The sequence below is a fragment of the Ruegeria sp. BHSA162 genome (assembly GCF_059613385.1).
On the sequence record NZ_JBXWSK010000024.1, the window covers coordinates 1 to 45,119 of the forward strand.

Sequence of the window (45,119 nt, forward strand, 5' to 3'; positions counted from 1 at the left end):
ATCCACAAGCCGCAGGCAATAGCCTTCGAGTATTTCCGACTGTTCCGCCCCTTCCAGCCCTCGGTCCAGCAACCATCCAATCAGGTCATCGGCGCGGGATTTGGGGTCGGTGGATGGCATCTTGGGGCTCCGTCTGGTCTGCACCCCACTTGGGGGCTGCGGGGCCAGATTACCAGAGGTCAGTCCATCCCGGCCAGCCGCCGCAGCATCATCCTCAACAGCGCCGCCTCGCCCGTCGTGAACATGCCCGCCAGCCGGGCGTCATAGTCGCGGGCGATGTCGCGCAATTCGCGGTACACCGTCAGACCGGCGGGGGTCAGGGTCAGCCGCTCCATCCGGCGGTCGTTTTCATCGCGGGTGCGCCGCAGGTATCGGCGCTGTTCCAGCTTGTGCACCGCGCGGCTGATCTTGGTCTTGTGCATCTTGGCACGTTCCCCGATCTGCTTGGCGGTCATCTCTCCGTAATTGCCAAGGTGGAACAGAACGCGCCATTCGGTGCGCAGCATCCCATAGCGGTTCTTGTAGACCTTCTGGAAATCCAACGAGCTTTCCTCGGCCGCCTGGTTGAGCAGGAAGGGCAGGAAATTTCGCAGGTCGAAGTCATCTTTTTCGGCGGAATCTGGCTGTGTCATGGTTGTTAGTTACAAAATCAACTATTATCCGACAAGCAGCAAACGGAGGAACCCCGATGAATCGTCCGACTGACCCGCACGCTCTGACCCAGGCCAGCACGCCCGTTGGCACCCATGCAGGCTATATGCCCGGCTTTGGCAATGACTTTGAAACCGAGGCGCTGCCCGGCGCGCTGCCGCAGGGCATGAACAGCCCGCAGAAATGCAACTATGGCCTATATGGCGAACAGCTTAGCGGCACCGCCTTCACCGCCAACCCGCCCGAGCGCACCTGGTGCTATCGCATCCGGCCGTCGGTCAAGCATTCGCACCGCTATGAAAAGACCGACCTGCCCTATTGGAAAAGCGCCCCGAATGTCGATCCGGACGTGATCAGCCTGGGCCAGTACCGCTGGGACGCGGTGCCCCATTCCGACCAGCCGCTGACCTGGCTGACCGGCATGCGCACCATGACCACCGCCGGCGACGTGAACACCCAGGTCGGCATGGCCAGCCACATCTATCTGGTCACCGAATCGATGGTGGACGACTATTTCTTCTCGGCCGATTCCGAGCTTCTGGTGGTGCCGCAGGAAGGCCGGCTGCGTTTTGCGACCGAGCTGGGCATCATCGACCTGGAACCCAAGGAGATCGCCATCATCCCGCGCGGGCTGGTCTACCGCGTCGAGGTGCTGGAAGGCCCCTGCCGCGGTTTCGTCTGCGAGAACTACGGCCAGAAATTCGAGCTGCCGGGCCGCGGCCCGATCGGCGCCAACTGCATGGCCAACCCGCGCGACTTCAAGGCGCCGGTGGCCGCTTTCGAGGATCGCGAGGTGCCCTCGACCGTGACGATCAAGTGGTGCGGCCAGTTCCACACCACCAAGATCGGTCACAGCCCGCTGGACGTGGTGGCCTGGCACGGCAACTACGCGCCCTACAAATACGACCTGCGCACCTATTGCCCGGTCGGGGCCATTCTGTTCGACCACCCCGATCCGTCGATCTTTACCGTGCTGACCGCGCCTTCGGGCGTTCCGGGCACGGCCAATATCGACTTCGTCCTGTTCCGCGAACGCTGGATGGTGATGGAGGACACCTTCCGCCCGCCGTGGTACCACAAGAACATCATGTCCGAGCTGATGGGCAATATCTACGGCCAGTATGACGCCAAGCCGCAGGGCTTCGTACCGGGCGGCATGAGCCTGCACAACATGATGATCCCGCATGGCCCCGACAAGGAAGCCTTTGAAAAGGCGTCCAACGCCAATCTGGGGCCGGACAAGCTGGACAATACCATGTCCTTCATGTTCGAGACCCGCTTTCCGCAGCACCTGACCGCCTTTGCCGCGAACGAGGCGCCGCTGCAGGATGACTACATCGATTGCTGGACGGATCTAGAGAAGAAATTCGACGGCACGCCCGGCAAGAAATGACACCGGTGGCCCCACGGCCACCGCACCGCACAAGGAAACGCAATGCCTTTGATGAAATCCTGGGTGGCCTCGGCCAATGACGCGAACCACCCTTTTCCGCTGAACAACCTGCCTTATGGCGTCTTTTCGACCGAAGGCACCGAGCCACGCTGCGGCGTGGCCATCGGGGACATGATCCTTGACGTGTCCACCGCCGAGGCCGAAGGGCTGATCACGCTGGGCGACGAGCCGCTGTTCGACCTGCCCTTCTGGAACCCGCTGATGGAACAGGGACCGGCCGTCTGGGCCGCCCTGCGCGAGCGGCTGACCGCCCTGCTGGCGAAAGGGTCGAAAGAACAGGACAAGGTCGAACCGCTGCTGGTTCCGCAGGCCGAGGCCCAGCTGCACATGCCCTTCGCCGTCAGCGAATACACCGATTTCTACGCGGGCAAGCACCATGCCACCAATGTGGGCACCATGTTCCGCGGCCCGGAAAATGCGCTGCCGCCCAACTGGCTGCACATCCCCATCGGCTACAACGGACGGGCCTCGTCGGTGGTGGTTTCGGGCACCGATATCCGCCGCCCGTGGGGCCAGTTGAAATCGCCCGACCACGACCGCCCAGCCTTCCTGCCCAGCCGCCGTTTCGACATCGAGCTGGAGATGGGCGCCATCGTCGGCACCCCGTCCGACGGCCCGATCACCTTGCAGGAGGCCGACGACCACATCTTTGGCTATGTCCTGTTGAACGACTGGTCGGCGCGCGACATCCAAGCGTGGGAATACCAGCCGCTGGGCCCGTTCCAGGCCAAGGCCACCGCCACCTCGATTTCGCCCTGGATCGTGACCAAGGCCGCGCTGGACCCCTTACGCTGCGACACGCCCCCGCGTGAAGTCGAGTTGCTGGACCACCTCAAGGACTGCGGCCCGATGCTCTATGACATCGAGCTTGAGGTGACGATGGCGCCCGAGGGCAAACCGGCGTCCACCATCGCCCGTACCAATTACAAGGAAATGTATTACTCCTCGGCGCAGCAACTGGCGCATCACACCACCTCGGGTTGCCCGATGAACGTGGGCGATCTGCTGGGCTCGGGCACGATCTCGGGGCCGACGAAAGACAGCCGCGGCTCGCTGCTGGAACTCAGCTGGGGCGGCAAGGAGCCGATCACGCTGGACACCGGCGAAACCCGCAGCTTTATCGAGGACGGCGACACGCTGACCCTCAAAGGCGCGGCCCGGGGCGACGGCTACACGATCGGGTTCGGCGACTGCACCGGCACGGTGCTGCCTGCCCTTGAAGACCCATACGCACGATAAGGAGCGCCAAATGGCAAAGGCATTCGCGTCCCAGGGGGACATGACCGAAAAGAAGATCTCGTTCACCGAGGTGGGCGAAGGGCTATATGCCTTCACCGCCGAAGGTGACCCGAACTCGGGCGTGATCATCGGCGATGACAGCGTGATGGTGGTCGAAGCCCAGGCCACTCCGCGCCTGGCGCAGAAGGTGATCGACTGCATCCGGTCCGTGACCGACAAGCCGATCACCCATGTGGCGCTGACCCATTACCACGCGGTCCGCGTGCTGGGCACCAGCGCCTTCGGCGCGCAGCAGATCATCATGTCGGACAGGGCCCGCGCCATGGTCGTCGAACGCGGGAAAGAGGACTGGGACAGCGAGTTCCAGCGCTTTCCGCGCCTGTTTGAAGGGCATGAAAGCATCCCCGGCCTGACCTGGCCCACCACCACTTTCAACGACACGATGACGGTCTATCTGGGCAACCGCCGGGTCGACCTGATGCATCTGGGCCGGGCCCATACGGCCGGCGACGTCGTGATCCATGTGCCCGACCAGAACGTGATGTTCACCGGCGACATCGTCGAATATCACTCGGCCTGCTATTGCGGTGACGGGCATTTCAGCGACTGGGGCGACACGCTGGATCAGATCCAGTGGTTCGACGTGGACGCCATCGCCCCGGGGCGCGGCGATGCGCTTGTCGGCAAGGAAATGGTGAACGCCGCCATCGAGAACACCCGCGATTTCGTCGAAAGCACCTATCGCCCGGCGGCCAAGGTGGCGGCACGCGGCGGCAGCCTGAAAGAGGCCTGGGACGCGGTGCGTGCGGAGTGCGATCCGAAATTCTCGGACTACGCCATCTATGAACACTGCCTGCCCTTCAACGTGGCCCGCGCCTATGACGAGGCGCGCGGCATCGACACCCCGCGCATCTGGACCGCCCAGCGCGACCTGGAGATGTGGGAGGCCCTGCAGGGCTGAGAAATAGCCCGGCAACTTGATCCAGATCGTGTTGCCGGCCTGAAAACGATGCAACCATGGAGGAGAGCCATCGGCGCCCCGCGCCGGTGGGCAGGGAATGTGCGCCCGGCGCACAGAACTTGGGGAGAGAGCCCATGAACAAGATTTTTGAACAGCCGCTCTATGCCTATGCCCGCAGCCCCGATCAGGATGCCCCCGCCCCGGTGCGGCATCAGGTGATCGTGATCGGTGCGGGCCCGGTCGGGCTGGCCGCCGCCATCGACCTGGCCCAGCAAGGCGTCGAAGTGGTGGTGCTGGACGACAACGACAAGGTCAGTTTCGGCAGCCGCGCCATCTGTTTCGCCCAGCGCACGCTGGAAATCGCCGACCGGCTGGGATGTGCCCGGCCTATGGTGGACAAGGGCGTGCTGTGGAACACCGGCAAGGTGTTTTTCGACGACCGCAAGGTCTATGAATTTAACCTGCAACCCGATGAGGGCTATGCCCATCCGGCCTTCATCAACCTTCAGCAATACTACTTTGAGCAGTTCATGGTCGAACGGGTCCGCGCGTTGCAGGCCCAGGGCGCGCCGATCGAGATCCGTGGCCGCAACAAAGTCGAGGCGATCGGTACCCATGACGACCACGTCAAACTCGAGGTGGAAACGCCCGAGGGGTCGTACACCGTCGAGGCCGACTGGCTGATCGCCTGCGACGGGGCCAATTCGCCCACCCGCCGAATGCTGGGGCTGGATTTCGTGGGCCGCGTGTTCGAGGACAACTTCTTGATCGCCGACGTGATCATGGAGGCCGATTTCCCGTCCGAGCGCTGGTTCTGGTTCGACCCACCCTTCAACCGCGGCCAGTCGGCGCTGCTGCACAAACAGCCCGACAATGTCTGGCGCATCGACCTGCAACTGGGCTGGGACATCGACAAGGAACGGGAAAAGCGCCCCGAAAACGTGATCCCGCGCCTCAAGGCGATGCTGGGCGAGGATGTCCAGTTCGAGCTGGAATGGGTCAGCATCTATACCTTCCAGTGCCGCCGGATGGAGAAATTCCGCCACGGCCGCGTCCTGTTTGCCGGCGACAGCGCGCATCAGGTCAGCCCCTTCGGCGCGCGCGGGGCCAATTCGGGCCTGCAGGACACCGACAACCTGTGCTGGAAGCTGAAGATGGTCATCGACGGCACCGCGCCCGACAGCCTGCTGGGCAGCTATGACGTCGAGCGCATCCATGGTGCGGACGAGAACATCCTGAACTCGACCCGCTCGACCGATTTCATCACGCCGAAATCGGAAATGTCACGCATCCTGCGTGACGCAGTTCTGGACCTGAGTGAGCACTACGAGCTCGCCCGCCCGCTGGTGAACTCGGGTCGGCTGAGCGTGCCCTGCACCTATGGCGGATCGCCGCTGAATTCGGCGGATGCGCTGGGCGGCCCGGCCGAAACGCGCCCCGGTTCGCCCTGCCCCGATGCGCCGCTGGGGGATGAATTCCTGTTGCCCAAGCTGGCAGGCAAGTTCACCCTGCTGACCATCGACGCCGACGCCCCGGAAACGATCGAGGAAGAGGGCGTGACGGTCGAGCGACTGGCGCTGTCGGTCAAGGATGACCGCACGCTGGCGCTGAAGCGGCGGTATCTGGGCGACGCGGAAGGTGCGGTCTATCTGATCCGGCCCGACCAGCACGTGGCGGCGCGGCGCGACAGCTATGAAGATAACGCGTTCCGGCATGCGATCCGCCGGGCCATCGGCAAGGAGTAGGCACAATGGATGAACTGATCCTCACCCCGAATATCGACGGCGCGGATGATTTCTATGCCGATCTGCTGGCCGCGCACGACGGCTTGGACAAAGCCGAAAGCGATGCGCTGAATGCGCGGCTGGTGCTGGTACTGGCCAACCACATCGGCGACCGGACCATCCTGAAACAGGCGATCGACGCGGCCAAAGCCCGATGAGTGACGTCGTCCTGTATGACTATTGGCGATCCTCGGCCAGCTATCGGGTGCGCATCGCGCTGAACCTGGCCGGGATAGACTATCGGGCGCTGACCGTCGATCTGGTCAAGGGCGAGCAGACCGCGCCCGCGCATGTGGCCCGAAACCCGCAGGGCTTTGTGCCGGTGCTCGAAATCGACGGCGTGCAGCTGACCCAGTCGCTGGCCATTCTGGACTATCTCGACCGGACGCGGGCCTTGAACCTGCTGCCGGACAAACCGGTTGCGCGGGCCAAGGCGCAGGCGCTGGCCCATGCCATTGCGGTGGATCTGCACCCGGTCTGCAACCTGAAGGTCGCCCGCCACGCCACGCAGTTGAGCGGCGGACGGGGCGACATGCCCGGCGACTGGATGCGCCATTTCATCCGCCCCGGCCTGATGGCCTTTGAGGCGATGCTGGCCGAGTTCGAACAAGCCCCCTATTGCACGGGACCGGCGCCCGGGCTGGCCGATCTGTGCCTGATCCCGCAGATGTACAACGCCCGGCGCTGGCACGTCGATCTGTCGGACATGCCGCGCATTCTGGCGGTCGAGGCAGCCTGTACCGACCACCCCGCCTTTGCAGCGGCCCACCCGGACGCCCACGCGCCAGGCTGAGCCGCGCACAGGGTCTGTGTGCCGATGCGTCTGTGCACCGGCGCCGATCGGGCCTAGCCTTGTGCCGGAAATCACCGCACGAGGCCCCCGATGCCACAGATCACCGGCTATCACGCCCATGTCTATTTCGACGCCGAAACGCAGGAGACCGCCCGCCGTGTCTGCGAAGAGGCTGCCCGCCTGTTCCCCGTCCAGATGGGCCACATGCACAGCCGTAATGTCGGCCCCCACCCGCGCTGGAGCTGCCAGCTGAGCTTTGCCGCCGATGCCTTCGACAAGGTGATCCCATGGCTGATGCTCAACCGGCAGGGACTGACTGTGTTCACCCACCCCGAAACCGGCGAGCACCTGCCCGACCACCGCGACCGGGCGATCTGGATGGGCGAGATGCTGGAATTGGACCTGTCGATCTTTGACCGGCTGGGCGCCTAGCCCAGCGCCCGGGCCTGATCTCTGAGCTTGAATTTCTGGATTTTGCCCGTCGAAGTCTTGGGCAATGGCCCGAAAACGACCGTTCTTGGTGCCTTGAAATGGGCCATGTGATCGCGGCAGAACGCGATCAGATCGGCCTCGGTCGCCTCGGCGCCCGACTTCAGCTCGACAAAGGCGCAGGGCGTCTCGCCCCATTTCTCGTCCGGTTTGGCGACCACGGCGGCCTCCATCACCGCCGGGTGCTTGTAGAGGATATCCTCGACCTCGACCGACGAGATGTTCTCGCCCCCCGAAATGATGATGTCCTTTGACCGGTCCTTCAGCGCGATATAGCCGTCGGGATGCATCACCCCCAGATCGCCCGAGGCGAACCAGCCGCCGCGAAAGGCTTTCTGCGTGGCCTCGGGGTTCTTGAGATACCCTTTCATCACGATGTTGCCCTGCATAAAGATCTCGCCCATGGTCTCGCCATCGGCCGGAACCGGTTCGAGCGTTTCGGGATCAGCCACCATCAGCCCCGACAGGGCAACGTATTTCACCCCCTGCCGGACCTTGAGCGCGGCGCGTTCCTCGGCGGGCTTGTCGTTCCATTCGTCTTTCCACGCGCACACGACCGACGGACCGTAGGTTTCGGTCAGGCCATAGACATGAGTGACCTCGATCCCCATCCCCTCCATCGCAGCGATCACCGCGGCAGGCGGCGGGGCGCCTGCGGTCATCACCTTGATTTCATGGTCGAAATCCTTGAGATGATCGGGCGCGTTGGCCAGCATGTTCAGCACGATGGGCGCACCGCAGAAATGGGTGACCTTCTCATCCCGGAACGCCTTGTAGATCGGCTCGTCCCGCACCGCGCGCAGGCAGACCGACGTACCCGCGTTCGCGGCCATGGTCCAGGGGAAACACCAGCCGTTGCAGTGGAACATCGGCAGCGTCCACAGATAGACCGAATGCTGCGGCATGCCCCATGTCAGGATGTTCGACGTGGCGTTCAGCGCCGCGCCACGGTGGTGATAGACCACCCCCTTGGGATTGCCCGTGGTGCCCGAGGTATAGTTCAGCGTGATCGCGTCCCATTCATCGGCGGGCAGAGACCAGTCGAATTCCGGGTCGCCCTCGGCCAGCAGGTCGTCATAGGTCAGCGCGCCGAGCTTCTCGCCACCGTCGAAACTCGGGTCCTCGATGTCGATCACCAGAATGTCGTGATCCACCTGCTCCAGCGCCTGCTTCACCACGCCCGAGAATTCGGGATCGACCAGCAGCACCTTGGATTCGGCGTGGTTCAGGATGAAGGCGATGATTGGCGCGTCCAGCCTTGTGTTGATGGTGTTCAACACCGCGCCTGCCATGGGCACGCCGAAATGCGCCTCGTACATTTCGGGGATGTTGGCGGCGACGATCGACACCGTATCGCCCGTGCCCACTCCACACGCAGCCAAAGCGCTGGCCAACCGGCGGCAGCGCGCATAGGTCTGCGCCCAGCTATGGCGCCGGCCGCCATAGACCACGGCCGGATAGTCAGGGTAAACGGCCGCCGTCCGCTCGATATAACTAAGCGGGGACAGGGCCGTGAAATTGGCCAGGCCTTTGTCCAGATCGCGCTGATAAATGCTGTGGGTCGCCATCCGCCTCTCCTCCCCAATTCGTCGGATTTTTCGTATTGAGCACAAAGGTTGCCGCAAAACAAACCCGTAAAAATACGCGAGGCGAATATACTGGAGCTACGCGATCAGGTAATCTGGCCCTACTGCGTACCGGGCTTTCGGGCTGATCTGCGGTATCTGGTTCATCCGCGCCTGCCGGGCATCGTGATTCCCGCGCGTCGCGTCTTACTGAAAGGACATGTCATGGACGGCACGTTCAACGAAAACGATCTTTCCCGCGTGGTCGAGGCCGACCGCGCCCATATCTGGCACCATCTGATCCAGCACAAGCCGTTTGAGACGAACGATCCGCGCATCATCGTCGAAGGCAAGGGCATGCGCGTCTGGGATCAAAAGGGCAAGGAACACCTGGATGCCGTCTCGGGCGGCGTATGGACGGTGAACGTGGGCTATGGCCGCGAATCCATCTGCAAGGCCGTCTACGACCAGCTGATGAAGCTGTGCTATTTTGCGAACTCGGCGGGCTCGATCCCCGGGGCGCTGTTTGCCGAAAAGCTGATCGAGAAGATGCCGGGCATGAGCCGGGTCTACTACACCAACTCGGGGAGCGAGGCGAACGAGAAAGCTTTCAAGATGGTCCGCCAGATCGCCCACAAGAAATACGGCGGCAAGAAGACCAAGATCCTGTATCGCGACCGCGATTATCACGGCTCGACCCTGGCGGCGATGTCGGCGGGCGGTCAGGATGAGCGCAACGCGCAATACGGCCCCTTTGCGCCGGATTTCGTGCGCGTTCCGCACTGCATGGAATACCGCAAGCACGAACTGGACGGCGCGCCCGACGAGAACTTTGGCGAATGGGCCGCCGATCAGATCGAAGCCGTGATCCTGCGCGAAGGTCCCGACACCGTAGGCGCGTTGTGCCTTGAGCCGGTGACCGCCGGCGGCGGCGTGATCGAAGCGCCCGAGGGCTATTGGCAGCGCGTGCAGGAGATCTGCAAGAAGTACGACATCCTGCTGCACATCGACGAGGTCGTCTGCGGCGTGGGTCGCACCGGCACCTGGTTCGGGTACCAGCAATACGGCGTGAAACCCGATTTCGTGACCATGGCCAAAGGCGTGGCCTCGGGGTATGCCGCGATTGCCTGCATGGTGACCACCGAGGAAGTCTTTGACATGTTCAAAGATGATGCCGCGGACCCGATGAACTATTTCCGCGACATCTCGACCTTTGGCGGCTGCACCGCCGGGCCGGCGGCGGCGATCGAGAACATGCGCATCATCGAAGACGAGAACCTGCTGGGCAATTGCGCAGCGATGGGGGATCGCATGATGGGCAACCTGCAGGCACTGATGGACAAGCACAAGGTCATCGGCGACGTGCGCGGCAAGGGCCTGTTCCTGGGTGCCGAACTGGTCGCGGATCGGGCGTCCAAAGAACCGGTGGATGAAAAGCTGGCCCAAGCGGTCGTGGCCGATTGCATGGCGCAAGGGGTAATCATCGGTGTCACCAACCGCTCGGTCCCCGGCCGCAACAACACGCTATGCTTCTCTCCGGCTTTGATCGCCACGGCGGACGACATCGACCAAATCACCGATGCGGTTGATGGCGCACTGGGGCGTGTGTTCGGGTAAACCCAGCGCGGGATAAAAGACCAAGTGAAGCCGGCGTTCTTCGCGCCGGTTTCTTTTTTTAGCTCCATTTGCTCAGGCAATAGCCTTTGTTTGAGTCAATCAGCGCATCCAGACCAAAGTCTAGGATTTGCGCCCGCTGATGACAAAATGAGTTAGCGAAAAGAAAAACCGGCCCCTCGCGGCCAAGGATCTCTGCTCATCCGCCCATTCCTTGGCTTCCTGATCCGGAACGAGCTTGTTGGACTCGGCAAACCTTTTCATCAGGGTGATCATCATATTGGCCAGCCCATCTGGCCGGAGTTCGTTATCGCAAATCGTGATCGGCGTGATGCTTTCCACAGTGAAACCCGCGTCTCTCAATATCGGTGGCAGTCGTGCGGGCACGTCTCTCCCGACAAAGTGCTCGTCCCAGGCTTTTATCATCTGATCCATTCTTGCCGGATCATCACTGTACCAAACCAGACTGTCGAAATGGATGTCGCCCACGACAAGCAGACCAGCCGTCCTGAGACAGCGATGGGCCTCCGCCACCGCGGCGGCAATGTCGTCTAAATACTCGTAAACCTGAACCGATACCGCCTTGTCGAGTGACGCATCCTCGACCGGAAGTTGGCCTGCCTCACCCTCCATGATCTGGACCCAGTCATATTCATGGCAGCGGTTTTTGGCGGAACTCCGCATCGCCTCACTTGGATCGATCCCCAAAACACGCCCGGTCGGACCAACCGCCCGCGCGAGCTCTGCTGTCAAAAGACCGTTGCCGCATCCAACGTCCGCAATGGTATCACCCGGGGCTGGTCGCAACGCGTCAAAAGACCCTCGCCGCCGCCGGGTGACATCGGCACCTTGATACACGCTATCGAGTAGACGCGTTGTTGCTGCATCAAATTCAAGCATGGCACTCGCAAAACCAATGTTGGTCAATTCAGCACGTGCAAGCCTAGCGGTTTTTGGTCTAATTGTCTGCCTGCGCAAAAAAGCAGGCACTCAGGCATCAAAAAAAGCCGCCCCTTGTGGCGCGGCCTTTCTTTCACTGTTTACTGAATGAGGAGGCCAGAGGGGCAAGTACCCTAGAAACCACCCCACCAAGCAGCTCCAGTTCGTGCAACCTGCGTTTTTGTGCGTCAGTTCGCCCTTTTGATTTCGACTTCATCAAATTCGAAACGGCCAGTTCCAAAGGCTGCCAGGCCTATCCCCGCACGAGCGCTCTGGCTGGAGTTCGTGGACGTTCGCTTTGAGAACAGCGTTTGAACGACCTTGGTCCCGTTGGCAAAGAAAACCACATGCGCCCCACGGACCTGGAAGGTCAGCTTGTTCGGGGCGCCGACACGTATCGCGTCATGTCTGTCCGCGTGTACCAGCCGCAATTGGCGACCGTCCTTTTGCAGTACGTGATAGCGCCCTTTGTCGTCCACAGTGAACGCCACATACTTCCCGGACTTTCCGCTGCCAACCAGAATGCCCACACCGCTTTTGCCGCTGAACTTTCCGTCCACCACGGCAGAGATTACCATGTCCTGCGTGCTCTCCAACGAATCCGAGCCGGGAAACTTCACCCACGCCACATCGTTGAACTGAAGGCTACGCGCATCCTGTCTGTTCTCAATGACGAATTTTTCATCGGCCACATAAACAGCCCAGGGCGGCTCGACCGATTGAAAGTCGATCTGCCCACCCAGCATGAGCGTCGTGTCGTCGCCATCAAAGTTTTCAACCAAAACGTCAGGAAGGTCAGGTTCGGTGATCGTGTCCTGTGATCTTGCCACTGTCGGGTGGCAAATCGCCACTGCCGTCAAGACAAGAAGAGCTTGTGTAAGTCTTTGGCAAATAGGCATTTCAGTATTCCGCATTCAATTCATCAGTGAAACTCAGTAGATGATTACATCAAATGCGTGTAGTGACCATGACGGAATCCCATACTTGGTTTATGCGAAATCCAATCTGGTCGATCCAAAGAAAAAAGCCGCCCCGAACGGGACGGCCTTTCTTTCACTGTCTCTCGAAAGAGGATCAGGCGGTCAGAGCGGCCTGTGCCTTGGCGACGATCGCGCCGAACGCTTCCGGTTCGTGCACGGCCAGATCGGCCAGGACTTTGCGGTCCACTTCGATACCGGCCAGGTTCAGGCCGTTGATGAAGCGGGAATAGGTCAGAGCTTCGTCATGCGAACGAACAGCGGCGTTGATGCGCTGGATCCACAGGGCGCGGAAGTTGCGCTTGCGGTTCTTGCGGTCGCGGGTTGCGTACTGGTTGGCCTTGTCGACGGCCTGACGGGCAACCTTGAAGGTGTTCTTGCGGCGGCCATAGTAACCTTTGGCGGCCTTGATGACCTTCTTGTGACGGGCGTGAGTTACGGTTCCACCTTTAACGCGGGACATATCGGTATCTCCTCTTAGCGGTCGTAGGGCATGTAGCCCTTGACGATCTTGGCGTCGGGGGCGGACAGGGTGGTGGTGCCACGGGCGTCGCGGATGAACTTTTTGGTCCGCTTGATCATGCCGTGCCGCTTGCCGGCCTGAGCCGACATGACCTTACCGGTCGCGGTCACCTTGAAGCGCTTCTTGGCGCTCGATTTTGTCTTCATCTTGGGCATTTCCGTCTCCTTTCAGGGTTCGGTCCGAAACGCAACTCGGCATGCCACATCGGCCGGTCGCGCGATCAGATGCGCCGTTTACGCAAGTTCGGTCATGCTGGCAAGGGGTTTTTGACCTGTTCGGGTGCTTTTTGCACCGGGGTCGGGAACCGGGGCAGCAAGGCCGCCCCGGTTGGTGTCATCAGTCGGCAAACTTGCGGATTTCGCCGCTTTTCAGTCGCGCGCTGTACGAGGCCAGTTCCTGACGCACCACTTTCATCAGGAAGTAGAGCGCAAAGACGTTGACCACGGCCATGGCAAAGATCGCCGCGTCCGAGAAGTCGATGACCGGACCCAGGTTGGCCGCAGCCCCGATCACCACGAAGATGCAGAAGATCAGCTTGAACGCCAGCTCCTTGGTGTGGCCCTCGCCGAACAGGTAGGTCCAGGCCTTCAGGCCATAGTAGGACCAGCTGATCATGGTCGAGAAGGCGAACAGGATCACCGCGATGGCCAGGATGTAGGGGAACCAGCTGAAGGCGCTGCCGAAGGCGGCCGAAGTCAGGCTGACGCCCGAGTTGCCATCCACGGTTGCGATCGCCGTGCCCGCTTCGTTCAGCACGTACAGGCCGGTTGCCGGGTCGATCACCAGCTGCTGGGTGATGATGATCACCAGCGCGGTCATGGTGCAGATCACCACCGTGTCGATGAACGGCTCAAGCAGCGAAACAAAGCCCTCGGTGATCGGTTCCTTGGTGCGGACGGCCGAGTGCGCAATGGCAGCCGAGCCAACGCCCGCCTCGTTCGAGAATGCGGCGCGCTTGAAGCCCTGAATCAGAGCACCGACCATGCCGCCGGCGACACCCAGACCGGTGAAGGCACCAGCGAAGATCTGACCGAAGGCCCAGCCGATCATGTCGGCGTTCATGATGATGATGACCAGAGCAGTGGCGACATACAGGATGCCCATGAACGGCACGACCTTCTCGGTCACGCGGGCGATCGACTTCAGGCCGCCCACGATGACCATGAACACCACGGCCGCGAAGACCAGGCCGGTGATCCAACCGGGATAGTCACCGACGATACCCGCGATCTGCTGGTGCGCCTGGTTGGCCTGGAACATGTTGCCCCCGCCCAGCGCGCCAAGGATACAGAAGATCGAGAACAGGACCGCCAGGATCTTGCCGCCGGGCAGACCCAGCTCGGCAAAGCCCTTGGACATGTAGTACATCGGGCCGCCCGAAACGGTGCCGTCTTCATACTCGTTGCGGTACTTCACGCCCAGCGTACATTCGGTGAATTTCGATGCCATGCCCAGAAGGCCGGCAAGGATCATCCAGAAGGTCGCACCGGGTCCGCCGATGCCGACCGCCACCGCGACGCCCGCGATGTTGCCGAGGCCGACCGTACCGGACAGCGCCGTTGCCAGCGCCTGGAAGTGACTGACCTCGCCCGCATCGTTGGGGTCGGAATAGTCACCTTTGACCAGGCTAATCGCATGGCTGAAGAACCGCATCTGCACAAAGGCGAAATACAGCGTGAACACCGTCGCGGCCACGACCAGCCACATCACGATCCAGGGAAAGCTCGTCCCCGGAAACGGTGCGAAGATGAAGCTGACGAAGGGGCCCGTCAGATTCGCGAAGGTCTGGTTGATCTTTTCATCCAGACCGGGGGCCTCCTGCGCAAATGCGGGGTTGGCCAGCAGGGCCGCGGCCGCACCCGACAGGCCCAGGGTTTTGATCGATTTCATGTCTGCTCCTCCCGTCAGTTCACGACTGTGACCGGAACGTCGGCATGCATGACCAAATTCTGGGTCGAACTGCCGAAGATTCGCTTTTTGATGCCGTCAGCCGAGGATCGTCCCACGACGATCTGCGATCCGCCGTTTTCGACCGTGATCGCGTTCAGCGTTTCGGCCACATCGCCATGGCGGACAATACCGCGGGCGCTAAAGCCTGCGGCCTTCAGGGCCTCGACGGCGGGTTCCACCACGCGGCTGGTGGCAAGCGCGATCTCCTCCTCGCGCCGCTTGTGCCGCAGGGCGTTTTCCTCGGGAGTTTGGAAAGTATAGGGCGACCATTCGATGACATAGGCAACCAGCAGTTCACACGATCCAATCCGACTTGCCAGATCCTTGGCAAAGCCGACCGCGCGATCCCCGGTCTCTGTCCCGTCCAGTCCTATGACAATTTTCGTTGTCATCTCGTTCCTCCGTTTTTGTTGATTTGGCCGGGGCCCGTGCCCCCGGCAGGGCAGCCGGAACCTGGAACTCGTTTTACAAGACTGCCCTTCGGTCAAGTATCAGGAAAAATCACTAGGAAAAGGAGATTTTTTCGGACTATTTTCAGGAAAATATGCCGCCAGACCTCAAAAACGCAGGGAAATTGCCTGATGGACAGGGATTTGGATAAGATCGATCAACGGATATTGGCCGAGCTCGAGGCCAATGGACGCCTGCCAATAGTCGAACTGGCGGCCCGAGTAAACCTGACCAACACGCCGTGTTCCGAGCGGGTGAAACGGCTGGAAAAGAGCGGGTACATCACCGGCTACAGCGCGGTGATCGACAAGGAGAGGCTGGGACTGGGGCACTTGACGGTGGTGCAGGTTTCGCTGACGGCCACAGCCGAACACTCGCTGGATCGTTTCAACGAGGCCGTGCGACGGGTACCTGAAATCGAAACCTGCCTGATGGTCGCCGGATCATTCGACTACATGCTGACCGTGCGGACACGTGACATCGCGCATTTCCGAACGGTTTTGGGCGACAAGATCAACAAGCTTCCGGGGATACACCAGACAAGCTCTTTCACGGTGATGGAAACCGTAAAAGAACCTGTCGGCGCCAAAGCAAGACCCGGCGGACCGGGTGGCTGATCCTATTCGGGATCCGTCGAGTAGATCAGACGCTCGTCGCAGGGGGCGACGCGCAGGATGTTTGTCGAGCCTGGCACGTTGAACGGAACACCGGCGGTCACCACGATCTGATCCGAGGCGCCGGCAAATCCGCTGGCACGCGCGGCGCGCGCCGCATTGACCACGGCGCTTTTGAACCGCTCGAGCTCGGGCGTCATCACGCAGTGACAGCCCCAGCTGAGGCACAGACGCCGCGCGGTGCCTCGCAGCGACGTCATGGCGATGATCGGGACACCGGGACGCTCGCGGGCGGTGAGCAGCGCGGTGGTGCCGCTTTGGGTAAAGCAGCAGATCGCCTTGATGTCGGTCTTTTCGGCAATTTCACGGGCCGCGGCCACGATGCCGTCGGCAACGGTCGTTCCCTTGGTCTGGCGCGAGGCGTCGATGATCTGTTTGTATGTTGGGTCGGCTTCGACCTCGATCGCGACCTTGTTCATGGTCTGAACGGCCTCGATCGGATACGAGCCCGCGGCCGACTCGGCGCTCAGCATGATGGCGTCGGTTCCCTCATAGATCGCGGTGGCGACGTCCGACACCTCGGCGCGGGTGGGCATCGGGCTTTCGATCATGCTTTCCAGCATCTGGGTGGCAACGATCACCGGCTTGGCGGCGGCGCGGCACTTGCGGACCAGTCGCTTTTGAATCGGAGGCACGGCCGAGACCGGGAGTTCGACCCCCAGATCGCCACGGGCGACCATGATGCCGTCCGATGCGTCGAGAATTTCGTCGAACGCCTCGACCGCGGCGGGTTTTTCGATCTTGGACAGGATGGCGGCGCGGCCGTCGGCCAGGGCGCGCGCTTCGTACACGTCCTTGGCCCGCTGCACGAAGCTTAGCGCAAGCCAGTCGACACCCAGCTGGCAAACGAACTCCAGATCGTCCCGGTCCTTCTCCGACAGGGCCGCCAGCGGCAGTACTACGTCGGGCACGTTCACACCCTTGCGGTTCGAGATGGTCCCGCCGATTTCAACTTTGCAATCCGCGAAATCGGGGCCGCATTTCTCAACCACAAGCCGGATCTTGCCGTCGTTGACCAGCAGATGCGCCCCCGCTTCCAACGCCTGAAAAATCTCGGGATGCGGCAGGCAGACCCGGCTGACATCGCCCGGAGTTTCGTCCAGATCCAGACGGAACGCGGCACCTTCGACCAACTCTTCTGCATCATTCGCAAACACACCGACCCGCAGTTTCGGGCCCTGAAGGTCAGCCAGAATGGCGATCGGACTGTCGAGATCCTTTTCGATCTGACGAATGATCCGGTGGCGTTCACGGATTTCGTCGTGGCTGCCATGGCTCATGTTCAGGCGGAAAACATCGGCGCCGGCCTCGTGCAGAGCACGGATCATATCATAGTCGTTGGACGCCGGGCCCAGCGTCGCCACGATTTTCACATTTCTCAGGCGTCGCATCGATCTTGCTCTCCTTGATGGTCGAATGTTACCGCAAACAATGGTCGGTTTGCTTATTGCGCAATTCCCTTTCCGAGGCAACTGTCCTACACCTGCGGCAAACTAGATGACAGGTTCATGACATACACTCCGTTTTATGTGCACGGGGCGGATCGCCCGTCCCGCTGGCTGATCACGTGCGACCACGCCACCAACACCGTACCGCCGCAGATCAACGGCGGCGATCTGGGCCTCCCGCGTGAGGACATGGAGCGCCACATCGCCTATGACGTGGGCGCCTACGAGGTGTCGAAACATCTGGGCGAGATCCTGAACGCGCCGGTGATCGCGGCCAATTTCTCGCGGCTGGTGATCGACCCGAACCGAGGCGAGGACGACCCGACGCTGCTGATGAAACTGTATGACGGGTCGATCATCCCGGCCAACCGTCATGCCGACGCCGCCGAGCGCGAACGGCGCCTGAACCTGTGCTATCGCCCCTATCACGAGGCGCTGGCCAAGATGGCCGCCCTGCCCCACGCCGTTGTCGTGTCGATGCATTCCTTCACGCGCCAGTTGCGGGGCCGTCCGCCGCGCCCCTGGCATGTCGGCATCCTGCACACTGCGGACGAACGGTTCTCGGCCCCTCTGATCGACCGGCTTCGGGCCGAGGAGGATCTGTGCGTCGGCGTCAACGAACCCTACACCGGCGTGTTGCCGGGGGATGCGATCGACCGGCACGCCACCGCCTTTGGCCGCCCCAACGCCCTGATCGAGCTGCGCAACGACCTGATCGCCGATCATGCCGGGCAGCGTGCCTGGGCCGAGCGGCTGGCGCCGATCCTGCAGGACGCGCTGGCCGCAAGCGGGCTGTAACGCTGGAAAATCCGCGACCAAACGACGCCTGTCCTCTTGCGCGGCGCGCGGGCGGCCCCCATTTTTCGGGGTGAAAGGAGGCCGTCATGACACCTGAAACCCTGACAGCCTTTTTCGGCTGGATGACCGTTTTGAACTTTGCGGTCCTGCTGCTGTCGACCCTGATGGTGGTGGCCCTGCAGGACCGCATCGCTGCCATTCACGGCCGCATGTTCCAAATGGAAAAGGCCGAGGTCAGAAAGGCCTATTTCAAGTATCTGGCGAACTACAAGATACTGACCCTGATCTTCTGCCTGATGCCCTGGATTGCCCTCAAGCTGGTCTGAACCGGCGCGCGTTGTGCAATGGCCTCGCGCTTGCTAGGTCTGGACCAAATCCCTTCAAACCGGAGCCCGACCATGGACCCCCAGACCGAGATCGAACTTCAGGCCGCCGCTTTCCGCCGTCTGCAGAAACACCTGATGCAGGACCGCACCGACGTTCAGAACATCGACATGATGAACCTCGCCGGGTTCTGCCGAAACTGCCTGGCACGGTGGTATCAGGAGGCCGCCAATGAAAAAGGCATCGAAATGGGCAAGGACGAAGCCCGCGAGATTTTCTATGGCATGACCATGGATGAGTGGAAATCCAAGTACCAGACCGAGGCCAGCCCCGAAAAACAGGCCGCCTTCAAGGTCGCGTTCGAAGAGAACGTGGGCAAAAAAAACTGACGCCTAAACGAAAAGGCCCGCCAGATCGGCGGGCCTTTGCATTCAGATCGCCGCCTTGCGGCTTTCGTCCAGATAGATCTCGCGCAGGCGCGTGGCGATCGGGCCGGGTGTGCCGTCGCCCAGCGCCACGCCGTCGATCTCGACCACCGGCATTACGAAAGCACTGGCCGAGGTGGTAAAGGCCTCGTCGGCCTCTTTTGCTTCGTCAATGGTGAACAGGCGCTCCTCAACTTCCATCTGCGCCTCGGCCGCCATGCGCAGCACGGCCTTGCGGGTGATCCCGTGCAGGATGTCATTCGACAGCGGACGGGTGACGATCTTGCCGTTCTTGACGATATAGGCGTTGTTGCTGGTGCCTTCGGTGACATAGCCGTCTTCGATCATCCAGGCATCATCGCACCCTGCGGCCTTGGCCATCATCTTGCCCATGGACGGGTACAGCAGTTGCACCGTCTTGATGTCGCGGCGGCCCCAGCGGATATCCTCGATCGAGATGATCTTGGCCCCTTTCTTCGCCGCCGGGTTATCCGCCAGCCCGGGCTTGTTCTGGGTGAACAGAACCAGCGTCGGTTTGGTGTCAGCCGAGGGGAAGACGAAATCGCGGTCGCCGTCGCTGCCGCGGGTGACCTGCAGATAGACCAGCCCCTCAGTGATGCTGTTCAGCTCGACCAGCTTGCGGTGGATTTCGAGCAGCTCGTCCTTGCTGCAGGGCTCGGCCATCTGCAATTCGTCCAGCGACCGCTTCAGGCGCACCGCGTGCCCTTCGAAGTCGATCAGCTTGCCGTCCAGCACGCTGGTCACCTCATAGACGGCATCCGCCATCAGAAAGCCTCGGTCGAAGATCGAGACCTTGGCTTCGGTCTCGGGCAGGTATTCGCCGTTCACGTAAACGGTGCGGGTCATGTCATATCCTTCTCGTCCTTGGGCTGCGCCCATTCCTCGCCTCAGCGCGTCACCCCCAGAGCGCCGCCTGCGGCGGGTGTACTCCGGCCGCGTCGAAAACCAGCGGGGTGTCGCGGTCTTCGGCCAACAGAAGCGGGCCGTCAAGGTCCGTCACCAGCGCGCCCTGCGCCACCAGTGTCGCAGGCGCCATCGCCAAAGAGCTGCCAACCATGCAACCCACCATGATGCCATAGCCCTCGGCCTGCGCCCCGCGGCGCAGTTCCAGCGCCTCGGTCAGACCGCCGGTCTTGTCCAGCTTGATGTTGATCACGTCATATTTGCCCTTCAGACCGGGCAGGCTTGCGCGATCGTGGCAGCTCTCGTCGGCGCAGACCGGCACCGGGCGCTCCAGCCCGATCAGTGCCTCGTCATCTCCAGCTGGCAGTGGTTGTTCGACCAGCGCGACGCCCAGCCGCACCAGATGCGGCGCCAGATCGGCATAGACCTCGGCCGACCAGCCCTCGTTGGCATCCACGATGATCCGGGCATCGGGCGCCCCGGCCCGCACGGCCTCGAGCCGCAGCATGTCGTCGGGCGTGCCCAGCTTGATCTTCAACAGCGGACGATGCGCGTTCTTCGCCGCCTGCGCCCGCATGGCGTTGGGCGTGTCAAGCGACAGGGTATAGGCGGTGATCTCAGGCTTGGGCGCGGGCAGGCCGGCCAGTTCCCAAGCGCGCTTGCCCGCGCGCTTCGCCTCAAGGTCCCACAGGGCGCAATCCACCGCATTGCGCGCGGCACCGGCGGGCAGCAGGTCCATCAGCGACTGGCGCGAGAACGTGTCGGGCAGGCCTCGGATCTCGGCCTCGACCGACTCCAGCGTTTCGTCGTACCGGGCATAGGGCACACATTCACCCCAACCCTGATGCGCCCCATCCGTCAGGCGCACCGTCAATACCTTTGCCTCGGTCCGCGACCCGCGCGAGATGGTGAACACCTGCGCCAGTCGGAACACATCACGAGAGACGTCGATCTGCACGCGCCCACTCCTTGGTCTTTGCAGTTTCCAATGCCAGAGGCAGGTATCCCCGCCATCGGCGCCCCGGTTGGATCACATCGCGGCCAGCGCGTCCACCAGCTTGCCCGCGCCGAACCGGTACGGATCCGTGGTCGGCAGGCCCATCTCGGCCTCGACCTTGGCGATGTAGGCTTTCGCGTCCTCCTCGCTCAGGTGCTGGGTGTTGATCGAAACACCCGCAACCTGGCAGGCGGGGTTGGCGACGCGCGCCAAAGGCAGGGCCGTGTCGCGCAGCTGCTCCAGCGTCGGCAGGGAATATTCCGGCAGACCGCGCATATGGGTGCGGGTCGGCTCGTGGCACAGAACCAGAGCATCCGGCTGACCGCCATGGATCAAAGCCATGGTCACGCCGGAATACGAGACATGGAACAGCGATCCCTGCCCCTCGATGTGATCCCAGTGATCGGGATCGTTCTCGGGCGTCAGGTATTCAACGGAACCGGCCATGAAATCGGCCACCACGGCGTCCAGCGGAACGCCCTGCCCGGTGATCAGAATGCCGGTCTGGCCGGTGGCGCGGAAGGTCGATTTCATGCCGCGCTTGCGCATCTCGGCATCCATCGACATGGCCGTGTACATCTTGCCTACCGAACAATCGGTGCCCACCGCCAGACAGCGCTTGCCGCTGCGCTTGCGCCCGTTGGCGATCGGATAACCCACCGTGGGCACGCGAACGTCGTGCAGGGTGCATCCATGGGTCTGGGCCGCGGCCACCAGATCGCCTTCGTCGCGCAGAAGGTTGTGCAGGCCCGAGGCCAGGTCATAGCCCATTTCCAGCGCGGCGATCAGGACCTCTTTCCAGGCCTGGCTGATGACGCCACCGCGGTTCGCGACACCGATCACCAGCGTCTTGGCGCCGGCGGCCTTGCCTTCGGCCAGGGTCATGTCGGTCAGGCCCAGATCGGCCTTGCAGCCTTCCATCCGTAGCTGACCCACGGCGTTTTCCGGGCGCCAATCCCGAATGCCGATCGCGACCTTGGCGGCCAGTTGGTCGGGGGCATCGCCCAAAAACAGCAGATACGGTGTCTCGATCATCGCGCGCTCTCCTTTTCTTCCGCCCCAACCTATTGAAGGCCGTCAACGAGCGTTTCTCGTTTTCCTTCAACCCGCCGCACCTCGACCGGAGAATTTTGCAAGATTCCCCCGAACGACGCAAAAAGCTTCGAAATTTTGAAAACGATGAAACTTTGACTGCCGCGTTCCGGGGGCTGCGCACAGCTTTCTGCAACAGCATTGCCGCAACTGCACAATCAGGCTTGCGCAGGGTCGCGCAATTTAATACCCAATTACCAACCGAAATCGCAATTTCATTACCCAGCGAGGTGCCGATGAGCTTTCGTATCCAACCCGCCGCCCCGGCGCGACCAAACCGCTGTCAGCTGTTCGGCCCCGGTTCCAACACCAAGCTGTTCCCCAAGATGGCCGCCTCGGCCGCGGACGTGATCAACCTCGACCTCGAAGATTCGGTGGCCCCGTCCGACAAGGACACCGCCCGCGCCAATGTGATCGAGGCGCTGAACACCGTGGACTGGGGAAACAAGTACATGTCGGTGCGCATCAACGGGCTGGATACGCCCTATTGGTACCGCGATGTCGTTGACCTGCTGGAACAGGCCGGCGACCGGCTGGATCAGATCATGATCCCCAAGGTGGGCTGCGCCGAGGATGTCTATGCGGTTGACGCTCTGGTCACTGCGATCGAACGCGCGAAGGGCCGCACCAAGCCCATCAGCTTTGAAGTCATCATCGAATCCGCCGCCGGCATCGCCCATGTCGAGGACATCGCGGCCTCCTCTCCACGCCTGCAGGCCATGAGCCTGGGCGCGGCCGATTTCGCCGCCTCGATGGGGATGCAGACCACGGGGATCGGCGGCACGCAGGAAAACTATTACATGCTGCGCGAGGGTCAGAAATACTGGTCGGACCCGTGGCACTGGGCCCAGGCTGCCATCGTGGCCGCCTGCCGCACCCATGGGGTGCTGCCGGTCGACGGGCCGTTCGGCGACTTCTCGGACGACGAAGGCTATATCGCCCAGGCGCGCCGTTCGGCGACGCTGGGCATGGTCGGTAAATGGGCGATCCACCCTAAGCAGATCGCGCTGGCCAATCAGGTCTTCACCCCGTCGGACGAGGCGGTGGCCGAAGCGCGCGAGATCCTGGCCGCGATGGAGCAAGCCAAGGCCAATGGCGAAGGCGCCACCGTCTACAAGGGGCGGTTGGTCGACATCGCCTCGATCAAACAGGCCGAGGTGATCGTGGCGCAGGCCGAACTGATCGCCGCAAACGGCTGATGGGGAATTATGAGAAAAGGCGCTCGTTTTGTGCGCCTTTTCCTGACTTCGGTTGGCCTCAGCGGCCGAACACGTTGTTTGGTGTCCAAGTAAACTTTTCACCCTGCTTGCCGGATTTCATCATCAGGCAGGACGTTCCCAGCTTTTGGAAATAGATGATTTTCAGAGGGTACCAGCCCGCCTTTGGAACTTCGACCTCGGTGCGCTGGTTGGCTTCACACCCCTGGATCCCAGTGACCCGGCCGATCTGCTGGCCACCGACATAGGCCTCGATCCCGTCATTGGACCAGGTTTCAAGCTCGTAAATGCCCGGAGAATCAAAGCGCATGTACCCGGTGATTTCAGCGGCAACATTGTAGGGGTCCGTGAATGTCAAAACCGGCTCGCCCTTGTTGGTGTCGGCATAGTCCAACCCGCGCAGTGGCTTGCCCGGCTTGGCCTTGGACAACACGCTTTTGGCCTGGCTCAGATCGCGGATCTTTCTCTGAGTACCCTGCCCCACATATTTCACGTTCAACCCCGCCTTGGGATTGGGCTGCGGGTTGGCGGGCTGCAATTTCAAAGGCGCGGCAAATGCGGCACCGGCGACAATCGCCATCACGGTCGCCAATGCGCCTGTCCGAACAAAACTCATGATCGTGTCTCCCTGACATCGCGCCCTGTTCGATCTGGTGCCGAATTTCTGGCGCTTTCAGGCTGACGATATTCCGGGATACATATGCCTGCAAGGTCCTTGCGGCAGTGGGCTCAAGCTCAGGCCCGCAGGTCTTTCGGGGATCCCATGACCACGTAAGACGTGATCGAAGTGACATGGGGCAAGGTGCCCAATACGTCGGTATGGAAGGTCTTGTAGGCCGACAGGTCGGCGCATTCCACCCGCAACAAGTATTCGATCGTACCGGTGATGTTGTGGCATTCGACCACTTCGGGCGCCAATTGCACCGCTTTTTCAAAACCTTCCTGGGCGGTCTTTGTATGCTCACCCAGTCCGACGCCGATATAGGCGACAAAACCGACACCCATCGCCGCAGGGTTCAAAACGGCGCGATACCCGCTGATGACGCCCGACCGCTCAAGCTCTTGAACCCGGCGCAGACAGGCTGACGGCGAAAGCCCTACGCGGTCCGCCAGTTCAAGGTTGCTGATCCGGCCATTCCGGGCCAGCTCTTGCAATATTTGCTGATTCTTGAGGTCAATATTCGCCATTTGTTGCAAGCTTTATGTAATCGAGCGCGAAATCGCAATTTCATTTGACCAAACCTGGGCGATCTTTGCGCCATGACTTACGAAATTCTACTTGCGCTGGTCGCCTTTGCCTTTGTCTCGTCCATCACGCCGGGACCGAACAATCTGATGCTCATGGCCTCAGGGGCGAATTTCGGGTTCCGGCGGACAATCCCGCATATGCTGGGTATCGGCCTGGGTTTCATGCTGATGGTTTTGTTGGTCGGCGCAGGATTGGTGCAGGTGTTCGAAGCCTATCCCGTCAGCCACGTGATCCTCAAAATCGCGTCGGTGGCCTATCTGCTATTCCTCGCGTGGCGAATTGCCAATGCGGCTCCTGCCAAGGGCCCGGGACACGCCGGACGACCCATGACGTTTCTGCAGGCGGCGGCGTTTCAATGGATGAACCCCAAAGCCTGGGCCATGGCGTTGACGGCGACGACCGCCTATGCCCCGGGCCAGACCCTGCAAGCCATTGCGCTGGTTGCCATTGTATTCGGCTGCGTGAATCTGCCATCTGTCAGCACCTGGACGGTTCTAGGCCAGCAGATGGCGCGCGTGCTGACCAACCGGCGACGTCTGACCGTGTTCAACTGGTCGATGGCGGTTCTTCTGGTGATTTCGTTGTACCCGGTGCTGTGGCCGGGCTGAAGTCGCCGGCCCGCCTACCTTGCCGCCCCGCGCGGGAAACGCACCCCGACATGCGGTGCCGAGTTGCATCCGGGGCGACCTCGGGTCATATAGCGGAGAACTTTCGCGTTGAGAGGCGTCATGACCCAGTATCTGGATTTCGAAAAACCGCTGGCCGAGATTGAAGGCAAAGCCGAAGAGCTGCGCGCCCTGGCCCGCGCCAACGAAGAGATGGACGTAGCGGACGAAGCCGCCGCGCTGGACGCCAAGGCGGCCAAGCTGCTGGACGAGTTGTACAAGGACCTGACGCCCTGGCGGAAATGCCAGGTGGCCCGCCATCCCCAACGTCCGCACTGCAAGGATTATGTCGAGGCCCTGTTCACCGAATTCACCCCGCTGGCTGGCGACCGCAATTTTGCCGACGATCTGGCGGTCATCGGCGGCCTGGCACGGTTCAACGACCAGCCGGTGATGGTGATCGGCCATGAAAAAGGCTCGGACACCAAATCGCGGATCGAGCGCAACTTCGGCATGGCTCGCCCCGAAGGCTATCGCAAAGCCGTGCGCCTTATGGAAATGGCTGGTCGGTTTGGTCTGCCGGTGATCACCTTGGTAGATACTGCCGGCGCGTATCCGGGCAAGGGCGCCGAAGAACGCGGGCAATCCGAAGCGATCGCCCGTTCAACCGAGATGTGTCTGAAAATCGGTGTGCCGCTGGTGTCTGTCATCATCGGCGAAGGCGGCTCGGGCGGCGCGGTGGCTTTTGCCACGGCCAACCGGGTAGCGATGCTGGAGCACTCGATCTACTCGGTTATTTCGCCCGAGGGCTGCGCGTCGATCCTGTGGAAAGATGCCGAAAAAATGCGTGAGGCCGCCGAGGCGCTGCGCCTGACCGCGCAGGACCTTCAAAAGCTGGGCGTCTGCGACCTGATCATCCCCGAACCCAAAGGTGGCGCGCATCGCGACCGCCCGGCCACGATCGAATCCGTAGGCAAGGCGATCGCCAAGATGCTGAAGGATCTGAACGGCAAGGATGCCGCCGCGCTGATCAAGGACCGGCGTCAGAAGTTCCTGGACCTCGGATCCAAGGGACTGGCGGCCTGATCCGTCAACCACCCAAAGAGCGCAACAAGCTGACCGAGGGTACGCCCGTAACGGGCAGGCCCTTGGCTTGCTGATACGCGGTGATGGCCGCGGTGGTGTTCTTTCCGATCACCCCATCAGCCCCTTGCGTGTCATACCCGGCAGCAGTCAGACGCCGCTGCAACTCTTTGCGATCTTCCAGCGTCAGGCCGGTTTCATCGGGCCCGAATGACGCCTGAAAGGGTGCGCCACCGGCGATCCGATCGGACAGGTGCCCGACCCCGATCGCGTAGCTGTCCGAGTTGTTGTAGCGTTTGATCACCTGGAAATTGCGGAACACCGCTATGCGCGGCCCGGGTTTCTGCGGCTGCAGAATTGCAACCGGTGTGCCCGAATTTGCCGCTGCAGATCCGACCTCACCTCCCCAAGGCTGCCCTCGCACCCAACCCGCCCGCGACAGGTAGGCAGCTGTCGAAGCCAGCGAGTCTGCCGGATCGTCGGACCAGATGTCGCGTCGGCCGTCTCCGGTGAAATCCACTGCGTAGGCCAGATACGAGGTCGGGATGAATTGCGTATGCCCCATGGCACCGGCCCAGCTACCGGTCATGTTCGCCGGCGACGTGTCGCCGTTCTGAAGGATCTTCAACGCCGCAATCAGCTGGCTTTCGAAGAACGCCCCGCGACGCCCGTCATAGGCCAGCGTGGAAAGGGCCGAAATCACGGGCACATCGCCCCGCCGCTGCCCATAGCGGCTTTCCAGCCCCCAGACCGCCACCACAACCTCTTTGTCCACGCCATAGCGCGACTCAATCTGCGTGAGGGTGGCGTTGTGGCGTTGCAGCATCTGCTTGCCGGTACTGATCCGCTCGTCTGACGCGGCAATGGCCAGATAGTCTTCGAGCGAGCGCTTGAATTCGACCTGGTTGCGGTCGCGTTCGATCACATCTGGCAGGTAACCGGCCCCCTGAAACGCCCGGTCGATCGTCGCTTGCGAAATACCCTGCCCTGCCGCGCGCGCCTTGAAACTTGCAACCCAAGAATCCCAGCCGGCATTGGGCACTGCCCGCATTCGCGACGCGGTTGTTCCGGTAGGCGCGGACCCGCCCGCGCAGGCGCTCAGGAAACCTGCACCGAGGCCCAGTGAGAATGTCCGTCGATTGATCATGGCTGAAATCTGCTCTTGTTTGTTGTTGGCAGCAGCGTAGCGCAGCAAATGCCTTGAGGCTAGCTTCGCAACCGCCGCCCGTTTGGATTTCACACTTTGAGCAAAGGCCCGCTCAGCTGACCAGCAAGCGCAGACCCTGGGTCACATCCGATCGCACCGCCAACCGCAAACCCGGTTCGTCCCCCGCCTTCAGAGCGGCGATGATCAGCTTGTGGTAATGCGGCGGCTCGGTCCGTCGCAGGCGGCCATAAAGAGCCCGCATGGTCGGACCAAGCTGCAGCCAGACTGTTTCGGCCATCGCAAGTATGGCCGGAGCCTGCGCCCGCAGATAAAGCGTGCGGTGAAACTCGAGGTTCGTTCGGATGTAGCCGACCGCATCGCGCTTGGTCACCATTTCGGCCACGGTCATGTTGATGCTCTGCAACCGGTCGATCAGAGCCATATGCGCCCGAGGCAGCGCACGGCTGGCCAGCTCGACCTCCAGCAGGGCCCGCAGCGCGGCCAATTCTTCGATCCGGTCGTTGCTGAGTTCGGGCGTAGAGACCCGACCCGAGTTGGACAGAAACAGCGCCCCTTCGGCGGCCAGACGGCGAACGGCTTCGCGCGCCGGCGTCATGGACACACCGAACTCCTTGCCAATGCCGCGCAACGTCAGCGCCTGACCGGGCGGGATTTCTCCATGCATGATTCGAGACCGCAAGGCGCGGTATACCTGATCATGGGTCGCGATCTGGGAGTCGGAGCTGCGGGTGGTCAACATCCTCTCATGTGATCACAAATCCCCGTGACGTCAACCGGCGGGCGCATCGAACCTGTAACGGTGCAGTTCGGCCCCATTGTCGCGCAGCCAGTGCCGGGCCGCTTTGTACGGCCCAAAAAGCCGCTCGACCTGCGCCCAGAACGCCGCCGAATGGTTCATCTCGGCCAGATGCGCGACCTCATGAGCCGCGACATAGTGCAGGATTTCGGGGGGCGCCAGAATCAGCCGCCACGAAAACATCAACCCTCCCGCTGCACTGCACGACCCCCACCGCGACCGTGTATCGCGCATCGTCAGACTGGAGTAGCCCCGCCCCAGCATGGCCGCATAGTCGTCGCAGGCTTCGGTCAAGCGATCACGCGCCAGCTCTTTCAAAAAGCGGGCGAGGCGCCGCGCTTCGGCCCCTTCGGGCACCGCAACCTGATCAGCGTGCAAACTGACCCGGCGCCCCTCCGCCGGCACGATTCGCCTTGGCACACCTTCGACCGGCAGGGTTTCCCCGAAGCCGACCGACGCCGGAACGGGCCGCGCGCCCAGATGCTGGCGGATCCAGTCCTCCTTTGAGCGCGCAAAGCCGATCGCCTCGGATTCGGACACAGCCTGCGGATAAGTCAACGTAACCCGGCCATCCAACTGGGAAATCCGCAAGCTTATGCGGCGTGCCCGCGCCGATTTGCGCAAGGTCAGCGCAACGGGAGGCTGTCCGGGCAATGAATGTCGCCCCATGGTGCGATCTCCTTGGCGCAAAGGCTTTGACAGTACCCGCCGCATGTGGCAGGTGACCTGAATCGTTGATACGACTCACCTGATATCAAGGGGAATTGACATGCCCAAGGAAGAATGGGGCGTAAAGCGCGTTTGTCCGACCACTGGCAAACGGTTTTACGACCTGAACAAGGACCCGATCATCAGCCCCTACACCGGCGAGATCGTGGAATTGGAAACCGGCAAAAGCCGGATGATCGCAGCCGACGCCGAAGATGCAGCGTCGGTCAAGGCGCGCGAAGCCTCGTCCGATGACGAACTGCTGGACGATGATGACGCAGTCGATGTCGATCTGGACGACGATCTGCTTGAGGACGACGACGAGGACAACGTCTCGTTGGACGACATCACCGACGTCGCGTCGGAAGACGAAGACTCGTGATCCGGCCGGGGCGGCGCAGGCTGCCCCGCGCCCCGATGCGCCCCGTGCGCCGCGCATCTTTTTTCACCGAATCCGATTTTTTGGTCTTGCACTCGCGCACGTCGTTTCATAAACGTCCGTCCACCGCACAGGCGGTACCGGAAAGGGGCCTTAGCTCAGTTGGGAGAGCGCTTGCATGGCATGCAAGAGGTCAGGGGTTCGACTCCCCTAGGCTCCACCAAATCCCCTTCCATCGCATCCAGATCGCCCCCCCCGGGCTAAATCTGCGCCGTTCCGATGCCCGTGGTTCTTTCCAGTATGTCCACGCCCTGCTGTTTCCAGAAATGCAGAAGGTCGATGAAAATCCAGTTCTCGGCCAGTTTCTCGCCTGCGCGGCGGTAGATGTCGATAACCCGAAACTCACCGGGCGTTTGGGTCGCGGGCATGCCCATGAACCCTCCGGTCGGAACAGCCGTGAAGTTCGGCCAGCCGAAAAACCCGCCGTAGTGACCTTCGGCCAGCCGGCAGACATGTTTGGTCTTTGACCGCTCGGCGAATGCCGCGCGGAAGGGACCGGCGTGTTGCTTGCCATACCGTTCAATCGTGTAGGTGGCGCCAATTCCCTCGGGGCCCCACCAGATCATGTCTTCATGCCAGGTACGGCTTAGCTCTTCGCTCAGGGTCAGGCCACTTTTCCACTGGCCCAGATCGGAAATCATGGCGTTGATCAGCGCCAGAGTCTGCTCCCCTTCTTCGGCGGGTTGATCCGTGCCAAGGACACCGTCGTGTGTCTGGGGCCCGGGCTGTACAAGATGGGCTGCGGTTTGGGGCGGAAACGGGTTCTGACCAGCCTGCACCATCAGATGCGGGATATCGAAATACATCGCGGTCTCGACGATCTTGCCGTCTTGCACCTTGTTGAACTCGCAATAGCGCAGGAATGCCATTTTGCCTGTCGGTCGAATGCCCAACCAGGAGTGGTCGAACAGACCCATCAGATGGCCCATGGAAACCACCCAGACCTCGCGCTCGTCGGTCAGCGAGTTGCACCCCGCGAAGAATATGTCCTGACGCCGCTGCATGCGTTTGAGGCTGTTTCGCAGCGGGCCCCAGAAGTTTTCCGCTACGTCGTGGACCCCCGAAATCTGACCGAACGGATGAAAGCCGCGCCACAGCAGATTCGGCGCACAGAATCGCCCCATGACATCTGCCAGCTTGTCGTTGGTGGCCAACTGCAGGTCCTCATAGAACGCCTTCACCAGATCTTTCTCTTTTTGAAAGCTCATCTGTTTTTCATTGTTTTGCAGCATCTTGCGCCTGTTATTGCCTAGGGGTGAATCACTGATTGCCGGCATATTTGCATACGTATGCAAAAATGTCTTGCCAGAATTGGTAAACCAAGAATACCCTTTTGCAAACGTATGCAAAACGATTCCTTCCCGGGGGGCTTCATGGCGGAAATTCAACTGCGCAATGTCGGCAAGCGATGGGGATCGTTTGTTGGGGTTCACAACTTCGATCTGACGATTGCCGATCGCGAGTTTCTGGTTCTGCTTGGCCCGTCCGGCTGCGGCAAGACCACGACTATGCGCATGATCGCGGGGCTTGAGGACGTGACCGAGGGCGACATCCTGATCGATGGCAAGGTGGTCAACGATCTTGAGCCTAAGGACCGCGACGTGGCGATGGTGTTCCAGAGCTACGCCCTCTACCCCAACATGAACGTCTATGAAAATATCCGCTTCCCGCTGAAGGTCCGCGGGATCGACCCCGCAACCCATGACGAAAAGGTGCGCCGCGCCAGCGCCATGGTCGAGCTGGACGATTTTCTCCATCGCAAACCCGCTGAACTGTCGGGCGGTCAGCGCCAGCGGGTCGCCTTGGCCCGCGCGATCGTGCGCGAACCGAACGTGTTCCTGATGGATGAGCCGCTGTCCAACCTGGACGCCAAGCTGCGTGTATCCACCCGCGCGCAGATCAAGAATCTCAGCCACGAACTGGCCGTCACCACGATCTATGTCACCCATGATCAGATCGAGGCCATGACGCTGGCCGACCGCGTTGTGGTGATGAAAAAGGGAATCGTGCAACAGGTCGGCAGCCCGACCGAGATCTACGACCGCCCGGCCAACACTTTCGTCGCCAGCTTCATCGGCTCGCCCGCCATGAACCTGATGGATGGTCAGGTCGAGGGCGGCGTTTTTTGGACCAAGGGTGTCGAAATCCCGGGACTGGACGTTGCTGATGGCCCGCTGACCTTGGGGTTCCGCGCCGAGGATGCGACATTGGCCGAAGGTCAGGGCCAGATCACTGCACCGATCTACACGCTCGAGCTGCTGGGCGACGCGACCATGATATCGGTCAGGGTCGGCGGTGCACTGATCTCGGTCAAAGCCGACAAAGCATTCCGCGCCGAAATAGGCGAGATGGTCTCGTTCTCGGTGCCGAAAGAAATCTGTCACCTTTTCGAAGCAGAGAGCGGTGCGCGGATCGGGGGCTGACCCCAACCAAAGCCCGAAAGGGCCAACCAACGGTCCGGACGTCGACGACGGACCGATCCTGACAGGGAGAAACGCATGAAACTCAAGACAATTCTGATGGCAGGCGCCATGACCATGGTGACCAGCACTGCATGGGCGGCGTGTTCGTTCGAGAACACCGTTCCGCTCAAATCACTGTCCGCCGGGTTCGAAGCCTGGAAGGCCGTCACCGACGCGATGGCCGAGTGCGGCAATTTCGGCGCATCGCTGGACCAGGAGTTCCGCGAGAAGCAGCCCGAAGCCTTTGCGGCGGATCCGGCTCTGTACCAGATCGGCGGCGTGTCGAACGCAACGCTGGTGCCGTTGCTGAACGCAGGCACCATTCGTCCGCTGGATGATCTGGTCGCGAAATACGGCCAGGATCTGCTGCCGAACCAGCTGATCAAGGTGGACGGCCAAACCATGGCGATCGCCATGATGGTGAACGCCCAGCACCTGATGTACCGCAGCGACGTTCTGGCCGATCTGGGGATCGAAGAGCCCAAGACCTATGACGATGTTCTGGCCGCTGCAGCCAAGATCAAAGAGGCCGGCGTCATGGATTACCCCATCGGCGGCACCTTCAAGACCGGATGGAACCTGGGTCAGGAATTCGTGAACATGTACCTGGGCGAAGGCGGTGAGTTCTTTGCTGACGGCAACATGCCTGCGATCAACAACGATCAGGGCGTGAAGGCTCTGGAGACGCTCAAGGCCATGACCGAATACATGGACCCTGAGTATCTGGTGTCGGATTCCACATACGTTCAGCAGCAGTTCCAACAGGGCAAGATCGCCATGGCCAACCTGTGGGCCAGCCGCGCGGCCGCAATGAACGATGAGGCCGAAAGCCAGGTCGTCGGCAAGGTCGTCATGGCGGCCGCTCCGATGGGCTCGGCCGCTCCGGCAACCACGATCTGGTGGGACGGCATCGTTCTTGCCTCGAACATGAGCGACGAAGAAGCCGATGCCGCGTTCCGCGTGGCGCTGGAAGGCATGGATGCGGAAATGGTCGAGGCCAACAACAACGCCGCCGTCTGGCTGAACCCGGCCTACAAGCCCGGTGATCTGGCCGCAGGTGCAGCCGCTTCGGCAGAAGCCGGCGCCAAAGCCTATCCCGCATCTGGCCCGATGGGGATCATGCACACCGCGCTTGGCAATGGCCTGGCCGATTATCTGACCGGCGCCAAGGACGCACAGACCACGCTGGCAGACATCGAGGCGGACTATCTGACCGCCGCGAAAGAGGCCGGACTGGTCAACAACTGATCCTGCCGCGGGAGGGCCTCGACCCTCCCGCACCCAATCCAACGAGAACCATGAGAAAGGCAGAGCCATGAATTTCCGGACATTTGCCGCCTTTGTCGGCCCCTCTGTCTTTATGATGCTTCTCTTTATCGCTTTCCCGCTGGTCAGCGTGTTCAAGCAGAGTTTCTACGTCACCCAGCCCATCTATGAGACGGTCGAGGTCGAGACCTGCACGCCGGGCTTCCTGACCCAGACCTGCGTGACCGAGGAAAAGTCCATTCCGAGGCTGGACGAAGAGGGCGAGATCATCACGCAGACCCAGTTTGTCGGGCTGGAAAGCTATCGCAACGTGCTGGAGCCTGAACGCGCCTGGCGCGCGATCAGCGAAGGCAGCTGGAGCGTGCTGTCCACGATCAATTTCTGGAAGGCGCTGCGCTTTACGTTGACCTTTACCTTGATCACTCTGCCCTTGGTGATCGGTACCGGGCTGCTGATCGCCATCGTGATCAACAATGCTGCATCGGCAATACGTGGTCCGGTGATCTTCGTGTCGCTCCTGCCCTTCATCATCACGCCGGTCATCGGGGCCCTTTCGATCAACTGGCTGTTTCGCGGCGACGGTATCCTCACGGCCCTGCTGGAATGGTGGCTGAACCGCGACATCGCGCTGTTCGCGCAGGCCTGGACGATCGAGTTGCTGATGATGCTGTACCGCGTCTGGCATGTCGCACCTTTTGCCGCGATCGTGTTCTACGCCGGTCTCCAGACCGTGAACCAGGACAGCCTTGAAAGCGCGGTGATCGACGGCGCGAGCCGCTGGCAGCGCCTGAAATACATCGTCATCCCGCACCTGATGCCGCTGATTATCTTCGTGTCGATGATCCATCTGATGGACTCCTACCGGGTGTTCGAAGAAATCGTCGGCTTCTCGAGCCAGGGCTACGTCATCTCGCTGCAATGGCTGACCTATGACTTCCTCGTGCCGGATCAGGCGGGCAACCGTTCGATCAGCCGGGCTTCGGCCAGCGCCATGCTGACCATGGTCGGCATCGTCATCCTTCTCATCGCACCGCTGCGCCGGACATGGCGCGACCACAAAGGAGGTCACTGATATGTCCTCGCGCGCCCTTCGCCAACCGCTCGGCCTGCGCCTGTCGTCGAACCTGTTTCTGGCGTTCTGGTGCCTCGTGGCGGCCTTCCCGATCTTCTGGATCGCGGTGATGAGCTTCAAATCACCCGTGGACGCATTCGACAGCAACGCGCTGAACGTGATCTTCGGTCCAGCGACTCTTGCGACCGGAGATGGCCTTTCCATCCTCGACATCATCCTCGGCATTGTCACCATCTGGGTCGCGGTGATTGCGACGACCAAGACACTGCCCTCGATGGTCAGAACCTACTCCAAGCCGGGTCAGGCCTGGTTCGGCTGGATCATCGGTGGTTTGGCTTTGGTGCTGGGTTTTTTGTTGGTGTTTTTCCTGATCCTGCCGGCCGTTTTGAACGTGCTGAACCCACTGTTCGGCCCGCTGGGGCGGGACGTGGTTGGTCTGACGACCGAACACTACAAGACCGTCTGGATCGACCGCGGCTTTTCCAACAACTTCAAGAACTCACTGATCGTTACCGCAGGCGTCGTGACCGTGTCGCTGACCGTGGGCACGCTGGCGGGCTATGGGTTGGCGCGGTCTGGCTCGACGCTGGCGTTCTGGATCCTGATCGTCGCGTTGGTGTTTCGCGCGCTGCCGCACTCGGTTCTGGTGGCGGGCTATCTGCCGGTCTTCATCAACTCGGCCGAATGGCTGCGCCCGATCCTGGGGGAAAACGCGCCCACGCTGTACGGCAAGCCCTTTGCCGTGATCGCGGTTCTGGTGGCGATCAACCAGCCCTTTACCATCTGGATGCTGCGGTCGTTCTTCCAAAACATCCCGGCCGAGCTGGACGAAGCCGCGCGCGTGGATGGCTGCAACCACTTCCAGGCCTTCCGTCGGGTGATCATGCCCGTGATGTGGCCGGGCGTCATCACCACCGGTCTGTTCAGCTTCCTGCTGGCCTACAACGACTTTCTGGTGACCTCGCTGCTGCTGGACGCGCAGAACCAGACCATGGTCCCGGCCATCGCCGGCATGTTCAACCGCGAAACCACCACCACCGACCAGGTCGTCGCCGTGGCCGCCGCCGTATCGATCACCGCGCCGCTGTTCTTCCTGGTCATGATCTTCCAGCGCCAGATCGTCAGCGGTCTGACCGCCGGCGCGGTCAAAGGCTGATGAGCCGCCGGTTCCGCCATAACGCCCTGACGCGCCACCCGGCGCTGAACAGGTTGCCCAGGGATTTTCCCGGATTTGGGGGCACGTCCCCCCGATCCCCAATCCCTGACAACCTGACAAGGACAAGACGATGAAAGGTTCCCGACCTGAACAAGCGGTTCTGACCCGCGACACTGACCTGACCAAGACCGAAGACACGCGCCGCGTGATCGAATCCATGGTCGACGGCCTGAATGACCACCGCATCAACGACATTGGCGAGTTCTTCGCCGAAGGGTTCCGCTGGATGGGCAACCAAGGCTGCGGCACGAAGAATGGCCTGAAAGAGTTTCAGGACAACTGGCAGCGGCCCTTCCAGGCCGCGTTTTCCGACAAGGTCTGCATCGACGAGGCGCGGCTTTACATGGGTGAATGGGCCGCGGCCTTCGGCCGGCAGGAGGCGACCCATTCGGGCGAATTCCTGGGCATCCCGCCCACCGGCAAGCGGGTCGAGATCCGCTACATGGATTTCTGGAAAGTGGTCGATGGCAAGATCGTCGACAACTGGGTGAACGTCGATTTCGCCCATGTCGCCGCGCAGCTGGGCGTCGACCTGTTCCAGGGCCACGGCTGGGAAGCATATGACCGGGGCGAGAAAACTCCGCCCCGCCCCGACAACTGAGGATCAAGACAATGGCAATCGAGTATCTCAAACGCGGCAAGTCCGACGCAGACCGGGCCGAGGATGACGCCAAGACCCGCGCCGTGGTCGAGGCGACGCTGAAGGACATCGAAACCCGTGGCGACGCCGCGGTGCGCGAGCTGAGCGAGAAGTTCGACAACTATTCGCCCGCCTCGTTCCGCCTGTCGCAACAGGAGATCGACGACCTGATCGCACATCTGTCAGACCGCGAACTGGCCGACATCAAGTTCGCGCAGGAGCAGGTGATGAACTTTGCCCGCGCGCAGCGCGCCTCGATGACCGATATCGAGGTCGAGACCCTGCCGGGCGTGATCCTGGGCCACAAGAACATCCCCGTGCAGTCGGTGGGCTGCTATGTGCCCGGCGGCAAGTTTCCGATGGTGGCCTCGGCCCATATGTCCGTGGCCACGGCCAGCGTTGCGGGTGTGCCGCGCATCATCGCCTGTACCCCTCCGTTCCAGGGCAAGCCGAATCCGGCGGTGATCGCCGCCATGCATCTGGGTGGCGCGCATGAGATCTATGTCATGGGTGGCATCCAGGCCATCGGCGCCATGGCGCTGGGGACCGAAACGATCGACCCGGTGCACATGCTTGTTGGCCCCGGCAACGCCTTCGTGGCCGAGGCCAAGCGCCAGCTGTTCGGCCGCGTCGGCATCGACCTGTTCGCCGGCCCGACCGAGACCATGGTGATCGCCGACGAAACCGTCGACGCCGAGATCTGCGCCACCGACCTGCTGGGGCAGGCCGAGCACGGCTACAACTCGCCCGCGGTTCTGGTCACCAATTCGCGCAAGCTGGCCGAAGAGACCCTGTCCGAGATCGACCGCCTGCTGGGCATCCTGCCGACGGCTGACACCGCGCGGGTCAGCTGGGAGGATTATGGCGAGGTGATCCTGTGCGACAGCTATGACGAGATGCTGCAGGTCGCCGACGAGATCGCCTCGGAGCATGTTCAGGTCATGACCGACCGCGATGACTGGTTCCTGGATAACATGACCTGCTATGGTGCGCTGTTCCTGGGGCCGCGCACCAACGTATCGAACGGCGACAAGGTGATCGGCACCAACCACACGCTGCCCACCAAGAAGGCTGGGCGTTACACCGGCGGTTTGTGGGTGGGCAAATTCCTGAAGACCCACAGCTATCAGAAGATCCTGACCGACGAGGCGGCAACCCTGATCGGCGAGTACGGCTCGCGCCTGTGTCTGCTGGAAGGGTTCGTGGGCCATGCCGAACAATGCAACGTGCGGGTGCGCCGCTATGGCGGCATCAACGTGCCCTATGGCGCACCGGCCCCATACCGGGATGCCGCCGAATGAGTGACAGGCATACGCAGCACAAGGCGCTGATCGCGCCGCTTCGGGCGGCGATGTATGATTTCGACGAATCCGGCGTGCGGGAAGCACTCGCGCAGGTGACCGCGCCTGACGCCCTGTTCCGCCTGTGCCATCCCTTCGGTGACAGCACCGGCAGCGAGGCGTTCTACGATCTGGCCTACAATGGCCTGCTGGATGCCTGGCCGGACCTCGAGCGGCGCGACTATATCGTGATGGCTGGGCCGGACGAGTTCGGCGCCGATTGGGTCGGCTGCGGCGGCTACTACACCGGCACTTTCACCGGTCCTTGGCTGGACATCCCGCCGACCGGTCATCAGGTGACCATGCGGTTTCACGAGTTCTACCGGTTCGAAAACGGCCGGATCGTCGAAATGCAGGCCCTGTGGGACATCCCCGAGGTGATGATGCAGGCCCGTGCCTGGCCGATGGCGCCCAGCCTGGGCCACGAATGGCATGTGCCGGGCCCGGCCACGCAGGACGGTCTGGTGCCGGGGCCCTATGACGCCGACAAGGGCCGCGCCACCTGCCAGCACATCATAGACATGCTGGAACATCTGAAAAAGCACCCCTCGCAGGGCGGGCCCGAGGTGATGGAGATGGAGCGGTTCTGGCATCCGCGCATGAACTGGTACGGGCCTTCGGGCATCGGCACCGGGCGCGGCTATGCCGGGTTCCGCAACTGGCACCAGATCCCGTTCCTGAACGGAATGCCGGATCGCGGGCAATATGTCGATGACATCACTTATCATTTCTTCGGCGATGGCGATTACGCGGCAGTAACCGGCTGGCCTAACATGATCCAGACCGTCACCCATGACGGGTGGATGGGCATTGCGCCCTCGGGCAAGCGGATCACCATGCGCAGCCTCGATTTCTGGCGACTGGAGAACGGACTGCTTCGCGAAAACTGGGTTCTGGTCGATCTTCTGGACGCCTATGCGCAGCTTGGTGTTGACGTCTTTGCCCGCCTGCGGGAATTCAACAAGGCCCGGAACCTGGGCCGCATTGAAACCCCGGATGGAATGAGCTGATGACACAACTGCCCCGCACCCCTTCGTTCTCGCTGAGCGGCAAGACCGCATTGGTCACCGGCGCGTCTTCGGGCATCGGATTGGGGTGCGCTGTCGCCCTGGCCGAGGCCGGGGCGCATGTGGTCTGCGCCGCGCGCGGGGCCGAGCGGCTGAACGAAGCGGTGTCCGCCTTGCAGGCGCAGGGCTGGTCGGCCGAGGGGCGGGTGCTGGATCAGGGCGACCTGACCGCGTTGCAGGCGCTGTTCGACGCGCAAGCCTTTGACGTGGTGGTGAACTCGGCCGGAACCGCGCGGCACGGGCCGGCGGTCGAAACGGCGCCCGAGGATTTCGACGCGGTCGCGAGTGTCAACCTACGCTCGGCCTATTTCCTGTCGGCCTACGCGGCCAAGGCGCTGATGGCGGCCGGGCGGCCCGGTTCGATTATCCATATCTCCAGCCAGATGGGCCATGTCGGCGGCATCGACCGGGCGCTGTACTGTGCGACCAAGCACGGGCTGGAAGGCATGGTCAAGGCGATGGCGATCGAATGGGGCAAGCAGGGCGTGCGCATCAACACGGTCTGCCCGACTTTCATCCGAACCCCGCTGACGCAGTCGACTTTCGACAACCCCGAACGTGCAGCCTGGATCATGGACAAGATCAAGCTGAACCGCGTGGGCGAGGTCGAGGATATCATGGGCGCGGTCCTCTATCTTGCCTCCGACGCCTCGGGGCTGGTCACCGGCACGTCGATGCTGATCGACGGCGGATGGACGGCGGACTGATGGCGGACAAGGTCACATCGCTTCAGGTCGCGCAACTGGCCGGCGTCAGCCAGTCGGCGGTCAGTCGGGTGTTCACGCCCGGCGCCTCGGTCAGCAAGAAGACCGAGGAAAAGGTACGCAAGGCGGCGGCCGAACTGGGCTATCGTCCCAACGTGCTGGCGCGGGCGATGGTGTCGGGCAAAAGCCGGATCATCGGCCTGGTGGTCGGCTATCTGGACAACTACTTCTATCCCGAAGCGTTGGAGAAACTGTCCAACCGCCTGCAGGAGCATGGCTATCACGTGCTGATCTTCATGGCTTCGCGCTCGGCCGGAAACATCGACGACGTGATGGAGGAAATCCTCGACTATCAGGTGGACGGGGTCATTCTGGCCTCGGTGCCGATGTCGTCGGACATCGCCACGCGCTGCCAGCAGGCGGGCGTTCCGGTGGTGCTGTTCAACCGCAGTCAGGATATCGAGGGCATTACCACAGTAACCTCGGACAACTATGCCGGCGGCCGCAAGGTAGCCGAGTTTTTGCTGGCGGGCGGGCACCAGCGCATCGGCTACATCGCAGGCTGGCAGGGCGCCTCGACCCAGCGCGACCGCGAGGCTGGTTTCCTTGCCGCACTGCGCGATGCCGGAAGCGATCTTTTTGCACATGGGATCGGCGAGTTTCACACCGAAAATGCCCGTGCGGCGGCCCGAACCATGTTCGACGTGGCACCGGAGCGCCGACCTGACGCGGTTTTCGTCGCCAACGATCACATGGCTTTGGCGGTCATGGATGTTCTACGCTTTGAGCTGGGCCTGCGCATCCCCGAAGATGTCTCGGTCGTGGGGTATGACGATGTGCCCCCTGCCGGATGGCCCGCATACAATCTGACGACGATTCGGCAGCGGGCGAACCTGATGGTCGCGGAAACGGTTGCCGCGCTGCTGGATCACATCGAAGAGCCCAAGACTTCTGAACCCCGCAAGGTGGCAATTGACGGACCGCTGATCGTACGAACCTCGGCCCGGTTGCCCAAGGGATGGAACCCGAAAAGGACGAACACATGAAGGGATTTGACCCCAAATTCCGGGATTTTCCCGACTATATCATCGGCATCACCAAGGAAATCTGGGAAGATCGCGGGATCGCCACGCTGCATAAATATTACAGCGACGACATCGTTGTCCGTTCACCGGGTTCGGTCGTGCTGGGCAATCAAAACGTCATTGGCGCGACGATGGCGACCCTCGCCGAGTTTCCCGACCGGCAGCTTCTGGGCGAAGACGTGATCTGGTCAGGCACGCCCGAAGAGGGGATGCTGAGTTCCCACCGCATTATCTCGACCGCCACGCACCTTGCCGAAGGTGTCTATGGCAAACCAACCGGAACCAAGCTGCGGTACCGGATTCTGGCCGATTGCCATGCGGTCGACAATCAGATCAACGATGAATGGCTGATCCGCGATCAGGGGGCTATCGTGCGCCAGATGGGCTGGGACCCCAAGGAATACGCAGCCGATCTGATCGCTCGCGAGGGCGGGCCGGAAAACTGCGTGAAACCTCTGACGCCCGAGATCGACCAGCCCGGCCCTTACAAGGGTCGAGGCAACGACAATGAATGGGGCCAGCGCTATGCCGATATTCTGACCCGGATCATGAACGCCGACATGGGAGCGATCGGGGCTGAATACGACCGCGCGGTGCAGTCGGAATATGTCGGCGGGGTCACCGGACACGGTTGGGACCCGGTCGACCGGTTCTGGATGGGATTGCGGGCCAGCTTCCCCAACGCCGAGTTCCGCATCGAGCACCAGATCGGCCGCGACGATCCCAACATGCCACCCCGTGCCGCACTGCGCTGGAGCCTGTGGGGCAAGCATGACGGCTGGGGGGTGTTTGGAGCCCCCACCGGAGCGCAGGTCTATGTTCTGGGCATCAGCCATGCCGAATTCGGTGAACTGATCAGTGGCCAGCCCAAGCTGCGCCGCGAATACACCCTGTTTGATGAAACCTCGGTCTGGAAGCAGATCCTTCTGCAGGGCACAGAGGTCTGAATGCTCGCTCCGATCGAATATCGTGTTCTGGCCTGTGGCCTGCGCGAGACCGGTGCAAGCCGGCGCTTTCACCTATTCCGGCAAAGCCTTCGAGCGCGCCGCCTGAATTTGCGGCCTCCGGGAACGTGATCGAGCATCTGCCGACCATTCCCTCAAACGCATAATCCGGAACCAGTACCATGACACAATCAACCATCGCATCACGCATCGTCCGTTATGGAGAGCTCAAGCCGTGCAAGACGGCCTTCATTGATGCCCACACGCCGGGCAGCGATCAGAAAGAGAACTTTACCATCATCGGCGGCGGTGTTTCGGAGTCGCCGGATCAGCACGTTCATATTACCGACAAGATCGGCTTCAATATCGGGGCCGCCGGCCAGCCGCCCAAATGCCGCAACTCGCTGCACAGCCATACGACGGCCGAGGTCTTTTTTGTCGCCAAGGGCCGCTGGCGGTTTTTCTGGGGTCGCTATGGCACGGCGGGCGAGTTCATTGCCGAGGAAGGTGACATCTTCAACATTCCTACCGGCATTTTCCGCGGGTTCGAGAACGTGGGCGACGACTACGGGATGATCATGTCCATTCTGGGCGGTGACGATGCCGGCGGCGGCGTAACCTGGGCACCTCAGGTCATTGAAGACGCCCGGGCGCATGGGTTGATGCTGGGTGACAACGGCGTGCTCTACGATAGCAAGAAGGGCCAGGACCTCCCGCACAACGTCCGGCCTATGCCCTTGCTGACCGAGGAGCAGCTGAAATCCTATCCCGAAGTGCCGGTCGAAGCCGTGATTGGAAAATACGTGGCACGCTACTGGGACCTGATGGCGCTGGCGGCCGACAAACCCGCCAAGGTGATCGGTGAAAACGGTCTGATCAAGGACAAGCCCGGCTTTGAGGTCGACTTCCTGACCCGTGGCTCAGGTGTTCAAGACCCCACCAAATCGGCCAAGCCCGTCGTGCTGATGCCGGCAAGCGGCCATTGGCGGGTCACTGTCGAGGATGTCGAAACCACGATTTCGGGCGGGGATACTGTGCTGGTGCTGCCCGGCGAAGCCTATACCATCACTCCATCCATGACCGGAACGGCCGGGTTGTACCGCATCACCGCGACCGACGATCCTGCTGGCGCAACCTGGACCGGCAACTGATCAAGAAAGGACCCCGCATGACAAAGATACTTACCACCCATGTGGGGTCTCTGCCCCGATCCCAGGAAGTTGTCGACTTCATCTTTACGCGCGAGCGGCACGAGCCCTATGACGCCGATGCGTTCGACAGTTGCATGACCAAGGCCGTGTCTGAAACGGTTCGGCGTCAGGTCGAGGCCGGTGTGGACATCGTCAGCGACGGAGAGACCTCAAAAATCTCGTACGCGACATACGTAAAGGACCGCTACACAGGTTTCTCGGGGGACAGTCCACGGAATGCCCCCGCGGACCTGAAGATGTTTCCCAGTTTTTTGCAACGTCTTGCCAACGAAGGGGGCACACCCCAATACGCCCGGCCGCAATGCACGGGCGACGTTCGCTCGAAAGGCCAAGACGAACTGAACAAGGATATCCGCAACCTCAAGCAGGCAATGGCTGAGCACGGAGTCGATCGTGGCTTCATGAACGCCGCCTCGCCCGGGGTGATTTCTCTGTTTCTGCAGAACGCCCACTACCCCAGCCGTGAAGCCTATTTGGCCGCGCTCGCGGATGCGATGAAGCAGGAATATGAAACGATCGTCGCAGCGGGACTGGATCTTCAGTTGGACTGCCCCGATCTGGCCCTTTCCCGGCACATGCTGTTCGCTGACCTTTCCGACGCCGAATTCATCGCGATCGCCGAGATGCATGTCGAAGCCCTGAACCACGCGCTGCAGAATGTCCCGCAGGATCAGGTCCGGGTGCATATCTGCTGGGGGAACTACGAAGGCCCGCATTGCTGCGACATTGCGATGGATCAGGTGTTCACGACCCTGATGGCAACCAAATCCCGCTATGTTCTGTTTGAAACGTCGAACCCGCGCCACGCCCATGAGTGGACCGTCTTCCGGGATCGCAAGAGCGAAATCCCGGACGACAAGATCCTTGTGCCCGGCGTCGTAGACACGACAACGAATTTCATCGAACACCCCGAGCTGGTGCGGCAACGCATCGAGCGGTTCACCAACATCGTCGGGCCGGATCGGGTCATCGCCGGGAGTGACTGCGGGTTTGGTACATTTGCCGGCTTCGGTGCGGTCGACCCGGACATCGCCTATGCCAAGCTGGCCTCCCTGGCCGAAGGTGCCAGATTGGCATCGGCATGACGCCCCTGGTTCTTCTTCCCGGAATGATGTGCGATGCCCGACTGTTCGGGCCGCAAATCGAGGCCCTGTCCGGACGGGTGCCGTTGATGACCCATCCGCTGAGCGCCCAGGACAGCGTCGAGGCAATGGCCGCCGATGTACTGAGCCACGCGCCGCCGATGTTTGCCCTTGCGGGACTTTCCATGGGCGGGATCGTTGCCATGGAGGTCCTGCGCCAGGCGCCAGAACGTGTTGAACGGCTGGCACTCCTGGACACGAACCCTCTGGCCGAAGCAAACGAGGTCAAAGCCCGGCGCGGTCCGCAGATGGAGGCCGTGCGCCAAGGTGGATTGCGGCAGGTCATGCGTGACGAGTTGAAGCCGAACTATCTGGCCGATGGCCCTCGGCAGGGCGCAATTCTTGACCTTTGCATGGCCATGGCAGCCGATCTGGGCCCCGAGGTCTTTCTTCGCCAGTCCATCGCACTCATGGGCCGCCCGGATCAAACGGACACCTTGTCCGCTTATCAAGGTCCAAGCCTCGTTCTATGCGGCGAGGATGACAGACTATGTCCGTTGGAGCGGCACGAACTGATGCACAAGCTTCTCGGAAACAGCACGCTGGAGGTCGTAATCGGTGCGGGGCACCTACCCACCCTCGAGCGACCCCAGGAAACCACAGCGGCGTTGCGCCGTTGGTTGGAGGTTCCATGACACCGTCCCTACTTGCCTTGCTACGCAAGGTCGACACACCCACAGTCTGCAACGGCATCGAGATGGCACAAGGCAAGCGCGGGTTTGACCAATTCACGCGTGGTACGATGTTCTGCTCGGCCCCGTCCGAGGGCGCAATCGTCGGATTTGCCCGTACAGCCAAGATCGCTGCGGTGCAGCCGCCCTCCGAAGCGCCAGAAGTCATCAGGCAGCGGCGAATGGACTATTACAGATACATGGCCGAGGCCCCGGCTCCCTCTGTTGCAGTGGTTGAGGATGTCGATTTCCCCTCTTGCATCGGCGCCTATTGGGGCGAAATCAATACGTCTGTGCACAAAGGGTTCGGAATGGCCGGCGCACTCACCAACGGGGTCATGCGGGACCTTGGTGACATGCAGCAAGGATTCCCGGTCATCGCCGGCTCTATCGGGCCCAGCCATGGTTTCGTTCACGTCCGAGAAATCGACACGCCTGTTTCGATCTTCGGCCTGACGGTCAATCCATCTGATCTCATCCATGCGGACCGGCATGGTGCTGTTGTCGTACCTGCTGATCTGATTGATCGGATCGAACACGCCATTCTGAAACTCTTTGAAACCGAACGAATAATTCTGAATGCGGCTTCTGAACCCGGCTTCAACTTCGAGAAATTTGAAGTCGCTTGGGCCGCATTTGAAAAAGCGCGCGTGTAAGGGTGTACGCAGTCTGACTGATCCCTGACGTGGCTCGGCAGTTCGTTTGTCGGTCGTAGCCTACGTCTTGGGAGATCCGATCGCGCATTTTGCGTGTTTCTTTCCTTTTGTATGCCTTTTGTATGTCGGCGATTGTTGGGTTGGCGCGAAACGGGCGGTGGAGAACGAACAAAGCCGCCCTTGGGCGGCTCGTTCGGTGTTTTGTTGGACTGTTTTGGTTGCGGGAGCAGGATTTGAACCTGCGACCTTCAGGTTATGAGCCTGACGAGCTACCGGGCTGCTCCATCCCGCGACACTTTGGGTTGGTC

The 45,119-nt window shown here is 61.6% G+C and carries 49 protein-coding genes and 2 tRNA genes; 32 read left to right on the plus strand and 19 right to left on the minus strand.

The annotated features are described in order from the left end of the window. Window positions 1–179 precede the first annotated feature (179 nt). Window positions 180–632 carry a MarR family winged helix-turn-helix transcriptional regulator gene (locus tag AC2FM5_RS09095; protein ID WP_093965172.1) on the minus strand — a complete coding sequence of 151 codons (453 nt, stop codon included), beginning with the start codon at window positions 630–632 and terminating at the stop codon, window positions 180–182. Window positions 633–688: 56 nt separating this feature from the next. On the opposite strand from AC2FM5_RS09095, the gene hmgA reads away from it, so the two are divergent. The 7 genes from hmgA (at window position 689) to AC2FM5_RS09130 (ending at window position 7,313) form a co-directional block, all read left to right on the plus strand. After that, entirely contained in the window at window positions 689–2,044 is a 1,356-nt protein-coding gene (gene hmgA, locus AC2FM5_RS09100; RefSeq protein ID WP_170366204.1) for a homogentisate 1,2-dioxygenase, read from the plus strand. A gap of 42 nt (window positions 2,045–2,086) precedes the next feature. Further along, a complete protein-coding gene (gene fahA, locus AC2FM5_RS09105; protein WP_496735154.1) occupies window positions 2,087–3,343 on the plus strand; it encodes a fumarylacetoacetase in 1,257 nt (418 codons plus the stop codon). Between the two features lie 10 nt (window positions 3,344–3,353). After that, a complete protein-coding gene (locus AC2FM5_RS09110) occupies window positions 3,354–4,304 on the plus strand; it encodes an MBL fold metallo-hydrolase (RefSeq protein WP_496735156.1) in 951 nt (316 codons plus the stop codon). 134 nt (window positions 4,305–4,438) lie between these two features. Next, window positions 4,439–6,049: an FAD-dependent oxidoreductase gene (locus tag AC2FM5_RS09115; RefSeq protein ID WP_496735158.1), complete on the plus strand. Its 1,611-nt coding sequence runs from the start codon at window positions 4,439–4,441 to the stop codon at window positions 6,047–6,049. Window positions 6,050–6,054: 5 nt separating this feature from the next. After that, window positions 6,055–6,246 (plus strand): DUF2783 domain-containing protein, encoded by a 192-nt coding sequence (locus AC2FM5_RS09120; RefSeq protein ID WP_149776332.1) that lies wholly within the window; start codon window positions 6,055–6,057, stop codon window positions 6,244–6,246. After that, on the plus strand, window positions 6,243–6,881 hold the full coding sequence (maiA, locus tag AC2FM5_RS09125) for a maleylacetoacetate isomerase (RefSeq protein ID WP_496735160.1): 639 nt from the start codon (window positions 6,243–6,245) through the stop codon (window positions 6,879–6,881). Before AC2FM5_RS09120 ends, maiA begins: the two co-directional genes overlap by 4 nt. 90 nt (window positions 6,882–6,971) lie before the next feature. Further along, window positions 6,972–7,313, plus strand: a complete 342-nt coding sequence (locus tag AC2FM5_RS09130; protein WP_170361437.1) for a DOPA 4,5-dioxygenase family protein — start codon at window positions 6,972–6,974, stop codon at window positions 7,311–7,313. On the opposite strand, the gene AC2FM5_RS09135 is transcribed toward AC2FM5_RS09130, so the two are convergent. Further along, window positions 7,310–8,938, minus strand: a complete 1,629-nt coding sequence (locus tag AC2FM5_RS09135; protein WP_496735162.1) for an acyl-CoA synthetase — start codon at window positions 8,936–8,938, stop codon at window positions 7,310–7,312. The genes AC2FM5_RS09130 and AC2FM5_RS09135 overlap by 4 nt on opposite strands. A gap of 222 nt (window positions 8,939–9,160) precedes the next feature. Between AC2FM5_RS09135 and AC2FM5_RS09140 the strand changes: the two genes are divergently transcribed. Next, window positions 9,161–10,552 (plus strand): aminotransferase family protein, encoded by a 1,392-nt coding sequence (locus AC2FM5_RS09140; protein WP_170361432.1) that lies wholly within the window; start codon window positions 9,161–9,163, stop codon window positions 10,550–10,552. 120 nt (window positions 10,553–10,672) lie between these two features. On the opposite strand, the gene AC2FM5_RS09145 is transcribed toward AC2FM5_RS09140, so the two are convergent. Then, window positions 10,673–11,449 (minus strand): methyltransferase domain-containing protein, encoded by a 777-nt coding sequence (locus AC2FM5_RS09145; protein WP_170361430.1) that lies wholly within the window; start codon window positions 11,447–11,449, stop codon window positions 10,673–10,675. On the opposite strand from AC2FM5_RS09145, the gene AC2FM5_RS09150 reads away from it, so the two are divergent. Beyond that, entirely contained in the window at window positions 11,448–11,600 is a 153-nt protein-coding gene (locus tag AC2FM5_RS09150; RefSeq protein WP_496735164.1) for a hypothetical protein, read from the plus strand. The two genes, AC2FM5_RS09145 and AC2FM5_RS09150, sit on opposite strands and share 2 nt — an antisense overlap. 76 nt (window positions 11,601–11,676) lie before the next feature. On the opposite strand, the gene AC2FM5_RS09155 is transcribed toward AC2FM5_RS09150, so the two are convergent. From AC2FM5_RS09155 to AC2FM5_RS09175, 5 genes are all read right to left on the minus strand, one after another. Then, window positions 11,677–12,348 (minus strand): hypothetical protein, encoded by a 672-nt coding sequence (locus AC2FM5_RS09155; RefSeq protein ID WP_496735166.1) that lies wholly within the window; start codon window positions 12,346–12,348, stop codon window positions 11,677–11,679. A 214-nt stretch (window positions 12,349–12,562) separates the two neighbouring features. Next, window positions 12,563–12,928, minus strand: a complete 366-nt coding sequence (rplT, locus tag AC2FM5_RS09160; protein WP_170344760.1) for a 50S ribosomal protein L20 — start codon at window positions 12,926–12,928, stop codon at window positions 12,563–12,565. Window positions 12,929–12,942: 14 nt separating this feature from the next. Further along, a complete protein-coding gene (gene rpmI / locus AC2FM5_RS09165) occupies window positions 12,943–13,143 on the minus strand; it encodes a 50S ribosomal protein L35 (protein WP_039523697.1) in 201 nt (66 codons plus the stop codon). A 181-nt stretch (window positions 13,144–13,324) separates the two neighbouring features. Next, window positions 13,325–14,878, minus strand: a complete 1,554-nt coding sequence (locus tag AC2FM5_RS09170) for an alanine/glycine:cation symporter family protein (protein WP_170361427.1) — start codon at window positions 14,876–14,878, stop codon at window positions 13,325–13,327. Between the two features lie 14 nt (window positions 14,879–14,892). After that, window positions 14,893–15,330, minus strand: a complete 438-nt coding sequence (locus tag AC2FM5_RS09175) for a universal stress protein (RefSeq protein WP_093965150.1) — start codon at window positions 15,328–15,330, stop codon at window positions 14,893–14,895. Between the two features lie 189 nt (window positions 15,331–15,519). Here AC2FM5_RS09175 and AC2FM5_RS09180 point away from each other — a divergent pair, with 189 nt between their 5' ends. Beyond that, window positions 15,520–16,005 carry an Lrp/AsnC family transcriptional regulator gene (locus AC2FM5_RS09180; protein ID WP_093965149.1) on the plus strand — a complete coding sequence of 162 codons (486 nt, stop codon included), beginning with the start codon at window positions 15,520–15,522 and terminating at the stop codon, window positions 16,003–16,005. Window positions 16,006–16,007: 2 nt separating this feature from the next. Here AC2FM5_RS09180 and pyk read toward each other — a convergent pair whose 3' ends face one another. After that, complete coding sequence (pyk, locus tag AC2FM5_RS09185; RefSeq protein ID WP_170361425.1) at window positions 16,008–17,453, minus strand: pyruvate kinase; 1,446 nt, start codon at window positions 17,451–17,453, stop codon at window positions 16,008–16,010. A 117-nt stretch (window positions 17,454–17,570) separates the two neighbouring features. On the opposite strand from pyk, the gene AC2FM5_RS09190 reads away from it, so the two are divergent. The 3 genes from AC2FM5_RS09190 to AC2FM5_RS09200 all read left to right on the plus strand — a co-directional run bounded on the left by AC2FM5_RS09190 (window position 17,571) and on the right by AC2FM5_RS09200 (window position 19,021). Continuing rightward, on the plus strand, window positions 17,571–18,308 hold the full coding sequence (locus tag AC2FM5_RS09190; RefSeq protein WP_480638322.1) for an N-formylglutamate amidohydrolase: 738 nt from the start codon (window positions 17,571–17,573) through the stop codon (window positions 18,306–18,308). Between the two features lie 86 nt (window positions 18,309–18,394). Beyond that, entirely contained in the window at window positions 18,395–18,634 is a 240-nt protein-coding gene (locus AC2FM5_RS09195) for a DUF6868 family protein (RefSeq protein ID WP_005981131.1), read from the plus strand. 72 nt (window positions 18,635–18,706) lie between these two features. Then, a complete protein-coding gene (locus AC2FM5_RS09200; protein ID WP_496735172.1) occupies window positions 18,707–19,021 on the plus strand; it encodes a DUF1244 domain-containing protein in 315 nt (104 codons plus the stop codon). A gap of 42 nt (window positions 19,022–19,063) precedes the next feature. Here the strand turns inward: AC2FM5_RS09200 and AC2FM5_RS09205 are convergent, their stop codons facing one another. The 3 genes from AC2FM5_RS09205 to dgcN form a co-directional block, all read right to left on the minus strand. Continuing rightward, window positions 19,064–19,924, minus strand: a complete 861-nt coding sequence (locus AC2FM5_RS09205) for a D-amino-acid transaminase (protein WP_496735174.1) — start codon at window positions 19,922–19,924, stop codon at window positions 19,064–19,066. Between the two features lie 49 nt (window positions 19,925–19,973). Further along, window positions 19,974–20,939, minus strand: coding sequence for an N-acetyl-D-Glu racemase DgcA (dgcA, locus tag AC2FM5_RS09210; RefSeq protein ID WP_496735176.1), 966 nt, complete (start codon window positions 20,937–20,939; stop codon window positions 19,974–19,976). A 72-nt stretch (window positions 20,940–21,011) separates the two neighbouring features. Then, entirely contained in the window at window positions 21,012–22,013 is a 1,002-nt protein-coding gene (gene dgcN / locus AC2FM5_RS09215; protein WP_005981125.1) for an N-acetyltransferase DgcN, read from the minus strand. Window positions 22,014–22,306: 293 nt separating this feature from the next. Here dgcN and AC2FM5_RS09220 point away from each other — a divergent pair, with 293 nt between their 5' ends. Continuing rightward, complete coding sequence (locus AC2FM5_RS09220; protein ID WP_170530349.1) at window positions 22,307–23,269, plus strand: L-malyl-CoA/beta-methylmalyl-CoA lyase; 963 nt, start codon at window positions 22,307–22,309, stop codon at window positions 23,267–23,269. 58 nt (window positions 23,270–23,327) lie between these two features. Here AC2FM5_RS09220 and AC2FM5_RS09225 read toward each other — a convergent pair whose 3' ends face one another. Beyond that, window positions 23,328–23,903 carry a PA14 domain-containing protein gene (locus tag AC2FM5_RS09225; RefSeq protein WP_170361412.1) on the minus strand — a complete coding sequence of 192 codons (576 nt, stop codon included), beginning with the start codon at window positions 23,901–23,903 and terminating at the stop codon, window positions 23,328–23,330. A gap of 119 nt (window positions 23,904–24,022) precedes the next feature. Further along, entirely contained in the window at window positions 24,023–24,475 is a 453-nt protein-coding gene (locus AC2FM5_RS09230; RefSeq protein WP_170361410.1) for an Lrp/AsnC family transcriptional regulator, read from the minus strand. 72 nt (window positions 24,476–24,547) lie between these two features. Between AC2FM5_RS09230 and AC2FM5_RS09235 the strand changes: the two genes are divergently transcribed. Continuing rightward, complete coding sequence (locus AC2FM5_RS09235; RefSeq protein ID WP_496735181.1) at window positions 24,548–25,144, plus strand: LysE family translocator; 597 nt, start codon at window positions 24,548–24,550, stop codon at window positions 25,142–25,144. A 120-nt stretch (window positions 25,145–25,264) separates the two neighbouring features. Continuing rightward, complete coding sequence (locus AC2FM5_RS09240; protein ID WP_170372615.1) at window positions 25,265–26,227, plus strand: acetyl-CoA carboxylase carboxyltransferase subunit alpha; 963 nt, start codon at window positions 25,265–25,267, stop codon at window positions 26,225–26,227. A gap of 4 nt (window positions 26,228–26,231) precedes the next feature. On the opposite strand, the gene AC2FM5_RS09245 is transcribed toward AC2FM5_RS09240, so the two are convergent. From AC2FM5_RS09245 to AC2FM5_RS09255, 3 genes are all read right to left on the minus strand, one after another. Further along, window positions 26,232–27,371, minus strand: coding sequence for a lytic murein transglycosylase (locus AC2FM5_RS09245; RefSeq protein WP_496735182.1), 1,140 nt, complete (start codon window positions 27,369–27,371; stop codon window positions 26,232–26,234). 112 nt (window positions 27,372–27,483) lie between these two features. Next, complete coding sequence (locus AC2FM5_RS09250) at window positions 27,484–28,131, minus strand: GntR family transcriptional regulator (RefSeq protein WP_496735183.1); 648 nt, start codon at window positions 28,129–28,131, stop codon at window positions 27,484–27,486. Window positions 28,132–28,161: 30 nt separating this feature from the next. Continuing rightward, on the minus strand, window positions 28,162–28,857 hold the full coding sequence (locus AC2FM5_RS09255) for a M48 family metallopeptidase (RefSeq protein WP_244952479.1): 696 nt from the start codon (window positions 28,855–28,857) through the stop codon (window positions 28,162–28,164). Between the two features lie 100 nt (window positions 28,858–28,957). Here AC2FM5_RS09255 and AC2FM5_RS09260 point away from each other — a divergent pair, with 100 nt between their 5' ends. Both AC2FM5_RS09260 and AC2FM5_RS09265 read left to right on the plus strand, forming a co-directional pair. Continuing rightward, window positions 28,958–29,278, plus strand: coding sequence for a TIGR02300 family protein (locus tag AC2FM5_RS09260; protein ID WP_170342794.1), 321 nt, complete (start codon window positions 28,958–28,960; stop codon window positions 29,276–29,278). 144 nt (window positions 29,279–29,422) lie between these two features. Beyond that, a tRNA-Ala gene (locus AC2FM5_RS09265) sits at window positions 29,423–29,498 on the plus strand. Window positions 29,499–29,535: 37 nt separating this feature from the next. On the opposite strand, the gene AC2FM5_RS09270 is transcribed toward AC2FM5_RS09265, so the two are convergent. Continuing rightward, window positions 29,536–30,543: an ester cyclase gene (locus tag AC2FM5_RS09270; RefSeq protein WP_496735184.1), complete on the minus strand. Its 1,008-nt coding sequence runs from the start codon at window positions 30,541–30,543 to the stop codon at window positions 29,536–29,538. A 165-nt stretch (window positions 30,544–30,708) separates the two neighbouring features. On the opposite strand from AC2FM5_RS09270, the gene AC2FM5_RS09275 reads away from it, so the two are divergent. The 14 genes from AC2FM5_RS09275 to AC2FM5_RS09340 all read left to right on the plus strand — a co-directional run bounded on the left by AC2FM5_RS09275 (window position 30,709) and on the right by AC2FM5_RS09340 (window position 44,811). Continuing rightward, the gene (locus tag AC2FM5_RS09275) at window positions 30,709–31,758 is read left to right on the plus strand and encodes an ABC transporter ATP-binding protein (RefSeq protein WP_496735185.1); all 1,050 of its coding nucleotides are present in this window, start codon (window positions 30,709–30,711) and stop codon (window positions 31,756–31,758) included. 75 nt (window positions 31,759–31,833) lie between these two features. Beyond that, window positions 31,834–33,045, plus strand: coding sequence for an ABC transporter substrate-binding protein (locus tag AC2FM5_RS09280; protein WP_170342797.1), 1,212 nt, complete (start codon window positions 31,834–31,836; stop codon window positions 33,043–33,045). 115 nt (window positions 33,046–33,160) lie between these two features. Further along, window positions 33,161–34,135, plus strand: coding sequence for a carbohydrate ABC transporter permease (locus AC2FM5_RS09285; protein ID WP_244952478.1), 975 nt, complete (start codon window positions 33,161–33,163; stop codon window positions 34,133–34,135). Window position 34,136: 1 nt separating this feature from the next. Continuing rightward, a complete protein-coding gene (locus AC2FM5_RS09290; RefSeq protein ID WP_496735186.1) occupies window positions 34,137–35,291 on the plus strand; it encodes a carbohydrate ABC transporter permease in 1,155 nt (384 codons plus the stop codon). Window positions 35,292–35,421: 130 nt separating this feature from the next. Further along, on the plus strand, window positions 35,422–35,952 hold the full coding sequence (locus tag AC2FM5_RS09295) for an ester cyclase (protein ID WP_170601399.1): 531 nt from the start codon (window positions 35,422–35,424) through the stop codon (window positions 35,950–35,952). An 11-nt stretch (window positions 35,953–35,963) separates the two neighbouring features. Continuing rightward, window positions 35,964–37,292: a histidinol dehydrogenase gene (hisD, locus tag AC2FM5_RS09300; protein ID WP_496735188.1), complete on the plus strand. Its 1,329-nt coding sequence runs from the start codon at window positions 35,964–35,966 to the stop codon at window positions 37,290–37,292. Further along, window positions 37,289–38,341: an ester cyclase gene (locus AC2FM5_RS09305; RefSeq protein WP_496735189.1), complete on the plus strand. Its 1,053-nt coding sequence runs from the start codon at window positions 37,289–37,291 to the stop codon at window positions 38,339–38,341. The genes hisD and AC2FM5_RS09305 overlap by 4 nt, the downstream gene beginning before the upstream one ends. Next, complete coding sequence (locus AC2FM5_RS09310) at window positions 38,341–39,105, plus strand: SDR family NAD(P)-dependent oxidoreductase (RefSeq protein ID WP_496735190.1); 765 nt, start codon at window positions 38,341–38,343, stop codon at window positions 39,103–39,105. Before AC2FM5_RS09305 ends, AC2FM5_RS09310 begins: the two co-directional genes overlap by 1 nt. Next, the gene (locus AC2FM5_RS09315; RefSeq protein ID WP_254430021.1) at window positions 39,090–40,148 is read left to right on the plus strand and encodes a LacI family DNA-binding transcriptional regulator; all 1,059 of its coding nucleotides are present in this window, start codon (window positions 39,090–39,092) and stop codon (window positions 40,146–40,148) included. The genes AC2FM5_RS09310 and AC2FM5_RS09315 overlap by 16 nt, the downstream gene beginning before the upstream one ends. Next, entirely contained in the window at window positions 40,145–41,134 is a 990-nt protein-coding gene (locus tag AC2FM5_RS09320; RefSeq protein ID WP_496735191.1) for a nuclear transport factor 2 family protein, read from the plus strand. Before AC2FM5_RS09315 ends, AC2FM5_RS09320 begins: the two co-directional genes overlap by 4 nt. Window positions 41,135–41,313: 179 nt before the next feature. Further along, a complete protein-coding gene (locus AC2FM5_RS09325; protein ID WP_170439777.1) occupies window positions 41,314–42,282 on the plus strand; it encodes a cupin domain-containing protein in 969 nt (322 codons plus the stop codon). Between the two features lie 17 nt (window positions 42,283–42,299). Further along, window positions 42,300–43,427, plus strand: coding sequence for a cobalamin-independent methionine synthase II family protein (locus tag AC2FM5_RS09330; protein ID WP_170442120.1), 1,128 nt, complete (start codon window positions 42,300–42,302; stop codon window positions 43,425–43,427). Beyond that, on the plus strand, window positions 43,424–44,119 hold the full coding sequence (locus AC2FM5_RS09335) for an alpha/beta fold hydrolase (protein ID WP_480638343.1): 696 nt from the start codon (window positions 43,424–43,426) through the stop codon (window positions 44,117–44,119). The genes AC2FM5_RS09330 and AC2FM5_RS09335 overlap by 4 nt, the downstream gene beginning before the upstream one ends. Next, on the plus strand, window positions 44,116–44,811 hold the full coding sequence (locus AC2FM5_RS09340) for an RraA family protein (protein ID WP_496735192.1): 696 nt from the start codon (window positions 44,116–44,118) through the stop codon (window positions 44,809–44,811). The genes AC2FM5_RS09335 and AC2FM5_RS09340 overlap by 4 nt, the downstream gene beginning before the upstream one ends. A gap of 215 nt (window positions 44,812–45,026) precedes the next feature. Here the strand turns inward: AC2FM5_RS09340 and AC2FM5_RS09345 are convergent. Further along, a tRNA-Met gene (locus tag AC2FM5_RS09345) sits at window positions 45,027–45,103 on the minus strand. Between the last annotated feature and the right edge of the window lie 16 nt (window positions 45,104–45,119).

Bases quoted from the DNA above. Each gene is read 5' to 3' on its own strand.
- AC2FM5_RS09130 (WP_170361437.1), top strand. From the start codon at position 6,972: ATGCCACAGATCACCGGCTATCACGCCCATGTCTATTTCGACGCCGAA.
- AC2FM5_RS09135 (WP_496735162.1), bottom strand. From the start codon at position 8,938: ATGGCGACCCACAGCATTTATCAGCGCGATCTGGACAAAGGCCTGGCC.
- AC2FM5_RS09145 (WP_170361430.1), bottom strand. From the start codon at position 11,449: ATGCTTGAATTTGATGCAGCAACAACGCGTCTACTCGATAGCGTGTAT.
- AC2FM5_RS09220 (WP_170530349.1), top strand. From the start codon at position 22,307: ATGAGCTTTCGTATCCAACCCGCCGCCCCGGCGCGACCAAACCGCTGT.
- AC2FM5_RS09110 (WP_496735156.1), top strand. From the start codon at position 3,354: ATGGCAAAGGCATTCGCGTCCCAGGGGGACATGACCGAAAAGAAGATC.
- AC2FM5_RS09295 (WP_170601399.1), top strand. From the start codon at position 35,422: ATGAAAGGTTCCCGACCTGAACAAGCGGTTCTGACCCGCGACACTGAC.
- AC2FM5_RS09250 (WP_496735183.1), bottom strand. From the start codon at position 28,131: ATGTTGACCACCCGCAGCTCCGACTCCCAGATCGCGACCCATGATCAG.
- AC2FM5_RS09270 (WP_496735184.1), bottom strand. From the start codon at position 30,543: ATGAGCTTTCAAAAAGAGAAAGATCTGGTGAAGGCGTTCTATGAGGAC.
- AC2FM5_RS09340 (WP_496735192.1), top strand. From the start codon at position 44,116: ATGACACCGTCCCTACTTGCCTTGCTACGCAAGGTCGACACACCCACA.
- AC2FM5_RS09325 (WP_170439777.1), top strand. From the start codon at position 41,314: ATGACACAATCAACCATCGCATCACGCATCGTCCGTTATGGAGAGCTC.
- AC2FM5_RS09200 (WP_496735172.1), top strand. From the start codon at position 18,707: ATGGACCCCCAGACCGAGATCGAACTTCAGGCCGCCGCTTTCCGCCGT.
- hisD (WP_496735188.1), top strand. From the start codon at position 35,964: ATGGCAATCGAGTATCTCAAACGCGGCAAGTCCGACGCAGACCGGGCC.
- AC2FM5_RS09315 (WP_254430021.1), top strand. From the start codon at position 39,090: ATGGACGGCGGACTGATGGCGGACAAGGTCACATCGCTTCAGGTCGCG.
- AC2FM5_RS09280 (WP_170342797.1), top strand. From the start codon at position 31,834: ATGAAACTCAAGACAATTCTGATGGCAGGCGCCATGACCATGGTGACC.
- pyk (WP_170361425.1), bottom strand. From the start codon at position 17,453: ATGCGACGCCTGAGAAATGTGAAAATCGTGGCGACGCTGGGCCCGGCG.
- AC2FM5_RS09305 (WP_496735189.1), top strand. From the start codon at position 37,289: ATGAGTGACAGGCATACGCAGCACAAGGCGCTGATCGCGCCGCTTCGG.
- AC2FM5_RS09175 (WP_093965150.1), bottom strand. From the start codon at position 15,330: ATGACAACGAAAATTGTCATAGGACTGGACGGGACAGAGACCGGGGAT.
- AC2FM5_RS09330 (WP_170442120.1), top strand. From the start codon at position 42,300: ATGACAAAGATACTTACCACCCATGTGGGGTCTCTGCCCCGATCCCAG.
- AC2FM5_RS09235 (WP_496735181.1), top strand. From the start codon at position 24,548: ATGACTTACGAAATTCTACTTGCGCTGGTCGCCTTTGCCTTTGTCTCG.
- AC2FM5_RS09290 (WP_496735186.1), top strand. From the start codon at position 34,137: ATGTCCTCGCGCGCCCTTCGCCAACCGCTCGGCCTGCGCCTGTCGTCG.
- AC2FM5_RS09205 (WP_496735174.1), bottom strand. From the start codon at position 19,924: ATGACCCGCACCGTTTACGTGAACGGCGAATACCTGCCCGAGACCGAA.
- AC2FM5_RS09230 (WP_170361410.1), bottom strand. From the start codon at position 24,475: ATGGCGAATATTGACCTCAAGAATCAGCAAATATTGCAAGAGCTGGCC.
- AC2FM5_RS09190 (WP_480638322.1), top strand. From the start codon at position 17,571: ATGACATACACTCCGTTTTATGTGCACGGGGCGGATCGCCCGTCCCGC.
- AC2FM5_RS09240 (WP_170372615.1), top strand. From the start codon at position 25,265: ATGACCCAGTATCTGGATTTCGAAAAACCGCTGGCCGAGATTGAAGGC.
- AC2FM5_RS09245 (WP_496735182.1), bottom strand. From the start codon at position 27,371: ATGATCAATCGACGGACATTCTCACTGGGCCTCGGTGCAGGTTTCCTG.
- fahA (WP_496735154.1), top strand. From the start codon at position 2,087: ATGCCTTTGATGAAATCCTGGGTGGCCTCGGCCAATGACGCGAACCAC.
- AC2FM5_RS09320 (WP_496735191.1), top strand. From the start codon at position 40,145: ATGAAGGGATTTGACCCCAAATTCCGGGATTTTCCCGACTATATCATC.
- AC2FM5_RS09115 (WP_496735158.1), top strand. From the start codon at position 4,439: ATGAACAAGATTTTTGAACAGCCGCTCTATGCCTATGCCCGCAGCCCC.
- AC2FM5_RS09170 (WP_170361427.1), bottom strand. From the start codon at position 14,878: ATGAAATCGATCAAAACCCTGGGCCTGTCGGGTGCGGCCGCGGCCCTG.
- maiA (WP_496735160.1), top strand. From the start codon at position 6,243: ATGAGTGACGTCGTCCTGTATGACTATTGGCGATCCTCGGCCAGCTAT.
- AC2FM5_RS09335 (WP_480638343.1), top strand. From the start codon at position 43,424: ATGACGCCCCTGGTTCTTCTTCCCGGAATGATGTGCGATGCCCGACTG.
- rplT (WP_170344760.1), bottom strand. From the start codon at position 12,928: ATGTCCCGCGTTAAAGGTGGAACCGTAACTCACGCCCGTCACAAGAAG.
- AC2FM5_RS09095 (WP_093965172.1), bottom strand. From the start codon at position 632: ATGACACAGCCAGATTCCGCCGAAAAAGATGACTTCGACCTGCGAAAT.
- AC2FM5_RS09150 (WP_496735164.1), top strand. From the start codon at position 11,448: ATGGCACTCGCAAAACCAATGTTGGTCAATTCAGCACGTGCAAGCCTA.
- hmgA (WP_170366204.1), top strand. From the start codon at position 689: ATGAATCGTCCGACTGACCCGCACGCTCTGACCCAGGCCAGCACGCCC.
- AC2FM5_RS09195 (WP_005981131.1), top strand. From the start codon at position 18,395: ATGACACCTGAAACCCTGACAGCCTTTTTCGGCTGGATGACCGTTTTG.
- AC2FM5_RS09120 (WP_149776332.1), top strand. From the start codon at position 6,055: ATGGATGAACTGATCCTCACCCCGAATATCGACGGCGCGGATGATTTC.
- AC2FM5_RS09180 (WP_093965149.1), top strand. From the start codon at position 15,520: ATGGACAGGGATTTGGATAAGATCGATCAACGGATATTGGCCGAGCTC.
- AC2FM5_RS09310 (WP_496735190.1), top strand. From the start codon at position 38,341: ATGACACAACTGCCCCGCACCCCTTCGTTCTCGCTGAGCGGCAAGACC.
- AC2FM5_RS09285 (WP_244952478.1), top strand. From the start codon at position 33,161: ATGCTTCTCTTTATCGCTTTCCCGCTGGTCAGCGTGTTCAAGCAGAGT.
- AC2FM5_RS09140 (WP_170361432.1), top strand. From the start codon at position 9,161: ATGGACGGCACGTTCAACGAAAACGATCTTTCCCGCGTGGTCGAGGCC.
- AC2FM5_RS09255 (WP_244952479.1), bottom strand. From the start codon at position 28,857: ATGGGGCGACATTCATTGCCCGGACAGCCTCCCGTTGCGCTGACCTTG.
- AC2FM5_RS09225 (WP_170361412.1), bottom strand. From the start codon at position 23,903: ATGAGTTTTGTTCGGACAGGCGCATTGGCGACCGTGATGGCGATTGTC.
- dgcN (WP_005981125.1), bottom strand. From the start codon at position 22,013: ATGATCGAGACACCGTATCTGCTGTTTTTGGGCGATGCCCCCGACCAA.
- AC2FM5_RS09275 (WP_496735185.1), top strand. From the start codon at position 30,709: ATGGCGGAAATTCAACTGCGCAATGTCGGCAAGCGATGGGGATCGTTT.
- rpmI (WP_039523697.1), bottom strand. From the start codon at position 13,143: ATGCCCAAGATGAAGACAAAATCGAGCGCCAAGAAGCGCTTCAAGGTG.
- AC2FM5_RS09260 (WP_170342794.1), top strand. From the start codon at position 28,958: ATGCCCAAGGAAGAATGGGGCGTAAAGCGCGTTTGTCCGACCACTGGC.